Here is a 55,747-nt window from a genome sequence, read left to right as displayed (position 1 = left end):
ATTTTCAATCAAAAATTCAGGTAGGATTAATTTCAATAGCTCTATATACGAATCCAATTCTATGCTTTTTTTTACAAATATCAGAATATTTAATTATTGTTCCCCAGGTTTTGTTCTTGATCCATTTTTACTTTCAAACAACCTAATCATCTCCTCTGCCTTTTCCGGCTGATTGATTGCCTTTAAAGATTTAGCACATCGCAAATAAAAGACAGGTTCCGAATTTTCTTCAACACTAAATAACTGTAAATAACATTTGGCAGCAGCTTCGAAATCATTTTCAAAATAATATTTATCAGCAACTTTTTTAAGCATGTCTGCAGATTTATATCCTTTATCTACAACATTAGCATATATATTTAAAACATCTATGCTTACAGATTTTTTGCTGTATTCAGGAACTGTAGCTTTAATAGTGACAGGCTGAATAACCTGCTTAGCTTCGATAGTTGTAATTTTCGAAGGCGCTATAGGATCAGTCGCTTTAACGTAGGCTTTTTTGTATATAGCCGTTACAGTCCTGGTATTATTAGGCCCAAGATCATAAGTATTAATCATATCCAGTTTTGAAACCTCATATGTTGTAATTCTTTTTTTTCCACCTGCCAGATTAATCACTTCTTCAACACAATACGATTCTATAACAAGATCTTCATCGGATTTGTCATCAAACTTTAAGGGTGCTTTTCGAACATCTACATTATTAATCACCTGACTTACCTGACCAAAACAATTCAACGAAAAAACACCTGCAAGCACTATAAAGTGTACGACACAAGCTTTCATGATAATTCAAATAAAATTAAAACCGTATTGTATATTAAAGATACTAATTATGTTTTATTTACTTTTTGCTTTAACGATGAAGCGCTCTTAAAGACGTTTAAGTGCTGGATTGGGGTTTTAGATTAATGGTTTTTTGATTCTATTTGAAAGAAAAATTGTCGAACCGCTAAAATAAATAAGGCAATTAAGGTTCTGACCAGAAATATAAAAACTTCAGAAGGTACTAAAAAAACGAAAAGCTGCCAAAAATGACAGCTTTTCCGTTAATGTACCCGGAGCCGGAGTCGAACCGGCACGGTTTCCCACAGGTGTTTGAGACCAGCGCGTCTACCAATTCCGCCATCCGGGCTTAGCAGACGAAAAAACAATCAAAATTTGACTATTTTAACGCAATAGAATAAGCGAAAATGTGCTTATTCCTTTAACACGGTGCAAATGTAAAAAATAAAATTAAAAGTTCTACTAAAAATACTCAAAATTTTCCTTTCAGTCTCCAATAAATTTTATAAATTTGCACCTCGTTAAAACGAAGCACACACAACTAACTACATCCGAGGCAAATACGGAATTTGGAAGAAAAAAAAACAATTTGACCAAATCTACATGAAACCAAGGAATAAAACAACAAATTACAATGTCGCACCTAGAACCAGAAGCTAAAATTTTTGCTTGTTCACAAAGTGTTTATCTTGCAGAAAAAATTGCAAAAGACTACGGGATTCCGTTAGGAAAAGTAACGATGTCAACGTATAGTGATGGAGAATTTCAGCCATCTTACGAAGAATCAATCAGAGGTTTACGAGTATTCATCGTATGTTCAACTTTTCCAAGTGCAGATAATCTGATGGAATTGTTGTTAATGATTGATGCGGCAAAACGTGCATCAGCAAGACATATTACAGCTGTTATGCCTTATTTTGGTTGGGCAAGACAGGACAGAAAAGACAAACCAAGAGTTCCGATTGGAGCTAAATTAGTAGCAAACCTATTAACAGCTGCAGGAGCAACAAGAATCATGACAATGGATCTGCACGCAGACCAGATTCAGGGATTCTTTGAAAAACCAGTAGATCATTTATTTGCATCTACAATCTTTTTACCATACGTAGAAAGTTTAAATTTAGAAAATCTAACAATTGCATCTCCAGATATGGGAGGTTCAAAAAGAGCATATGCTTACTCTAAGTTTTTAGAATCAGACGTAGTAATCTGTTACAAACAAAGAAAAGCAGCCAACGTTATAGATACTATGGAGCTAATTGGTGAAGTAAAAGGACGTAACGTAATCTTAGTAGACGACATGATCGATACAGGAGGAACTTTAGCGAAAGCGGCAGACCTTATGATCGAAAAAGGAGCGCTAAGTGTAAGAGCAATTTGTACGCACGCTATTTTATCTGGCGGAGCCTACGAAAAAATCGAAAACTCTAAACTAACAGAATTAATCGTTACCGATTCTATTCCGTTAAAGAAAGAGTCAAAAAAGATAAAAGTGGTAAGCTGTGCGCCTCTATTTGCTGAGGTTATGCAGATGGTTCACCACAATAATTCCATCAGTGGAAAATTTATAATGTAAAAGCAATATGCTTTACGCTTTAAGTCGTAAGCATTGCCCATCATTAAAAAGCTTAAAGCCTTGTGCCTGAGGCTTACAACAAAATAGAATATTTATATTAATAACTATATTTTTTTTTACAATGAAATCGATTACAATTAAAGGATCAGAAAGAGAAAGCGTGGGCAAAGTGTCAACTAAAGCCTTACGTAATGCTGGAGCGGTTCCTTGCGTGTTATACGGAGGAAATCAAGCAGTACACTTCTCAGCAGACGCTGCAGCGTTCAAAAACTTGGTTTACACTCCAAATGCACACACAGTTGTGATTGAGCTTGGAAAAGGAAAATCATTCAATGCAATTTTGCAAGATATCCAAGTTCACCCAGTAACTGACAAAATTTTACACATTGACTTCTTCCAATTATTTGATGATAAAGAAATCACAATGGAAGTTCCTGTGAAAATCGTTGGTACATCTAAAGGTGTTCTTGCGGGAGGTGTTTTACGTTTAAACCAACGTAAATTAAAAGTTAAAGCTTTACCAGCAAATCTTCCTGATTTTGTTGAAGCTGACATCACTCCACTTGAAATGGGTAACAAATTATATGTTACTAAAGTTGGAAAACCAGAGTACAAAATTATGCACCCAGACAACACAGTTGTTTGTCAAGTGAGAATCTCTCGTGCTGCTATGAAAGCTGCTCAAGAGGCTGCAAAAGCTGCAAAAGCTCCTGCAAAAGGAAAGAAAAAATAATTTTTTTCAACTCTATACAAAAAGCCTCAATCTTACGATTGGGGCTTTTTTTTTAAGCGTCTAAGTTTCTAAGGGGCCGAGATGCTAAGGTTTTTTTATTTTGAAACGGCTTCGACTCCGCTCAGCCTGACACGTATAATATTTGCCAAGTTGAGCGAAGTCGAAGCTCTCTTTAAGAAATTATCTAATTGACACATTCTCAAATTCTCTAATTATTTTTTAGAAGCAGCAACTCTCCGTTTTCATAAGACGTAACGTTCCTGCCATCCGCTGTATCTTTTCCTGGTTAAAGAAACCAGAAAAAGGATGCCGCTTCTGTCAGGGCTAGCAAGGAAATATCTTTTTCATAAGGTCCTAAGTTGCTAAGAGTCTCAGATACTAAGTTTTTCATAGTTGTCAGACTGAGCGAAGTCGAAGTCTTTGTGTTTCTTGCAAATCTCAGTAAAAGCTATTTCTTAGCATTCTTAGCGCAAAACCCTTGCGATCTTTGCGGTTAAATCACGGGCAACAGTCAATTATCTAATTGTCACATTTTCAAATTATCTAATTATCCAATTGCCACATTCTCTAATTAATCTTACTTTTGCAATCATGATAAAATGGATAACAAAACTGTTTTCATCAAAATCAAAAGAAGAGAACATAGAAGACAATATGAAGAAATATTTAATCGTCGGATTAGGAAATATCGGAGCCGAATACGTAAACACCAGACACAATATCGGATTTAAAGTCCTAGACTTTTTAGCAAAAAAAGAAGGGCTTTCTTTCGAAACCGTAAAACTAGGTTCGCTGGCTGAGTATAAATTTAAAGGAAGAACCTTTTTTCTTTTAAAGCCAAATACTTATATGAATTTGAGCGGTAAAGCGGTAAAATATTGGATGGATAAGGAAAACATTCCGCTAGAGAATATTTTGGTCATTACAGACGATTTAAACCTGTCATTCGGAACCATTAGAATCAAACCAAAAGGGAGCGATGGCGGCCACAACGGTTTAAAAAACATCAATTTAGTTTTAAATACACAAAACTATACCCGTTTCAGATTTGGTATTAGCGATCAATTCAAAAAAGGGCAGCAGGTAGATTATGTTTTAGGAGAATGGGACGAAGAAGAAAAAGCAAAACTTCCGGAACGTTTAGAAATTTCTGCAGAAATAATCAAAACTTTTGGAACTGCCGGTTTAGAAAATACCATGACCAGTTTCAATGGAAAATAAAGATTTACAAGTATTTAATCTTTAAAAAAACAAATTATCAATTAATTAAATTGAATTATAACGAAATAGTATTTTCTATTCCAAAGTTAAATGTATAAATTTGGATAAATTATTATAAATCATAAAATCATATATCATGGCTTTTGAATTACCACAATTACCTTATGCATATGACGCATTAGAACCACATATTGATGCGCGTACAATGGAAATCCACCATACAAAACATCATAATGCATACACAACAAATCTTAACGCTGCTATTGCAGGTACAGATTTAGAAGGAAAAACAATTGAAAATATCTTAATCAATTTAGATAAATCTAACGCAGCTGTTCGTAATAACGGTGGGGGTTTCTACAACCACAACTTATTCTGGACTGTTATGTCTCCAAACGGAGGCGGATTACCAACAGGTGATTTGTTAGCTGCAATCGAAGCTTCTTTCGGAACTTTTGAAGAATTTAAAGCAAAATTTGCTAAAGCAGGTGCAACACAATTTGGTTCAGGATGGGCTTGGTTAGTTGTTCAAAAAGGAGGAAAATTAGAAGTTGTAGGAACTCCTAATCAGGACAATCCATTAATGCCAGAAGTTGCTGGTAACGGTGGAACTCCAATCTTAGGAATGGACGTTTGGGAGCATGCTTACTACTTAAACTACCAAAACAGAAGACCAGATTATATCGAAGCGTTCTTCAGTGTAATCAACTGGACAGAAGTTGCAAGAAGATTTGCTTTAGACAAATAGTCTTTTCAACAATAAATAAAAAACCGATTAATTCAGAAATGAACTAATCGGTTTTTTATTTATCTATTTATCATTACCATTTTGAGGCAACATTTTATAAATCTCTATTTCACTTCAAAAACATTATTGGCAGGCTTTACATCAGCCATTAATCCACTTGGATCAATCGTGATTTTTTTGATTGCTGTTTTGTTTTTGTTAATTGTAAAATTATAGTTTTGTTGCGCCCAGGCCCAGTCATTCAAAACAGTTCTTTTCTCATTCGGATTTGGGTTTGGCTTAATGAAGTTCATCATTCTTAAAGGAATGTAGAATGTCTCAGAAGTTCCGTCTGCATATTCTATTTTCAAATCGATTGGCATTGGCATTCTGCCGATTCTTTCTAAAGTAACAGTTGTTTTTCCCGAATCATCAGCAACATCTTTGATTCCGTAATCAATTGTATTAGTAGTTTGAGCCCAGTCTGTCAAATACCAGTCTAACTCTGCTCCCGAAACTCTTTCTGCAGATCTTTTGATGTCGTTTGGAGTTGGGTGTTTGAATTTAAAATCGTTGAAATATCTTTTTAAAGTAGCATCTACATTGTCTTTTCCAATTACATATTCTAATTGCGATAAAAAGATGCTCCCTTTTACATAAGATGAAATACTGTACGGACGATTTTCATCATAACGGTCTCCATGAGTTGTCTGTGATTGTTCTTTACCGGAATTTACCAATTGATAATACGCCGCATAATTTCCTTTAAACGGATTTACCACTTTTTTATCTCCTGCTAATTCATTCAAAGCACTGTCTTCGATGTACGTTGTAAATCCTTCGTCCATCCACGGATGCTTTGACTCGTTTGAAGCCAGAATATGCTGAAACCAAGAGTGCCCTAATTCGTGAGTTGCCGTTCCGAGAATTCCTTCAAGAGTTCCATTTCCCAACATTAAAGTACACATCGCATACTCCATTCCGCCATCTCCTCCCTGAATAAATGAGTATTGTTTATACGGATATTGACCAACTCTATGATTGTAATAATCCATCACTTTTACCATTAAAGGCTCTAATTGTTTCCAATTTTCTGTTGTTTTTGGATTGTTTTTGTAGAAGAAATGTAAATCAACATCATTTGGTCCTTTTACAATATCGTGCGTGTATTCTTTGTCAGCCGCCCATGTAAAATCATGCACATTTGGCGCAATAAAATGCCAAGTAAGCGTTTTTGTCTTCTTAGGATAAACAACTGTTACCCCAGCATCTTCGTAACCGTGTCCAATTGTATTTTTATCCTGAAGATATCCGGAACCACCAATAGTGTAATCTTTATCAATTGTAATTTTTACATCAAAATTACCCCAAACACCGTGAAATTCCCTTGCAATATAAGGATCTGCATGCCACCCTTCAAAATCAAATTCGGCTAATTTTGGATACCACTGCGACATGGAAAGCTCTACTCCTTCAGAATTATTTCTTCCTGAACGACGCACCTGAACCGGAACCTGCCCATCAAAATCTAAAGTAAAAACCGATTTCGAATTTGGTAAAATTGGCTTAACCAAAGTCACTTCTAAAATAGTTCCTGAAACCCTTGTCTGAGCAACAGCTCCATCTTGTTTGAAATTTGTGATTTTTAAGAATCCTATTTCGTTTGGTTTCAAAGATTCAATACGGCTTTGTTTTACCTCTTTCCCATCAGCTCCTTTTACCTTGATTACCATTCTTCCGTCAGGATCTTTTATAAAATGCAAACGGGCATCCATTTCGCTTCCCGGCTGAAAAGCATTTGGAAACAAGTGATAAAATACTTTTCGCAAAGTATCAGGAGAATTATTCGTGTAAACCAACTCTTGTTTTCCTTTGTACTGATAGTTTTTTACATCCATCGAAACCTCCATTTTATAATCGGCGTGCTGTTGCCAATATGGGGTATTTTGCGCAAAAGTCGTATTCAACCCAAAGCTCAAAAAAGAAAGTAAAATAATTTTTCGCATGTTTATATGTAATAGAAAATGGAAGAGCGTTGGCCCTTCCATTAGATTAATAGTCTATGTTATTTTATTTTTTAGACATTTTTTCTGCCAATAGCAAAGCATTGTAAGCATTTACCATTTTAGCCGTTTTAGATGATTCTGATGCCGGTTTAACCTCATTGTTCTCTCCTAAAGCTACATTTGCCGGAAGTGAAACACCTGACTCCATCAAAATCTGTTTTACTTGTGAAGCCTTTAATTTTGGATAATAAGAACGAATCAAAGTTGCAACTCCCGCAGCATTTGGAGATGCCATTGAAGTTCCTTGTAAATATTTATACTTATTATTAGGAATCGTTGCGTAAATTTCTTCACCCGGAGCAAAAACGTCTACATTTATTTTTCCGAAGTTAGAAAAATCAGCAATTACTGCCTCTCCATATACCTTATTAATTGCTCCGATTGTGATAACGTTGTCAGCGAATTCTTTTACGTTGTCCTGAGAATCGTTTGGATAATTAATGTTTTGCTTCTCATCAATATTATAACCGTCGTTTCCAGCTGCGTGAACAATCAACACGTCTTTTTTTGCCGCATACTTAATAGCATCGTAAACCCATTGTTTATGTGGCGAAAAACTTTTTCCAAAACTTCCGTTGATTACTTTAGCACCGTTATCAACAGCATAACGAATTGCCAAAGCAATATCTTTATCATATTCATCTCCATCCGGAACGGCTCTTACAGTCAAAATCTCTACATTATTTGCAACTCCGTCTCCTCCTAAATTATTACCGCGAACCTGCGCAATAATCCCGGCAACGTGAGTACCATGTAATGCTTCTTCCTTGTCTGGTCCAAAAACGATATTGTTTCCGTATTTAGTACTTTTAATATCTTCGGCATTATCCCCTAAAGGCTTTCTTCCGTCAAAATCTTTATTTAAATTATAATTTAACTGATTATAAACATGGCCTTTATAGTCTCCTAATTCAGCTTCAGGATCGAAAGTTGGCCCTGCATTTGTAAAAATTTGTGTCATTACAGCTTTACTTCTGGCTACTTTTGGATCAGTAGAAGTAATCGTATTCAAATCTTCACTTTTATACGTTTTTTTATTTAAAGCTGTTTTTATAGTATTATGTACATCCAGTAAAAAATCTACCTGTTCCTTATCTTTTAATGCTTTTTCGTATTTTTCAGTATACTGCGCAAGAGCATTTTTATATTGTTCAGAACCGTCATCGCCTTTTTTAACAATACGGGTCATTTCAAGATTTTCCTTCACGACATCTCCCAGAAAATTCCATCCGTGAATATCATCGATATAACCATTTTTATCATCATCGATTCCGTTACCCGGAATTTCCTTTGGATTAGTCCAGATTACTCCCTTTAGATCTTCGTGTTCGATATCAACACCAGAATCTACAACTCCAACAATTACTTTTTTACCTGTTTTTCCTTGAAGTAATTCAGCGTAAGCTTTATCTACACTCATTCCAGGAATAGAATCCTTAATAAGATCCAGATGAGACCATCTTTTCAGTTCATTTTCAGTAACCGGCGCTTTTTTAATAATAGCCAAAGGAGCTGTAATAGCCGTTTTGGGTGTTGAAACCTGCGCCTGAGAAGTAGCGCTAAAACCTGCTAAAACAAGCAATGCAAAAGCAGACAAACAATTTGATTTTGTATGATTCATGTATATGATTCTAATAAAAGTTAAAGATGGGTCTAAATTATGCTTTTTTGTTACAAAAAACTAACCGTTAACACTGTGTTATGAAATTTATGCCTGAAAGTATATTTTTTGTGTTAGTAAAACTAAAAAATTCAGTTTTCATTCGTTGAAAACTGGATTTTTTTATGAATATGTTTTTCCTGTAAAAATTATCCCTAACTTTATTCTTACGAGTTGATAACCAAAGAAATGAATGCTGTATATGAATAAAATTAGCTTTTTATTTTTTATTTTATTTTTTCTTAAAATCAGTGCGCAAACACCTGACACCTTAGCGCTCAAGAGCAATCAAATACCAAAAGCAGTTTATGAGCATACAACCGATACTTTAGTCCTTAAAAACAATGATGTTATAATTGGAGAAATAAAAATAATGAATAAAGGTGTACTCCAAATAGAAACAGATTACAGCAAGGATGATTTTAAACTGGAATGGAAAGAATTAAAATATATTTCTTCAACAAAAGTCCATATTATAAGCCTGAGTTCTGGGCTTTTATTAAACGGAATCCTTTCAAAAGGCAAAACCCCCTATAAATGTCAAATTACTAATGTTGACAGTAAAACCATATTTGAAGTAAAGCTTAACGAAATTGTTTATATCAAACCAGTTAATAACAGTTTTTGGGACAGGCTTGACGCCAGTTTTGATGCGGGAATAAAATTAACTAAGGCACAAAATCTACAACAATTGACTGTAAATGTAAATCTAGGCTACACTGCAAAAAGATGGTATGGAACTGCAACATATAAACAAATTCAGTCAATACAGGATGACAGCGATCCTATTCGAAGAATTGACACTGATTTAAGCTATATACACCTGCTTCCTAAGGATTATTTTATCCCTTTATCGGTCACTACTTTATCCAATACAGAACAAGACATTGACCTGCGTATCATTTCAAAAGCAGGATATGGAAAATATCTTATGCACAGCAACAAAAAATATTGGGGTGTGGCAGCCGGCTTGTCATTCAACCACGAACGTTATATTGGCACAAGCGAACCTAATAAAAGTTTGGAGCTCTTTCTGGGAACTGATTTGAATTTATACGATGTCGGCGATTTTAGCATTCAGTCAAAAGTAACCGTTTTTCCAAGTATAACCGAAAACAAAAGGGTTAGAACCGATTTTAACTTAGATACCAAATACGATCTCCCTTTAGATTTTTTCATAAAACTTTCGTTTGTCTACAACTATGACAACAAACCTAAGGACGGTGCTTCAAAAGACGATTATGTTTTTCAGACCACTTTTGGCTGGAAACTGGATTAAAAAGTTTATTTATATTTAGTGATTTACCGTTTATTGTATTTTCATTACTGCCAACTCTTCAATAATTCATAAACGACTCATTTTCAATAAAAAAATCACTATACAAAACTCCTAAAGATTAAAAATCATTATTTATAGTGATGTGTAACTTTTTTGTGCATTTTATTTTTGTAACTTAAAACTTACCCTATAAATCATGAAACCAAAATTTCTTTTTTTTCTTTTATTCTTAGTAAATGCAGGTGCATATGCTCAATACACCGCTATCCCCGATCCTAAATTCGAAGCCAAATTGATAGCATTAAAACTTGATGATGCTGCTGATGGCAAAGTATTAACTTCAAACATTAATACAGTGAAGAGCTTATCTATTTCATTTTCTTCCATAAAAGATTTAACAGGACTTCAGGATTTTACAGCACTAACAAGCTTAAATGTTGGTGCTAATGAGCTAACGACTCTTGATGTTTCCAAAAACACTGCTTTAATCAGTCTGTTTTGTTATAATAATCAGTTAACAACTTTAAATATCTCTAATAATACTGCATTAGCAAATTTACAGTGTTACAATAATTTCTTAACTAGTTTAGATGTAAGTAAAAATACTGCTTTGACTACTTTACAATGCCATTACAATAAAATAAACAGTTTGAATATCAGTAATAATTCAAAATTAACCGCTTTTTATTGTAATGATAATCTTTTGACATCTATAAATTTAAAAAACGGAAAGAATACTACACTCGGAATTTTAAATTTAAGAAATAATCCATTCCTTACTTGTATTAGTGTGGATGACGTAGCTTATGCAAACACTAAATGGGCTAATCAAAAAGATGATAGTACAGTTTTTGTTACTTATGATTGTGCAGCTACAACATCAATTTCTAATCCTCTGTTTGAGGATAAATTAATTGCGCTTGGTATTGATACCGATGGTAAAAATGGGTTAGTATTAAATTCCAGTATTGAAACAATAACAACATTAGATGTTTCTAATAGTTCATTAACTGATCTGACAGGTATAGAAGGATTTAAAGGACTTACAACTTTAAATGTTTCGAATAATTCATTAAAAAGTATTGATCTTTCCAAAAACACAGCGTTAACAAGTTTAAATTGTTCTAATAATGCAACATTAACCTGTATACAGGTTGCTAATATTGCTACTGCAAAAGCAAATATAACTACTAGTCAAGAGGCTAAAGACAAATTCAATTTAGATTGCAAAGCTTACACTTTAATACCTGATGCTAAATTTGAAGAAAAATTAATCTCTTTAGGATTAGATGACGTTGCAGACGGAAGAGTTCTTACATCAAAAATAAATAAAATCAAAGATTTAAATCTTAGAAGCAGTGGCATTGTTGATTTTACCGGAATTCAGGACTTTACAAACTTAACCACTTTGAATTGTTCGTACAATCATTATGCAACTACTTTAGACGTAAGCAACAACTTAAATTTAAAGAATTTATATTGTACAGACAATGATGTAAAGACTATAAAGCTTAGTAGCAGTTTAGTTAATTTAGAACTGGACAGAAATGAGCTGACCAGTTTGGATGTGAGCAAAAACACAGATTTAACTAATCTTTCATTTGTTTCAAATGCTGTATCCTCCATTGATGTAAGTAACAGCACTAAACTAAATAATTTAGCATTTAGCAACAACAATATAAGTGACCTTGATATTACCAAAAATACAGAATTAACGACTCTGGAATGCGGTAACAATAAAATAAAGAATCTGAATATATCTAAAAACACCAAATTGATTTTTTTAAATTGTGCTTACAATCAAATTACTAGTTTAAACACAACGGAAAATAAAGATTTACAAACTCTGGTGTGTGCTAATAACGAAATTGCAAATTTAGATGTAAGCAAAAATGAAAAACTAACTGGACTTAATGCTTCCGGAAATAAACTTACCAGTTTAGATGTGAGTAAAAACACTTCTTTACAAACATTGGCATTCAGTAGTAATCAAATTGAAAATATAGATATTAACAACGCCACAAAAATAACTTCGTTGAGTGTTTCAAAGAACAATTTATCAAATTTGAGCACGGGAAACCTGCCAGAATTAAATTACTTATACTGCGACAACAACAAAATAACTTCCTTAGATGTCAGTAAAAACACAAAATTATTACAACTGGATTGTTCTTCCAACCAGTTAACTTACCTAAACATAAAAAACAAAACAAGCAATTTTAAAAGTTTTAAATGTTTAATAAATCCCAATCTTACTTGTATTGCTGTTGACGATGTTACTACTGCGAATACCACCTGGATTAACTCCAAAGATACTAATGCCATTTTTAGCATTTATGACTGTTTAACTCTCACCCAAATCCCAAGTGAACTATTTGAAAATAAATTAATTGCTCTGGGTATTGATACTGATGGAAAAAATGGAATTGTTTTGAATTCAAGTATCGCCAATATAACGACTTTGGATGTTTCCAATAGTTCCCTGACTGATCTTATCGGTTTAGAAGGCTTCAAGTCTCTAACAAGCTTAAATTGTTCCAATAATTTATTCGACAACATTGATATATCCAAAAATCCGACATTAAATAACTTAAACTGTGATAATAATACTCTTTTGAGATGTATTTTAGTAGCAGATATCGAAGTAGCAAAAAAAACAGTGACCACAAGCCAGCAGACTAAAGATAAGTTTAGTTTAGACTGCACCATTTACACCATAATTCCAGATGCTAAGTTTGAAGCTAAATTAATCGCTTTGGGATATGACACAGAGCTTAATGGAAAAATACCTACAATCAATATTAATGAGTTAAAAACTTTAAACATTGGTTATTCGGAAATTACAGATTTAACCGGAATTCAAGATTTCGAAGCGTTGACCACTTTGAGTTGTTATAATAATAAGTTAACCACTCTCGATTTAAGTAAAAATCCTAACATAGTAAAGTTAGAGTGTAGTTTCAATAAAATCACCAACTTAAACATAAGTAATAATACAAATTTATCCGAACTAGCTTGTACTTCAAATAATCTTACACGTTTGGATTTGAGCAAAAACAAAGCTTTAACCCGTTTATCATGTTCAAATAATAATCTGACCCAATTAAATATAAAAAACGGAAACAATACCAATCTTAGCTATTTAAGTATATATTCAAACCCGCTTTTTTGTATCACTGTAGATGATGTTGTGTATGCAAATACGAAATGGAAAAGCCTATTAGGCCAGAATGCTATGTTTACTACTTATGATTGTACATCGGTTACAGTTATTCCAGATACAAAATTTGAAGATAAATTAATTGCTCTGGGTATTGATACTGATGGAAAAAATGGTATTGTCAATAATTCAAGTATTGAAAAATTAACTTCTTTGGATGTGTCAAATAGCTCCATCACAAACCTGACGGGACTTCATGGATTCAAGGCTTTATCAACTTTAAATTGTTATAATAATGTATTAAAAACATTAGATTTAGACCAGAACCCAACGCTAGTAAACTTAAATTGTAGTACGAACCAATTAACGGATTTAGTATTAGAAAAATGTATTGCATTAAAGGAATTAGATTTATCCTCAAATCAATTCACAAGATTAGAGTTAGATAAAAACGTTGCTCTTACTAAATTAAATTGTAATTCAAATAAATTATACTATGTAAATCTTCAAAACAATAAAGCGCTAACCTCTCTGTCTTGTAATACTAATGAATTTACTAGTTTGTCTTTAGGAGGTAATCAATTACAATATTTAGATTGTTCAGTTAATAAATTGAGTAGTTTATATTTAGAAGGTTTTACCGAATTACAGTCTTTAATTTGCTCTGATAATAAAATATTCAATTTGCGTATATCTGAAAATACGAAATTGAAAACCGTAACCGCAAATAACAACCAGGTAACTAATGTAGATCTATCTAAATTAACACTTTTGGAGTCATTAAATGTCTCTACAAACAAATTAACGCAGTTAGATGTTTCTAAAAACACAGCTTTAAAACAACTTTTTGGCAGTTCAAATCTGTTAACTTCAATAAATATTAGTTCAAATAAGTCTTTAACCGACTTAGATTGTTCCTCTAACAAGTTAACTGTCTTAAACTTAAAGAATGGGAATAATACCAAATTTAATTCTGCTGCCATTAATTTTAAAAATAATCCAGATTTAAGCTGTATTAAGGTAGATAATGAATCGTATTCTAATACGAATTGGGCGGCTAAAAAAGATAACACAGCTTCTTATTCTTTGTTTTGCGACTTAAATATTCCTGCAAACAATTTCTCCGTTGAAACCAGAAGTGAATCTTGTGTGAATCAAAAAAATGGAGGGATAAATATATCCGGAAAAGCATCCTATCCTTATGTGGCAAATATAAACGGACAAACAAAAGCATTTACAGATAACTCCTTAAACCTCGAAAATTTAGCTCCCGGAAACTACTCTGTTGTAATTACCATTCCGGATGAAAATTTTGAGCAGAAATATAATTTTACCATTGAAAAAGCATCAACCATTTCAGGAAAATCAAGTGTTTCATCTAAAGAAGTAAATGTAGAAATCACAGAAGGAACAGCTCCTTACACCGTTTTTGTAGATGGTATAGAACAATTTGAAACCCAGGAAACCAATTTTTCTATTACTGCTAAAAAAGGGCGTTTGCTAGAAGTAAAAACAGCAAAAGCCTGTGAAGGAGTATATGCAAAAGATATTTCTGAATTAGATATAATGGTCTCTGCTTACCCAAATCCAACTTCAGGTCAATTTTACATTAATGTCCCTACATCAAAAGAGGAAATTATTATACAAATAAACACTCTGGATGGCCGTGTCGTTTCGAATAAAAAATACATTTTAGACAACGGAATAGCTAAACTGACACTTGAAAATGAACCTCAGGGAGTATATTTTGCTACCGTTTACTTAGATACTATCAAAACTGTAAAAATTATAAAAAAATAAAAATGAAAAAATTTATATACTCATCCATCTTAGTCTTTTTATTAATGGCTTGCAGCAAAGGAGACGAGGAGGAAAATAATAACGGCGTTCCTGTAATACTGTCACCTGCAAATAATGAAGTGTGCGTTAATGATTACGTTTTTTTTGAGTGGGAGAAAATTCAAGATCAAAGTAATGACTATTTTATGTATCAAATAGAAATAGCTGCAGACAATCAATTCAAAGAAATTATAGAAACAGTAGAAACCGAATCTAATTCTACAGAAATAGGTTTAGAAAAGAATACAACTTATTACTGGAGAATTAAAAGCACTAATTCAGAAGGTTTATCCAGTAACTACAGTAAAACTTATAAATTCTATACAGAAGGAGAAACTGTTTATAATTATTTGCCAGAAGCACCGGAACTGAAAGCACCTGAAATGAATACTGCTTTAAATCCAACTAAGACTACTTTAAAATGGGAAGCTGCCGATTATGACGGCGATAATCTTAGTTATGATGTGTATTTTGGTACTGCAAATCCGCCTACAAAAAAAATCAGCGAAAAAAATACCACTACAACACTTGAAGTGACATTGGAACCTGGTAAAGAATACTTTTGGAGAGTAGTCGTAAAAGATAATAACGGAAGTGAAACCATTGGCCAAGTTTGGAAATTCAAAACCAATTAATCTCTTTGTATAATTTAAATCCCGCTTTCAAAATTATCTGAAAGCGGGATTTTTTTATGGTTTGTCTTAAAAAATATCTTCACAAGTAAAAACCTCTTTTAACCTCACTCCTTTTTCAGTATGCTCTACCGTAATAATCTGTTTATGGGCGTCATGTTCTAAAAACAAATAATAGTTTTTGTCGGCAGCTGCATTTAGCAATTTTGCCTTTTCGGGCATTGTCAGTAGCGGTCTTGTATCATATCCCATAACATAAGGAAGCGGAATATGTCCGGCAGTCGCTAATAAATCGGCACAAAAAACTATGGTTTTATCCTGATATTGAATGTGTGGAATCATTTGTTTTTCGGTATGACCGTCGACGTAGTAAATATCAAAATCCAATTCTTTTGAGAAGCCAAAATCACTGTTGGGTCTTTCAACAAAATTCAGCTGACCACTTTCCTGCATCGGCAAAATGTTTTCCGTCAGAAAAGAAGCTTTTTCGCGGGCATTTGGTTTTGTTGCCCATTCCCAATGATTTTCATTAGTCCAGAATTTAGCATTTTTAAAAGCAGGTTCATATCCGGTTTTGTCAGAATTCCATTGTACACTTCCTCCACAGTGATCGAAATGAAGATGTGTCATAAAAACATCTGTAATGTCATTTCGGTGAAAACCATATTTTGCCAAAGATTTATCTATAGAATGTGATCCCCAAAGCGAATAATAGCCGAAAAATTTCTCAGATTGTTTGTCCCCCATTCCGGTATCAATTAAAATCAGGCGGTTTCCATCTTCGATAAGGAGGCAGCGCGCTGCAATATCAATTAAATTATTGTCATCAGCAGGATTAGTTTTATTCCAGATTGTTTTTGGTACAACACCAAACATGGCGCCTCCGTCTAATTTAAAATTTCCTGATTCTATAGGATAAAGTTTCATGTGTTTCAATTTCTATGGTAAAACAAAACTAGGAAATACAATTTTTTATTCCTCAAATTAACGAAAATTTTAACGCAAATAAGAATTCCATCAATATCTAAATTAAAACCGTTTTAATCTGATTCTTAAGAAAAACCTTAACGATTAAGAATTTAAATAACTTATATCTATTTTAACATTTGTTATAATAATGTGAACCGTTATGGAAAAAGGTTTTTAAGTCGTATCTTTGCAAATAATTTCATTTCAGCATTGAAATCCAGCATTTTAAAAAAACAATATTTTTTTGATTTGGATTAAAAAACGAAAGAAAAATACAAATACATAAACAATGATAAAAGTTTCTGATACAGCCAAAAAGAAAATCATCGATTTAATGAATGATGATGGTTTTGATGCCGCACATGACTACGTACGTGTAGGGGTGAAAAGCGGCGGATGCTCTGGTTTGTCTTATGATTTAAAATTTGATAAAACCAAAGGCGATGATGACAAAATATTCGTAGACAATGATATACAAATCGCAGTTGAAAAAAAATCATTCCTTTATTTAGCCGGAACAATTTTAGAATTCTCAGGCGGATTAAACGGAAAAGGATTCGTTTTCAATAACCCTAACGCAAGCAGAACTTGCGGATGTGGAGAATCATTCTCTCTTTAAAAATAATTAAATGATTGCAAAATTTAAAGATTTAAAAATTACCAAAGTGATTTTATTTAAATCCTTCGATTTTTAAATCTTTCAATAAAAAAACAATGAGCAAATACACCGAAGACGATTTAAAAATCGAACTGGAAACTAAAGAATATGAGTACGGATTTTATACCAATATAGAATCTGAGACTTTTCCTATTGGCTTAAACGAAGAAATTGTAAGAGCTATTTCTCTTAAAAAAGAAGAACCTGAATGGATGACCGAATGGCGCATCGAGGCTTTCCGTGCTTGGAAAGAAATGATCGAGCCAGAATGGGCAAACGTACAATACGAAAAACCAGATTTTCAGGCAATCTCTTACTATTCGGCTCCAAAACAAGTAGATCCTAATAAAACTTTGGATGATGTTGATCCAGAATTATTAGAGATGTATAAAAAACTTGGAATTTCTGTTGACGAACAAAAAATGATGAACAATGTCGCTATGGATATTGTTGTCGATTCTGTTTCTGTAGCAACAACTTTCAAGAAAACTTTAGCTGAAAAAGGAATTATTTTTTGTCCCATTTCTGAAGCTATCAAAGAACATCCTGAATTAGTAAAAAAATATTTAGGAACTGTTGTACCTCAAAAAGACAACTTCTACGCAGCATTAAACTCAGCCGTTTTCTCTGACGGAAGTTTCTGTTATATTCCAAAAGGCGTTAAATGCCCAATGGAACTTTCAACGTATTTCAGAATCAATCAGGCAGGAACCGGACAATTCGAAAGAACCCTGGTTATTGCTGATGAAGGAAGCTACGTTTCTTACCTTGAAGGATGTACAGCTCCAAGCCGTGACGAAAATCAATTACACGCCGCTGTGGTTGAATTAATCGCTTTGGATAATGCAGAAATTAAATATTCTACCGTTCAAAACTGGTTTCCTGGAAACAAAGAAGGAAAAGGTGGAGTTTACAACTTCGTAACTAAAAGAGGTTTATGCGAAACAAACGCTAAAATTTCTTGGACACAGGTTGAAACAGGTTCTGCTGTAACCTGGAAATATCCTTCTTGTGTACTTAAAGGAGATAATTCGGTAGGAGAATTTTATTCTATTGCCGTTACCAATAATTACCAACAAGCAGATACTGGGACAAAAATGATCCATTTAGGAAAAAATACTAAATCGACTATTATTTCTAAAGGTATTTCGGCTGGAAAATCACAAAACAGTTACCGTGGATTAGTGCAAATTAGCCCAAGAGCTGAGAATGCAAGAAACTTTTCACAATGTGATTCTCTTTTAATGGGTAACAATTGTGGAGCACATACTTTTCCTTATATCGAAAGTAAAAATCCATCGGCTAAAATCGAGCACGAAGCCACTACGAGTAAAATTGGAGAAGATCAGGTTTTTTATTGCAACCAAAGAGGTATCCCAACTGAAAAAGCGATTGCCTTGATTGTAAACGGTTTCAGTAAAGATGTATTGAATAAACTTCCGATGGAATTTGCTGTTGAAGCTCAAAAATTATTAGAGATTTCTTTAGAAGGATCTGTGGGATAATAAAAATTAGAATATATGGATATCATCTTAAAAAATGTAAAGAAAAAAGATTTTCCAGTTTTAAAATCACTGGCAAAATCTCTTGGTTTTGAAATTGTTGAAGAGAAAGAAAAACCATATAATCCAGAATTTGTAAAAGAGATTTTACAAGGCCAAAAAGACATAAAAGAAGGTAGAGGCATTAAAATGACAATGGAGGAATTAAAAGCTTTATGCAAATAATATTTACTCCAAAAGCTAAAAAAGATTTAGATTTTTGGGTCAAATCCGGAAATAAAAATATCCTTAAAAAGATTAATGCTTTGATTGAAGACATACAACTTCATCCTTTTGATGGAATTGGAAAACCAGAACAATTAAAATATGATTTATCTGGAGTTTGGTCAAGACGAATTGATAGAGAACACAGATTAGTTTATGAAATCATAGACGAAGATACAATTGAAATACTAAATTTACTTTCTCTGAAAGGACATTACGAATAAAAACAAAAAAGTGACAATCTTGAAATTTTCGAATTTCAAATTATCTAATTTTCAAATAAAAAAGATGTTATCAATAAAAAACCTTCACGCCTCAATTGGTGATAAAGAAATCCTAAAAGGAATTAATATAGAAGTTAAAGCTGGAGAAGTTCACGCGATAATGGGACCAAACGGTTCCGGAAAAAGTACACTTTCTGCTGTTATCGCAGGAAACGAAAACTACGAAGTTACAGATGGAGAGGTTATCCTTGACGGAGAAGATCTTGCTGATTTAGCTCCGGAAGAAAGAGCACACAAAGGCGTTTTCCTTTCGTTTCAATATCCGGTAGAAATTCCAGGAGTTAGCGTTACTAACTTCATGAAAACTGCTATCAACGAAACTCGTAAAGCAAACGGTCAGGAAGAAATGCCTGCAAACGAAATGCTAAAAGTGATTCGTGAGAAATCTGAACTATTAGAAATTGACCGTAAATTTTTATCTCGCTCTTTAAACGAAGGTTTTTCCGGAGGAGAGAAAAAAAGAAACGAGATTTTTCAAATGGCAATGTTAGAGCCAAAATTAGCCATCCTTGACGAAACCGATTCTGGTCTTGATATCGATGCTTTAAGAATTGTAGCTAATGGAGTTAACAAATTAAAAAGCGATAAAAATGCTATCATTGTGATCACGCACTACCAACGTTTGTTAGATTATATCGTTCCGGATTTCGTTCACGTTCTTTACAACGGGAGAATCGTAAAATCTGGCGGAAAAGAACTAGCTTACGAATTAGAAGAAAAAGGATACGACTGGATTAAGGCAGAGAATTAGTCAGTCTGAAAGTCGAAAGTCAAAAGTCATAAAGTCGAAAATACAATATGAGTAAGTTCAAATCTTTTGAGGAAATAAATTCTTGGCAAAAATCTCGAATCTTCAATAAGAAAATATATTTGATTACTGAAAATTCTAATTTCAAAAGGGACTTTGATTTTGTTAGACAAATAAGACGCGCATCACTTTCTATATCATCAAATATAGCAGAAGGTTTTGAAAGAAATACAGATAAAGAGTTTGTTTATTTTTTATATGTAGCCAAAGCATCAGCAGGAGAAGTTAGATCTCAATTATATTTAGCTTTTGATTTAGAATATATTATAAAAGAAGAATTTGAAATGCTTTTAAATTTGGTAACTGAAATATCGAAATTATTAAGCGGTTTCATTAAATATTTGAGTCAAAAGTCATAAAGTCAAAAGTTATAAAGTCTTTTTTAGACTCAACTTAATTTATGATTTTTTCACAAAAATAGTCGACAATCTAAAGTCTTTCGACTTTCGACTTTCGACTTTAAGACTAAAAAACAAAATGGATTTAAAAGAAAAATTAGTATCGTCTTTTATGGCTTTTGAAGAGCGTGTAGATGTGCATTCAGATTTACATGACATACGCACAAATGCCTTAAAAAACTTCGAAAATAAAGGTTTCCCAACCAAAAAAGAAGAAGCCTGGAAATATACATCGTTAAACGCCATCTTAAAAAATGACTTTACGGTTTTTCCAAAGCAGGAAAATGCAATCGAATTCAATCAGGTAAAAAAATATTTTTTACACGAAATTGATACGTACAAATTAGTATTTATTGATGGCGTTTTCAGTTCGCATTTGTCTTCTACAACGCATGACGGAATCGATGTTTGCTTAATGTCATCTGCATTGACAAAACCAAAATATAAAATGGTTATTGATACGTACTTTAATCAGATTGCAAGCAAAGATGACAGCTTGACTTCATTGAATACGGCTTTTGCAATTGAAGGTGCGTTTATCAATATTCCGAAGAAAAAAGTAGCGGATAAACCAATTGAGATTATGTATTTCTCAACTGGAAACGAGTCTGCTTTAATGGTTCAACCAAGAAATTTGGTTATTGTGGGTGAAAATTCACATGTTCAAATTATTGAGCGTCACCAAAGTTTGAATGAAAATCCGGTTTTAACGAATTCTGTTACAGAGATTTTTGCTCAAAAACGTGCCATTGTGGATTATTACAAAATTCAAAACGACAACAGCGAAGCGAATTTAATTGACAACACTTATGTTTCTCAGCAACAAGAAAGCCATGCTTATGTTCATACGTTTTCATTTGGTGGAAATTTAACTCGTAACAACTTGAACTTTTACCATTTTGGAGAAAGATTAACAAGTACGCTTAATGGAATTTCTATCTTAAATGACAAACAGCACGTTGATCATTACACTTTGGTAAACCACGCACAGCCAAACTGTGAAAGTTTCCAGGATTATAAAGGAATTTTCTCTGATCGCTCAACAGGAGTTTTCAACGGAAAAGTTTTAGTTGAAAAAGAAGCTCAAAAAACAAATGCTTTCCAAAAAAGCAACAATATTTTACTGAGTGACAAAGCGACTATCAACGCAAAACCTCAATTGGAAATTTTTGCTGATGATGTAAAATGTTCTCACGGATGTACTGTTGGACAGCTTGATGAAACAGCCATGTTCTACATGCAGTCTCGTGGAATCCCGAAAAAAGAAGCTAAAGCTTTATTGATGTACGCATTCTCAAATGCCGTTATTGAAAGCATCAAAATACCGGAATTAAAACAAAGAATTACTAAAATCATTGCGACAAAATTAGGCGTGAATTTAGGATTCGATTTGTAAAAAAATCCATTTTATAATATTATACCCGACAGGTTTCAAAAACTTGTCGGGTATTTTTTTATCAAAATAACCTATTTGCAAACCATTTTTTTGTGTTTATCTGGACTAAAAACACACAATCAACATTACATATAAAATGCTGCTAACCAATTATTTTAAAAACAAAAAATATATAATTTTGTAAAAATCCAAAAACTATTTAATGTCTATGAAAAAAAACTACTTTTTTAAAAACCGCTTTTCTCTTCTATTTACTTTATTTTGTTGTGTAGCAGTTCATTCACAAGTTCCCCACATCATTAAAGTAATAAACAATTCAGGAAAAAATATAAGTTCCAATCCTCAAAATTTCGTAGTGATAGGAGGAATTACTTATTTCACAGCTACTACAGCGACAAATGGTAATGAATTATGGAAGACAGATGGTACTACTTCTGGCACTGTATTAGTAAAAGATCTTAACCCAGGTGCTGGAAATTCTTTCCCACAAAAATTAACCAATGTAAATGGCACGCTCTTTTTTAATGCAACTGATGATGTAAATGGCTCAGAATTGTGGAAATCTGACGGAACTGAAGCAGGAACGGTACTTGTCAAGGATATAAATTTTGGAACAGGAAATTCAAATCCTCAAAATTTATGTAATGTGAATGGTACACTTTATTTTAATGCAACTGATGCTACAAATGGCAAAGAATTATGGAAATCTGATGGAACAACTGTAGGTACGGTACTTGTAAAAGATATCAATATAGGTTCTGGTGATTCTTCTCCAGAATATTTAACCAATATAAATGGCACGCTATTCTTTAAAGCCGGTGATGCAAATGGTAAAGAATTATGGAAGTCTGATGGTACAATAGCCGGTACAATATTAATAAAAGACATCAATGCGGGTCCAGGAAATTCAAATCCATATTATTTAACGAATGTAAACGGTACTCTTTTTTTTGGGGCCAGCAATGACACAAGTGGTGAAGAATTATGGAAATCTGATGGTACTGCAGCTGGTACAGTATTGGTAAAAGAAATTGTACCAGGCTCCGGAAGTCCTGCTATTAGTAATTTAACCAATATAAACGGCGCACTTTTTTTTAGTGCCAATAGTGGTAATGGACCAAAATTGTGGAAATCTGATGGTACAGAAGCAGGCACAGTACTTATAAAAGATACCAATGTCGTTATGGGTGAAAGTTTTACCAATATAAATGGCACATTCTTTTTTGGCGCAACTGATGCTTCAAATGGTACCGAACTATGGAAATCTGATGGTACAGAAGCTGGTACAGTTTTGGTAAAAGATATTTATTCAGGTTCAGGATATTCTTATCCACAATTTTTAACCAATTTAGGCGGCGTACTTTATTTTAGCGCAATTAATGCTGCAAATGGGCAAGAATTATGGAAGTCTGATGGCACAGCAGCAGGGACAATATTGATAAAAGATATTAATCCCGGCTCTGGGCATTCAAGCCCTGCTTATTTAATCAATGCGAATGGTACATTATATTTTACAGCAAATGTAGCGCACAACAATTTTAGTTATGGCCAGGAATTGTGGAAATTAGACAATTGTACAACTTCCAATAAAGAAGTTAGTATTATAGGAAACACAACTTATTTTAACACTCAGATTCAAGTGTCTCCTAATACAGCTTCATGTCAATGTGATATTTTCAATTCTTTACTATCTACTGTAAATGCTATTGGAGCAAACCCTGTAAGCGGAGAGGTAAGTTCTAAAATCTGGATAGAAAACTCACAACCTGCAAATTATGTAAAACGCCATTATGAATTAAATCCGGCAACTAATCCCACAACTGCTACAGCAAAAATTACCTTATATTTTACTCAGGAAGAATTTGATGCCTATAATGCTGTCAATTCATCATCTATGCTGCCTTCTAATGATTCAGATAATACAGGGAAATCAAATCTTAGAATCGAAAAATATACTGGTACAACAGTTGATGGTTTACCTGATTCTTATGGCGTAACCAGTGCTGAAATAGATCCAACAGACAGTGATGTTGTATGGAATGCTGCATTAAACCGTTGGGAAATTAGTTTTGAAACTACTGGTTTTGGAGGTTATTTTGTAAAAACAAGTGGTATTGATTTAGGTACGAATGACAATATTAAACGTCCTGAATTTGCAATCTATCCAAATCCTGCAACAGAAGAGGTACAAATCAATTTATTCAATGCTGACAATGCAAAACTAACCCTGATAGATATTAATGGAAAAGTTCTTCTGACAAAAAATATTCAGGAGCAGGATTCTGTAAATATTTCTAATTTACCTGCCAATATTTACTTTGTAAAAATTGACAGTGAGAAAGGAAAGGCTGTGAAAAAAATAATCAAAAAATAACATATTTATTTCCATTGCAAGCCGACAAGTTTAAAATTTGTCGGCTTTTTTTTAATTTGAAAAATTACAATTCAAAACTTTTCCCCTGTTCAGGAAAAATAAATTTCAATCCCAAATCATTCTGAATTTTCAACTGTTCTTTAATTTTTACAATATTTTTTGCAGGCGGTTTCAAATGTGTAACTACTATTTTAAATCCGTTTAAAGAATCTTTACCTGCCAGTTTCTCTAATTCATGAAGTTCGTCCATCAAGTATTTTGGTGTCAGATGACCAAATAAAAACTGATCCGGCTGTTCATTCGGGAATGAAACTTCTATAAAAATGCCTTTTAATTTTTTGTTCTGAACTAATGGCGCAACCGCCGTCCATAACTCTTTTAAATTATTGCTTTTCTCTACTGCGTCAGGCCCTGTATCACCAAGGTATAAAACAAAAGCATCGTTGTTTTTAACTAAAAAAGCAGTACTTTCAAAAGGATTGACATGACTTAAAGTAAAAATTTTTACCGTCATTGTCGTATTGGCAATTGGAGTTTCTTCACCAATATTTAAAGTCTGAAAATGATACCGCTTAATATGGAAACCCGGTCCTTCGTCGCCAAAATTAGCCCAGGTCTGGTCATTAAAATAATGGTTTTCCATCATTTCCATACACCTTTTTGTAGCATAAACTGTTTTTGAAGAATCTGCCGGAGAGTTAATTATCAAACCCGAAACATGATCTAAATGAGCGTGCGAAATCAAATATCCTTTGATGTATTTTCGTAAAACTTCGCTTGCTGAAACCTTGAATACCTTATTTTCAATAGCTTTTTCGATTCCTGAATTAATGGTTCCGGCATCAAGGCAGATATAATCTGTGGTATTAAAAGGTGCCACTAAATAGGCTGAAAGATTTTTTTCATCTATTCCGCCCTTAACACCCAAAGGAACAACCTGAAAAGCTGCTTTTTGTTTTTTTTGAGAAAATGAATTGGCTGATATTAAAACCAAAGAAACCAACAGCATTTTTATAATTTTCATACCTAACATTTTTATAGTTACAAATTTCATCAATTAAGACAAATTTAGCGACTTCTAATTGTGAAAATCCTAAAATTAGAGCTAAATTTACTTTTGTCTCGAATGGAAAATTCAATCCTAAAACAATATCTTTACATTAAAATATCACATTTTAAAATAAAAAAGTTACAATGGCAACAATAACCTCTCAGTTTGGAATAAATGAAGCCCTTGAAAAATTGGGCATCAAATTTATAAATGAAGGAACATCAACAGGTGTAGAAAATTTTTCTTCCGGCGAAATTTTAGACAGCTATTCTCCAGTTGACGGAAAATTAATTGCATCTGTAAAAATGTCTACAGCTGAAGATTATGAAAAGGTAATGCAGTCAGCAACGGAAGCTTTTAAAACATTTCGCTTAATTCCAGCACCTCAGCGTGGAGAAATTGTGCGCCAGTTTGGAGAAAAATTGCGCCAAAACAAAGAAGCACTTGGAAAATTGGTTTCGTATGAAATGGGTAAATCATTACAGGAAGGCTACGGAGAAGTACAGGAAATGATTGACATTTGTGATTTTGCAGTGGGTTTATCACGACAGCTACACGGATTAACCATGCATTCTGAAAGACCTGGGCATCGCATGTACGAACAATATCATTCTTTAGGAATTGTCGGAATTATTTCTGCCTTTAATTTTCCTGTTGCAGTTTGGTCATGGAATACGGCTTTAGCGTGGATTTGCGGTGATGTTTGTGTCTGGAAACCTTCAGAAAAAACACCTCTTTGTGGAATTGCCTGTCAAAATATAATTGCTCAGGTCATTAAAGAAAATAATTTGCCTGAAGGTATTTCATGTCTGATAAATGGCGATTATACGATTGGCGAATTAATGACCGCCGATACCCGGATTCCTCTAATTTCTGCAACCGGTTCTACACGAATGGGAAAAATAGTCGCTCAGGCTGTTGCCGGACGTTTAGGCAAATCATTATTAGAATTAGGAGGAAACAATGCTATTATTGTTACTCCTGATGCCGATATTAAAATGACCGTGATTGGTGCTGTTTTTGGCGCCGTTGGTACTGCAGGGCAACGCTGTACTTCAACCAGAAGATTAATTGTTCACGAAAATATTTATGATAAGGTAAAAGAGGCATTGATTACCGCTTATAAGCAATTAAGAATCGGAAATCCGCTTGACGAAAACAATCATGTGGGGCCATTAATTGATATTCATGCTGTTGAAATGTATGCAAAAGCTCTCAACAGAGTTGTTGCAGAAGGCGGAACAATTTTAGTTGAAGGTGGTGTACTTTCAGGCGAGGGCTATGAAAGTGGCTGTTATGTTAAACCTGCAATTGCCGAAGCCGAAAACTCATTCGAAATAGTACAGCACGAAACCTTTGCACCGGTTTTATATCTGATGAAATATTCCGGAGATGTAGAAAATGCGATCGAACAACAAAATGGTGTCCCTCAAGGATTATCATCAGCCATTATGACAAACAACCTGCGTGAAGCTGAAAAGTTTTTATCTGTAACTGGTTCTGATTGCGGAATCGCAAATGTAAACATAGGAACTTCGGGTGCTGAAATTGGAGGTGCTTTTGGAGGCGAAAAGGAAACCGGAGGCGGAAGAGAATCGGGTTCAGATGCATGGAAAGTTTACATGAGACGCCAGACTAACACTATTAATTATTCAACAAGCCTGCCATTGGCACAGGGAATAAAATTTGATTTGTAAACATGTTCTAAATCATAAAAGGCTTCCGATTTCGGAAGCCTTCTACTTTAAAAAATAATGGTTAGTTAGTTGGGTTATTATTTTTTAATTATAATTTTTGTCGTAACACTGTTTTCGGCATAAACTTTTACCAAGTAACTGCCATTGGCAAGATTACCCATATCAATACTGGTATTATTTCCTGTTTGTGAATTTACCAAAGCTCCTGTCAAGTTATATACTTCTACTTTTTGAATCGCTTTATCTGAGTCAATATTCAGCTCATTTACAACCGGATTTGGATATAAAGTTAGTGCCTTAGCCTCTACTACTTCATCTTTTGAACTATCTGATAAATTTGATGTCATACGTGAAGTTGTATTATACGCCGTACTTATATAATACAAGTTTGCAACAGACCCTTTTGTTATCGTATTTACTCCTGCAGGAACCGAAACTGTCACAATTCCTCCAACAGCAGTATAAGACACATTGTTAACCTTTATTGTCCCTGTAAAATTAGAGTCAAATACCAATGTCAAAGTTGATGCACTTGTTGTCGTATAATTAATTGATGTACTGGATTCAATTTTTAAACGAGCCGTCAATGTAAGCCCTGCGTATGTTACAGAACCTGCTGTGGAATTCATGTTTCCGGTAATAGTGTAGAATGTACTGGTTTTTCCAGAAGTTGTAAAATTATGAATCTGGTTTCCTGCTGATGTCCCCGTCACGGTAATTGTGCCCGAACCTGTAGCAGCCGTTCCTGTTCCTGTTGTAGTAATAGAATACGAAACTGTTGCTGTTGGAGTACCTGAAATTGTAATAGTTTTGGCGGTTGTATTTTTTACAAAAGTAATTCCCGATGCCGGCAATCCTGTTACTGTAGCATCTGTTGCGCTTCCGCCCCAGGTAAAAACAATTGAACTAATAGCTGTGCCGCTTGTTACACTCTGGTTATTGTTTGTAGTTGAAGTAAGTGTCTGGGCACTTGCCGCCGTCACGGTAATAGTTCCTGATCCTGTAGCAGCTGTTCCTGTTCCTGTCGTAGCAATAGAATACGAAACTGTCGCTGTTGGAGTACCTGAAATTGTAATAGTTTTGGCGGTTGTATTTTTTACAAAAGTAATTCCTGAAGCTGGCAATCCTGTTACCGTAGCATCCGTAGCATCTCCACCCCAGGTAAAAACAATAGAACTAATAGCCGTACCACTCGTTACAGTCTGACTGTTGTTGTTAGTTGAAGTAAGCGTCTGATTACTTACAACACTTGTTTCACCTTGTACTGAAACCAATGTTCCTGTATAATTTGTCAAAGCCGATTTTAATGCTGTGATTACAGTAGACGAAGCATCATCAACAGCATTATCAAAAGTCCATTTTAAATCTCCTCCTGAAACACGTCCTGAATACTGCATTACTTTAGTTTGCGCTACCGCAGGCTGGTCTATAACGAGATTTTTCACATATAAAGCGGCATCTGTATCAAAATTATTGTAACTATTCGCTCCTAGCTTTGATTTAATACTGCTGCTTATAACTTCACCTCTTGTTGCAGTTTCAATTGCATCAAACTCAACAGGGTAATTAGTCGCATTATAAGGAACGTAACGTGTCTGACCTGTCATAGTATTATTAAATGCTTTAATGGTACCTCCGGCTTCTCCGGAAAAAGTCCCCGTAGTATCATAAAAAATATCCGTTCCTTGTTTAGATGTAAGCATAGGATATTTACAATTACGAAAAACATTTCCTTCAATAAATAAAGAAGATCCTAATGTTGAACCGGCTCCGTATTTTGAATTTCCATCATAATAATTATTATAAATATGAGCCGAATAATAACGAACCCTTGGATGGCGAGAATCAGAATGATCAAACCAGTTATGATGATATGTGATATATAAACCAGTTGTTGTTCCTTCACTCAAACCTAAAAGACTTGCTTTTCCGCTATCCCAAAAATGATTATAAGACAATGTAATGTATGTTGATGACTTATTATCTAATGCGCCATCACCTTTTATCTGGTCAGCATCGCTACCGGCATCTCCATAAAACAAGTCGCAGTTATGAACCCAGATATGATCGTTGTCCTGCTGCATTCCAACATTATCACCTGCTGTACTATTGCAGTTCATGAATCCAATATTGCTAACTTCAATATTCGAAGCTGATTTAAGACGTACACCCCAACCATTGGCAACTGCATCATTACCAACACCTTCTAAAGTCACATAACTAGAAGCGTTATTGGCATTTTCGATAACCACATCTCCGCCTTCCATAACTGACATATCTGTAATATTTCCTAACAGACGAATGATAAAAGGACGAGTATCTTTTCCTTTTTTAATGGCATACAAAATGTTTTGCAATCCCACACACGGATTTGCACTTGCCCCGGTAATATCCATCGAAATCGTATTTTTGGTATTCTGTGAAATGTACAGAATCACCGCCCCATCCTTAGGAGTACCATCAGCTTTATAACCTCCGGGAACACGGCCGCCATCAAAAGCAAAACCATTACGATCCTGAGCCAATACAGTCAAAGTACTTGTGGTAGTACCCGTTCCTTCAACACCCGAAATTACGGGTTTAACCTTTACAGTATAAGTCCCGGCTTTAAGTCCCGGGATATCCGCACGATAATAAGAACCATAACTGCGGATTAACTGATTGTCAATTTTTTTGTCAGTAAAACCGTTTCCGGTATAATAGACATTGTAAGTCTGGGCATTACTGACAGGCTGCCATTTCACAAAAGCAGATTCGAGCCAGCCGGCCGCCTCATTAATTTGCTGTGACCATGTTTGCATGGAAGCAAACAAAACGGTCAAAAAAAATAATTTTTTTTTCATTTTAGTGGTTTTGGTTTAATTGATAGTTTAATAAAGTGGTTTGTTTGTACGAATACAAATATTAAATTGTAATCGATTACGCAAAAATATATAAAATTTGAATATTCATAATATTTCAGCATTAAAAAAACACATTGAATAAAAAAATGAGCATTTAAATAGTTAAAATGTAATTTGTTGCATTAAATGTAATAAATTACACACATTAAAAAACCTTATTTTATATAGCCTCACAAACTCTTCAAGTCTGTTTTTTAAAAAAAATTAACTTAAAACAGTTATTTTGTTTTAGAAAAACTAATTTTTGATACACACGAAATGAAACAAGAAAAAACTTACTCTTTTGTAATTAAAAACTCAAACACTTCCAATACTTTATTTAAAAAGCAAACACAAAACACAAAAAAAGCTTCCAAAAATTGGAAGCTTTTTTCAACAAATAATTTTAATTACTTTTTGACAATCTTTTTAGTAGCAACTCCCTGATCGGTAGTCACTTTTACCACATAATTTCCTGAAGCAAGATCACCAACATCAACCGATTCAACCTCGTTTGAAATATTTTTCACTACCGCTCCGGTTAAACTGTAAATCATTACATTTTTCACCTTTTGATCTTCGGAAGAAATAAACAATTGATCTGAAACAGGGTTCGGATATAAAGCTAATTTTGAAACCTGAACATTATCTCCTAAACCTAATGTTGGATAAGATGTTTTTACATAAAATAAGTTTGCCACATTATATTTTTCTATCAAATGGCTTCCCGCCGGAACAGATAGCGTTATAAGTCCTCCTGAACCCGTATAGTTTACATTATCAAATTTAATAGTAGGAGCAGCTTCAACAAACACCAATGTTAATGTACTTGGCTGAGAAGTTGTATAGTTAATTTTCGTGCTAGATTCTATCTTTAAACATTGTGTCAATGTTAGCCCGTCATAACTTACAGTCCCCTTAGTTGTTGAAAGCGATCCGGTAATCGCATAAAATGTACTGGACGTTCCAGATATAGTAAAATTATGTATTTGATCGCCTACAGAAACTGCATTAACTGTAATCGTTCCCGACACCGAAACCGGAGTTCCTGCACTGCCCGAAGTAGTTACCGTAAAAGCAATTGAACCTGTAGCTGTTGGTGTACCAGAAATTGTAATAGTCCTTGCTCCCATATCCTTTACTGAGCCAAGACCCGCAGGCAATGTACCAACTTCAGCATCTTCAGCATCACCACTCCAGGTTAATACAATCGGAGCGATAGCAGCACCAATTGTTATTGTCTGGCTATTGTTATTACTAGTTAAAGTAAGCGCCTGACTACTTGGAGGCAACATTGTGATGGTGCCGGAAATAGAAACAACCGAACCAACGCTTCCTGTTGTAGTAACTGTATATTGCTTCGTCTCGGTTGGTATTCCCGAAAGCGTTAATGTTTTAGCAGTAGTATTTTTTGTAACAGAAATTCCATTTGGTAATCCTGTTGCAGATGCATCAGTGGCATCACCCCCCCATGTAAAGACGATATTTACAATTGCATTTCCACTGGAAATACTTTGGTCGTTATTACTTGTAGTAACATTTAATGTTTGATTTCCAGGCGCTACAGTTTCACCCTGAACAGACACCAATTTTGTTGTATAGTTTGTTAGCGCTGTTTTTAATGCTGTGTTCACATCTGATAAAGCATCATCAACAGCATTGTTAAAAGTCCATTTCAAATCTCCTCCTTCAATGCGTCCGGCATAAGTCATTGTATTTGTTTTTGCATCTGCCGGGCTATCTGCCGTATAAGAATACATAATCAAAGGATCAATATCAAAATTATTATACACATTAGCGCCTAATTTCGACTTAATACTGTTACTTATAGGAATCGATTTGTCTGTCACTTCAATCGCATCAAATTCAACAGGATTAGTAATCGCATCATAAACAACATAACGTGTTTGTCCACTCATAACATTATTAAATGCTTTTATTGTTCCTCCAGCATCTCCAGAGAAAGTACCTACTGCACCTCCATACTTATCAGTACCTTGTCCAGAAGTAAGCATAGGATACTTACAATTACGGAAAAAATTTGCCTCCATAAATACAGACGAACCCAGTGTAGATCCGGCCCCATATTTTGAATTTCCATCATAATAATTATTGTAGACATGAACAGTGTGAGTTCTTACACGTGGATGCCTACTATCTGAATGATCATACCAGTTATGATGATAGGTTAAATATCCCGGAGTTTCCGAATTTCCATTCCCTAAAAGATTAGATTTTCCGGAATCCCAAAAGTGATTATAAGAAAACGTAACAAATGTTGATTCTTTACTATCTAAAGCCCCATCTCCTTTTACCTGATCAGCATCTCCTCCTGGTGCACCATAAAAAAAATCACAATTATGCACCCAAACGTAATTATTATCAGCCTGAAGACCTATATTATCTCCTTCACCAGCATCGGTCAACATTAATCCAATATTCCTAATTTCTATGTTCGATGCTTTTTTAAGACGAATACCCCAGCCATTTGCAACCGCATCATTACCTATACCTTCCAGCGTTACATAACTTGAAGCATTGTTAGCATTTTCAATCACAACATCTCCCCCCTCAAGAACACCTGGATCTGTAATATTTCCAATCATACGAATAATAAAAGGACGTGTATCTTTGCCTTTTTTGATTCCATATAAAATATTTTGTAAACCAACACAAGGATTAGCATTAGCTCCTGTAATATTAATCGAAATTGTGTTTTTTGTATTTTGAGTAATATACAAAATCACAGCGCCAGTTTTAGGCGTACCATCTGCTTTATATCCTCCCGGAACACGACCTCCATTAAAAGCAAAACCTGCTCGATCATGAGCCAAAACAGTTAAGGAAGACGTGGTTGCACCAGCCCCTTCAATACCTGACGTAACCGGTTTCACAGTCAAAGTGTAACTACCTGCCGCAATACCAGGCACGTCTGCACGAAAATAGGTTCCGTAACTGCGAATCAGTTGTTCATCAATTTTTTTGTTTGTTTCTCCACCGCCAGTATAATAAACGTTATAACTGTCAGCTCCTGCTGCTGGAGACCATTCTACAAAAGCAGACTCAAGCCATCCTGAAGATCTTGTAATTGTTTGCGCTCCAACTTTTGCTGAAATTAAAAGCAAAGCCATGTAAAGTAAAATTCTTTTCATAAATGTGGTTTAAGTAAATAGATAGTTTAGTGTAAATCATCGAAAAACAATTAAATAAAATGTAATCGATTACACTAAAGTAAATATTTTTCTTTAATCTTAAAAAAATTTAGAAAAAAATTACACATAGTAAAAAAATATACGATTTAAATAAACATAACTTAACTAAAACGTTGTAGCTTGAATAGCGCCTAAAAGCCCGTAGATAGAGACTTATACCAAATAGTCCATATCCGTTTCTAAAAATTCGGATGTAAAAAACAAACAAACCCGAACAACAGGAATATTCCTATTTTTTAAAACAGTACTATCATAAAAATTCCTTTTTAACACTATTTACATTTTATAAACTTTCAGAATCAAAAATGGTTTCGGGTTAGATTTTAAACAAAAAAAAAAGCGACGATTTGAAATTCAAACCACCGCTTTCTATTTTTATTTTAAAACTCCTTACAAATTAAAGGAAGCTCCCAGGCTAAACGTAAACTGATTATTTAAATGATGAAACATTTCGTCATTGTCACTATATTTTGCAATAGGAAATCCAAGCTCAGTAAATACTCCGAAGCCATCTGTAAAAAAATAACGACCTCCCACATGTCCACCGAAATTTTTCAATCCAAGGCTTAAACCAGGGTAAATATCTAATTTTTCATCAATATCAAAGACATTTCCTATATTGGCATTGATTCTGAATTTAGCATCAAAACGGTCTTCAAAATCTGGTTTTACATTATGGTATTCTGTTGTTCCTCCATTATAAAAACCTGAAAACTCACTTACTCCCAACAAATAAGTGGCCACAAAACCGTAGGAGAAATTTTCCCCAAGACCAAAATCAACAGATCCCTGAATTCCTGATCCTCCATCTTGTATATTTGCCCCTACATTAACTTTGACATCTCCTTTTCCTTTAAAAGCCTGTTGTGCGTTTGTATTAATAACTGATAATCCTAAAAACAATAATGCAATAATTTTTCTCATAAAATGTAAATATTTTTTAAAGTACAAAAATAAATTTTTAGAACTTAATTTCGGCCTCTTTCATTAAAATACAATTCGTTCAAAGGCTCACTTTGCCAGAATTCTTTTGTATCTACATCCATTATAGTCAAAGGCCCCTTAAATGCGGCACCTGTATCAATATTCCAGACACACGCTTTATTTATCGGAACCGTTTCACCGATTCGGCTAACAGGTGTATGCCCAATATAAATTTCTCTGTATAATGTAAATCGCTTAGGATAATACAAATCTTGTTCTTTTAAATCAGGATTTAATGAAAGCGCAGTTTCCCACAAGGTTCTGTCCCAATAAAATGATTTAGAAAAATACTCATATTCAACGCCATTCAAATTCGTAAAACCTGCATGTACAAACAAGCGATTTTGTTCATCGAGGTAATAATCCTGCAGTGACTCCAAAAATTTTATATGAACTTGTTTTTGTTCATCATTCAATTTCTCATAAGCCAAAACAGTGGCCTCTCCTCCATGCTGATACCAGAGCTCATTATTCTTAGCGTTTTTTAGCCATTCTAATAATAAGTCATCATGATTTCCTCTTATACAGATACACTTTTGCCTGCCCTGAAGATGAATGAGATAATCAATCACTTGTGGTGACTGACTCCAGCCGTCTACATAATCCCCCAGGAAAATTAAAGTGTCTTTTTCAGTAACTTCTGCTTTTTTCATCACTTGTTCAAGGGCGAGTAAACCACCATGAACGTCGCCTATAACAAATGTTCTCATCAATAATTATTTAATTCGGAATTTACAAAAATATACAAAATGATTGGCGTAAGATAATTATTTTGTATCAATAAAGAGAAATCCCGACAATCTTAAAAACACCTTGTTTTATAAGATTGTCGGGATTAATGCTTTAAAAAAACAAACGAAATTATACGCCTAGTTTTTTGGCAATTTCAGAAGGAATTCCTCCTTTGTTCACCATTAAGGCTGTTGTTTTATATTTTACGAAATTTTTTGTCACAAATAAGAAACCTTTGTAGTCATTTGTTTCTCCCCAAGAATTTTTTACGATATAATATTCTTTTCCTGTCTGATCTTTTGCCAGACCAATAATGTGCATTCCGTGGTCATCGGTAGTCTGATAATTATCAAAAGCTGCCTGACGCATTTCAGCTGTAATTTCCGGTTCCGCTTTTGGCCCGTTGAACATGTCTGCTTTTTCTTCTGCTGTCATATCATCGTATTTTTTTGATGAAACATAAGCGACACCATTTTTCCAGCTAAAACTTTTTTCACTAACATCTGTTGCCCATGCCACAGTGTAGCCTTTTTTCAAAGCATTATCAATAACATCGGTCATGTCATTTACTTTTACATTATAAACCTGATCAAATGACCAGTTGTCAGGCACAGCTAATAATGTTTTTTGATAATACGGAGCAGTTGTAAAAGATGACATTTCTATATACTCGTCAGGATTGATCCCAACTACTTCTTTTGCGAAACTCTGGGGCGTGTAATTTTTTCCTTTATAAGTAAAATTATCCGGAACTTTTCCTAAGTATGAATCAATTACAGAAGCATAGGCTTTTTCCCAGCTTGGTGTCAGTTCCCCATTTGGGTTTTTAACAACCGCTGTTAATACTCCTTCAATAAGAGCTGCCATTTCAGCAAATTTATTTTTATCTGTTCCGTAATTCAATCCTGTGTATACTTCTCTCGGAACAGTTCCGTATTTTTTATACATATTAATTACATCATGCAAAGAACCTCCGTCACCCAAAGTAACAGCACCGTGCATACGTACATAATTTTTTCCTTTTTCAACATATACATTTCTTGCTGAAAAAATCTGAGACAATTCAACGGGCTGTTTTCCTAAACGAATCATTTCAGATTCTAAAAAAGAATTGGTAGAATAACTCCAGCATGTTCCTGAAGAACCCTGCAATTTTACTGAGGTAGTTCCTAAATTAATTACTTCAGTGAATTTAAAGTTTTCTTTGCTTTTTTCACTTGCATTAAGCTTTAGTGAATTTACTAAAATGTCTTGTGCGAAACCCCCGCTGACACCTGCTAAAAAAACAGATGCAGCAAAAATTGATTTCATTGTAATTTTATACATAATCAATGATTTAATAGTTGCCTAATTAGTAACCCTTATTTTATTTTTGTTACAAATCAATTAAATAATAAGTAAAAAAACTATTATTTTTGAGTTAATATTTATACAATGTTTTTATTAAGCATCCAATCCTTACAAATACTTCAAAAAGCATCCAATGTTTTTTTTAATATTTTATTTTCTTAATAAATAGTATTTTAGTCTTTAAATTATACCAGCCATCCGCTAATGTACGAGCTCGAGAAGGAAAAATATTTAGGCAATACCAAAAACATCTTCAATACCTCACAAGGTATCGCTGTGGTCGAAACTGAGTATCAAAACAAAGTTTACGAAGGCTGGCATTCTCATAATAATGCTCACATTACACTTTTCCTGAAAGGTGGTACGACTGAAAAACGAAAAAAATTTAGCGAAACTGTTGGAGCAGGTTCATTGTTGTTTTATCACAGCGACGAATTGCATTTGAATCAGAATACGCTTTTTCCTTCAAAAAACATCAATATCGAAATTGAAGAAACCCTTATAAAAGAGCTTCAAATCAGCGAAGCAATAATCGAAAAATCAATTGAAAATAGTACGCTCACAAAATTTTTGATTCTCAAAATATTTAAGGAAACACTCACTGCAGATACTTTTTCGAGTGATAACATAACGATGCTTTTCTCTCAATTATCCCAAACACATCATCATTTAGAACGATTTGAAAAGAGTCCGTATTGGGTAAAAAGCTTAACTGAATTATTAAATGACTGCTGGAATGAAAATCCGAATCTGAAAGATCTGGCAAATGTTTTACAACTAAATCCTATTACAATATCCAAACACTTTCCTAAATATTTTGGCTGCACTCTTGGTGAATATATGCGCCGTATCAAAATAAACCGGTCAATTTCACTCATTCAGTCCAATCAAAGCAATTTAACCGAAATTAGTCTCGAATGCGGTTTTGCTGATCAAAGTCACTTTATCAGAACTTTTAAAAACCAAACCGGATTTTTACCCAAACAATTTCAAAAATTATAAGGAAGGCAAATTTCATTCTATTTTTTGGTTTAAAGGCAATCTACTTTTGCTTCAAATTAATATTTAAAACCAAATCTAAATGGAAGTCCTTACTACAAAACAAAAAATATTTAAATCCCCAATATCCAAGATGATCCTTGCCTTACTTGTTTTTATGGCAGTTGTAATAATTGGACAGCAATTTTTTTCAAGATTGCTTGCATTAACACCACTTGACAAAGATTACAGAAACCTTTTGAAAGGGCTTTTAGTTTCATCAGCCTGCATTTTCAGCTATATTCTGTTTTTTAAAAAGTATGACAAAAGGATCATAACTGAATTTTCCACAAAAGGAATTGTCAAAAATATATCTTTGGGTATCCTGATAAGTGTTATCCTACAATCACTTACCATTTTCGTAATGTATTTAAATGGAAATTACAGCATCGTAAATATCAATCCTGTTTCGTTCGTCCTGATTCCGTTTGCGATTATGTTTACAGTAGCGATTATAGAAGAAATACTGGTGCGCGGAATTATATTCAGAATTTTGGAAGAAAAACTGGGAAGCTATATTTCGCTTACCATTTCAGCAGTCCTGTTTGGTGTTTTTCACCTTGCAAATCCTCACGGCACTTTACTGTCATCAATATGCATAATCATGGCTGGGTTTTTATTTGGAGCTGCTTTTATTTACAGCCGTAATTTATGGCTCCCAATCGCTTTACACTTTGCCTGGAACTTTACACAGTCTGGAATCTTTGGCGCTATTACATCCGGAAACGAAAAAACAAACAGTTTATTTGAAGCTAAAATACAAGGACCAGAAATTATTACAGGTGGAGAGTTTGGCCCTGAAGGATCCATTCAGGCTATTGTTTTCTGCACACTTGGAACAATTTTATTCTTAATTTTAATTCATAAAGAAAATAAAATTATTAAGCCTTACTGGAAAAGATAGGTTTTTGCGTATTTTGAATTACAATCAGAATTCCCGATCAATCTTTATTTGTCGGGATTTTTTTTGGCCTTAGTTCATAAGAATTGAAACAAAAAACCATCCGGTAAATCGGATGGTTTTTCAAATATATACTTTTATAAAAACTATTCTATTTCAGAAACTCTCATGGTATTTACCATTCCTTTATCTTTGATTGGCATTGCCGCAAGGTTAATTAAATAATCCCCTTTTTTAGCATACCCTTTCTGAACTGCAATTTTATTTACATCGGTAACGGTATCGTCTGTACTTTCTTCATTGTCATAGAAAAATGATTTAACTCCCCATAATAAATTTAATTGTGTTAAAATTCTTCTGTTTGAAGTAAACACTAATATATGAGCAGAAGATGGTCTCCAAGCTGAAATCTGGAAAGCAGTATAACCACTATTTGTAAGTGTACAAATTGCTTTTGCCTTAATTTCATTAGCCAATAAAGCTGCCTGATGACAAACTGTTTTAGTAACAAAACGTTTTGTTTTAATTTGTGGTGTGTTTTGTGGAACCTGAATAAGCGGAGAATCCTCAACAGCCTCGCAAATTTGGGTCATTCTCTGAATCACCTGTACCGGATAATTTCCTGTAGCTGTTTCTCCGGATAACATTACTGCATCAGCTCCATCCATTACAGAGTTTGCAACGTCGTTTACTTCTGCTCTTGTTGGAGTTAAACTTGTAATCATTGTTTCCATCATTTGTGTAGCAACGATAACCGGAATTCTGGCAGTTTTTGCTCTACGGATCAAATCTTTTTGAACCAATGGTACTTCGTGAGCAGGAAGCTCAACACCAAGATCTCCACGAGCGACCATTAAACCATCACAATATGCAATAATTTTATCCATGTTCTCAAGAGCTTCCGGCATCTCAATTTTAGCCACAATTGGAATTTTAACGTCTGAATGCTTCGCAATTAATTCTTGAAGATCCTGTAAATCGCGCGGAGTTTTCACGAATGAAAGTGCGATCCAGTCTACTTTTTGTTCAATTGCAAAAATTGCATCAGCAATATCTTTTTCAGTTAAAGCCGGCAAAGAAATTTTTGTATTTGGAAGATTAACCCCTTTTTTAGATTTTAATTCTCCACCCTGAATTACCTTAGCAACAACTTCAGTTTTTTTATCTGTAGAAACGATTTCAAAAATAAGCTTACCGTCATCAAGTAAAATACGCTCTCCAACATTTACATCATTTGGAAAATTTTGATATTTCATGAATGCTTTTTTTGCATTTCCGATAATATCCTCTGCTGTAGTAAAAGTAATTTCGTCACCATCATTTACTACAGTTCCTTCTTCCATTACACCAACTCTAAGCTTTGGTCCCTGTAAATCCCCGAGGATTGCAGTAGTATATCCAAATTCTTCGTTTAGTCCTCTAATAATATTTATCTTCTCCTTAACCCCTTCGTAATCAGCATGCGAAAAATTGATTCTAAACACATTAACCCCTGCTTCGATCATATCTTTGATAATCTCTCTCGTACTACATGCAGGCCCAAGTGTAGCTACAATTTTAGTTTTTTTGTTTGTTAGCATTTTTTTTAAAAAATTAAATTGTTCTTTGATTTTATTTTGTTTGTATCCACAGCATAAATAGCCGCAATACTCTCAATTGTATTTAGCTTTTGCTGTATCTCTGAAAAATTTATAGCCTCATCGCTGTCAATTTTCAGGAAAAAATCTACTTTTTTGAATTCAGGAAGTAAATGAATTGTTGTAGAAACCTCACTTGTTTCACTGGAAAACAAATTCTGAAAATCACCCGTACTCACTGAAATGATTTCATTTTTATTCTGAATCAGGTTCCATGAAAGGGCTTTATCGGTATCATAATAATAAAATCTTGAAAAATTTGCCTCTCCCTGTTTAGTCTGAGCATGAATCTCGTTTTTGCTCTTACTTAAGTTGACCGGAAGTTTTTTATTGATAAAATAAGCCAATCGATAATCCTCCAGAGGAGTATGAATTGCCATTAAATAATAATCAATTTCGTCAAATTCGTCTAAATCCAATCTATGAACAGCCATATCATGAAATATCAAGTTGTAAATATACTATTTCTATCGTAGCAGAAATAGTTAAGAACGGCATGTTTTTGTTAATTTATAAACGAAAACGTTATAGCCTTACGGAATCACAGCATTTTTCTATTATTTCTTTGCCATTTTTTCCTGAAATGCGAAATAAGCCCGCTGTGACGCTTTCTCTTCTGCTTTCTTTTTTGAAGTTGCTCTTGCTCTTGCCACTATTTTGTCGTCGATACTCAGTTTCACTCCAAATAGTCGTTGTCCGTCAATTCCGTTATCTTCAAAAATATCATAATGAAAAATTTTCTTTTCTTTCTGACACCATTCGATAACCAAACTTTTATAACTAATTACTTTGCCTTCAAGTCGTGCAATATCCACATAAGGAATAATAACTCTGGTATGAATAAACTTTTCACAAAATGAATATCCCCTGTCTAAATAAATAGCACCTATGAGTGCTTCAAAAATATTTCCGTGTATATTTTCTCCAAAATGCTGAACCGGAACTTTGCTTTCGACAAAACGAACCAGATTTAAATCTTTGCCAAGTTCATTAAGATGCTCCCTGCTCACAATTTTAGAACGCATTTTGGTCAGGTAACCCTCATCTCCGTTTGGGGCTTCATTATACAAATGCGCAGCAATCACAGAACTCAGCATAGCATCTCCCAAGAATTCCAGTCTTTCATAATTAACCGGATTACCAAATATGTCCTGTTTATTAGAGGATCTGTGTGTAAATGCTTTCTTGTAAAATTCAAGCGAAACAGGCTGAAAACCAAGAATTTTCTGAATATCATCAAAAAAAATCCCGCCTTCTTGAGTACGGGATTTTTTAAATATTTTTTTGATAATATTCATATACAGAAATTAGTCAACTAGTTTTTTAAACAATACACAAGCATTATGACCTCCAAAACCAAATGTATTACTCATTGCAACATTTACTTCTCTTTTCTGAGGTTTATTTAAAGTAAGGTTTAATGACGGGTCAATATTTTCGTCAACAACACTATGATTGATTGTCGGTGGAACAATACTGTTCTGCATGGCTAAAATAGAAGCAATTGCCTCAATAGCTCCGGCAGCACCAAGCAAATGCCCTGTCATTGATTTTGTTGAATTGATATTAATGGTTTTTGCATGATCTCCAAAAACAGCGCTGATTGCTTTAAGCTCAGCTACGTCTCCAAGAGGAGTAGAAGTTCCGTGGGTGTTGATATGATCAACCTCCTCAGGTTTCATTCCGGCATCTCTCAACGTATTTTGCATTACTGCAATAACTCCAATTCCTTCCGGATGCGGAGCTGTTAAGTGGTACGCATCTGAAGACATTCCGCCACCTCCAATTTCGCAGTAAATTTTTGCTCCCCTTGCTTTAGCATGCTCATACTCTTCAAGAACCAAAGCTCCTGCTCCTTCACCTAATACGAAACCATCTCTGGTTGCATCAAAAGGTCTTGAAGCTGTTTCCGGGCTTTCATTTCTTGTAGACAAAGCGTGCATTGAACTGAAACCACCCATACCAGCAATAGTAACTGCAGCTTCAGAACCGCCAGATACAATTACATCACACATTCCTAAACGAATATAGTTGAAAGCATCAATTAAAGCATTGGCAGAAGAAGCACAAGCTGAAACTGTAGTATAATTAGGGCCCATATAACCATTACGCATCGAAATATGCGCAGGTGCGATATCGGCAATCATTTTAGGGATAAAGAAAGGGTTGAATTTTGGTGTTCCGTCTCCTTTTGCATAATACATTACTTCATCCTGAAAAGTTTCTAAACCTCCGATTCCGGCTCCCCAGATAACACCAACTCTTTGTTTGTTAACATTATCATTTGTAATTCCTGCATCTTTAATAGCTTCATCACTGGCTGCAATTGCATACTGAGCAAACTTATCAAGCCTGCGTGCTTCCTTACGATCCATGTAATCTTCGATATTGAAGTTTTTCACTTCGCAGGCAAATTTCGTTTTATGCTTTTCTGTATCATAATACGTTATTGGGGCAGCACCGCTAACTCCATTAATAAGTGCATCCCAATACTCCTGGATATTGTTTCCGATAGGAGTAAGAGCACCTAATCCTGTAACAACAACTCGCTTTAATGCCATAAAAATGTATTTTGTATCTTTAAACAAATAAAACCCACGCTTTCTTAACTGTATGTTCTACTTAAGAGCCATGGGCATTATATAATATATCTTTTGATTGAAAACCAATCGAAATTAAATTTTATAAAATAATAACACCCGATTTCCAGAATTCCAATTCTTTTAAAATACAAATTCCAATCTTGGGATTTGGATATTCAGATTTTGAGAATTTTTAGAATTCGGGTGCGATATTATTATTTTTTAGCTTCCTCGATATAAGAAATAGCTTGACCAACAGTAGCAATGTTTTCTGCTTGATCATCTGGAATCTGAATATCAAATTCTTTTTCGAATTCCATAATAAGCTCAACAGTGTCTAATGAGTCAGCTCCTAAATCATTAGTGAAGCTTGCTTCTGTTACAACCTCGTTTTCGTCAACACCTAATTTGTCTACGATAATCGCTTTTACTCTTGATGCAATGTCTGACATAATCTTTAATTTTAGAATTTAATTTGTTGGCAAAAATAAAAAACTTTATTTTAAAACAACTATTTAGTTAATAAATGTATCACTAATTTATAAAATTAATTTCAAGAAAGGTCTTTCAATACTATTTATTTTGATTTTTTATTCCGTTTTTTGCATTCTCAAAATAAATTTGATTATGAAAAAAATTGTTGTTTTTGCCTCAGGTTCAGGAAGTAACGCAGAAAATATTATTACACACTTTAAAAAAACCGAAATCGCAAAGGTTGTTTCTGTCTTTACCAATAATGCAAATGCAAAAGTCATTGAAAGGGCAAAAAATCATCAAATTCCGGTCGAAATCTTCTCAAAAAACGAACTTTTAGAGTGTAATGTCTTACAAAAAATACAAAAAATCGACCCGGATTTGATAGTTTTGGCTGGATTTTTACTGAAATTCCCTGAAAATATAATTGAGCAATATCCACATAAAATAATCAATATTCATCCGGCACTTTTACCAAATTACGGAGGTAAAGGAATGTATGGCATGCACATCCACAGAGCAATTGTAAATAATAAGGAAAAAGAAACCGGAATTTCTATTCATTATGTAAATGAAAACTACGATGAAGGCGCTATAATTTTTCAGGCCAATGTGGCTTTAACCGACGAAGACACGCCTGAAACTGTTGCAGAGAAAATTCATGAACTGGAACAAAAACATTTTCCGGAAATTATTCATAAAATACTAGAACAATAAATTGCTTAAATTGTTAGAATTCTTAGACATAAGATTTCTTAGATTTTATATTTTTCAAATAAAAACTTAAGATTCTCTTTTATCTGAAACTCTAATAATCCAACAACCTAAGAAGTCTAATAATCTAAAATTCTAAGAAGTCTAAAATTAAATGAATCACGAAGTACATATATATACAGACGGCGCTGCAAAAGGAAATCCGGGAAATGGTGGCTACGGAGTCGTGATGGAATTGGTCGGGACTCCTCATAAAAAAGAATTCTATGAAGGTTTCCGCTTAACTACTAACAACAGAATGGAACTTCTGGCTGTGATTGTAGGTTTAGAGAAACTCAAAAAACCAAACATGAAAGTCCTTGTAATTTCGGATTCTAAATATGTTGTAGATTCTGTCGAGAAAAAATGGGTTTTAGGCTGGGAGAAAAAAGGTTTTGCCGGAAGAAAGAATGCAGATCTCTGGAAACGTTTTTTAATTGTGTACCGCAAACATCAAGTCGATTTTAAATGGATTAAAGGTCACAACAACCATCCTCAAAACGAACGCTGCGATCAATTGGCCGTTATGGCATCCATGCAGCCAAAACTTTCTGTAGACTCTTTTTATGAAACAACCGACTCTAAACTGATATAAAATAAAAAACGTATCGAAATCTAACCCCGATACGTTTTTCAGACTGACTTAAAATCTTTATTGCTCTTTATCTAAATCCTTGGCCGTTCCAAATCCGATTAACAATCCAACTCCGGACATTATAAAAATAATAGAAGGATAAACGGCATCATCTTCCAGCGAGGTATAAGTCGTAATTAATAAGGCAATAAATATTCCGACACCACTTCCTATCAATAAGAAAGCCAGATTCACAACAAATACTTTCCACGCCGGCACACCTTTGGCTTTTCCTTCCAAAAAAATACTGGCATCGACACCTTTTTCAATAAGTGCTAATCGTTCTCTGTTTCGCGTTGAATAAATAAGATAAACGATTCCAAATATCATTAGGAAAAAAGTGATTGGGATTAAAATTTCTGCATTCATAATTTTATATTTTTAATTGATTGATACTTCATAGGACGACACCTTTTAAGTTCAGGTTACAACTTAACCTAAAAAATCATTTTTTTTAAATTTCAAATTCCAAAACTTACTCATAATCAACTAATTTTAACTTTGAAAAACTTCAACTCTACCTTAATATATGATAAGTAAGAATTTGAAAATATTTTAGAGTTCATATAAATTGGGATTTGGACTCGAACGATAGCGAACAGGCGAAGCAATTTGAATAATTGAAATTTTCTGTAACCTAAATTGATGATTTGTCGTCCTATATAATATGAGTACTTTAAATGATCAGCATTATATCGACAGAATTCTGCAGGGCGAGACCAGTTCATTTGCCGTGTTGGTCGATCGTTATAAAGACATGATTTTTACTCTGGCCTTGAAAATGGTTAAAAACAGAGAGGAAGCCGAAGAAGTTGCTCAGGACACTTTTATCAAAATATATAATTCCTTGGCAAAGTTTAAAGGTGATTCTAAATTTTCGACATGGATTTATAAAATTGCTTACAATACATGTTTAGACCGTTTGAAGAAAAACAAAAAAGAAGATTTAAACATTTCGATTGATGAATTTTCGGCACATTTAATTAAAACGATGGACAATGCTTTGAGTGCTTTAGAAGAAAAGGAGCGAAAACAAACCATTCAAAATTCTTTAAATTTGTTACCAAGTGAAGAAAAATTCCTGCTGACTTTATTTTATTTTGAAGATCAGAGTTTAGAAGAAATTGGCAAAATCATGAACATCAATGCTAATAATGTCAAGGTAAAATTATTTAGAAGCCGACAGAAATTAGCCGTAATTTTGAGACAGCAGTTAGAACCTGAAATAATAAAATGTTATGAGAGAGAGCGATAAAGATATAGAACAACTTATTGATAGAATGATGGCTGAAGAAAAACTGCAGTCACCATCAATAGATTTCACTTCTAAAATAATGGCTGAAGTTCTAATTTTGGAAAAGAAAAAACTTAAAACATACAAACCATTAATTTCTAAGCCAGTATGGATTTCCATTGGAATTGCTTTGGCTTTCCTTGTAATTTATACTTCTCTTTTTTCAGTTTCAGAAAGCAATTTTAAAATTGACGAAATTGGAAAATTATATTCTGATAAAATTGCAACAGTATTCTCAGGTATTCATTTTTCTAAAAATTTCCTGTATGCTATTTTAATTGTTCCTTTGATGATTTTGATTCAGGTTGGGGTTTTAAAGAATTATTTTGATAAGAAGTATCAGGTGTAAAATTATTTAAAGGAATCTTCTCTTTTTCTAATGTAATCTTTGCCGATATAGCAATCAACGCTAACATCATATCTATTTAAAAATAAAAAATATTTTATTGTCGAATATGCGCCAGTTTTTATAACTGATTTATTCAGTTCTAGTTCATCTTTTATAATTGATGGTTTCGAATATTTTTTTAAAAATTTATCAAACCCTAAACCTGAATATTCTTTTTCTATAATTGGGTTCAGTTTAAAACTCGCCAGATAAATTCGCTTTTTAAACAATTCTTTATCCAAAACAAAATTTTTGTTTAGAACTGCGCTTAAAAAATCTTCAAAGGATTTAAATTTTTTAAAATAATACTCTTTATAAAAAAAGAATAATTCATGATTGTTGGTTTCATAAACTTCATTGTTTTTTGTCAAACCATATAAATCCAAGCCCACATATATAGAAGGCAATAATTGTCCATCTTCATATTCTTCCATAACCGATAATTTTTCAATCATCTTTTCAGAAAAGTTTGGTTCCTTTTTTTCACAGGAAAACAAAAAGTAAAACAACAATAATAGGAAAATCTTCTTCATAGTTATTTTATATATAAACAAATCTACTAAAAACATTTACAAAATATAAGTTGCATTTTAAATCCAGAAAACCTATTATAAGTATTCCAAAAAACCAATTTTAAACAATTCATTTACAAGAGTTTTGCTTTGAAATAGTTGTCTTTTTTTTATGAAAATTTTGAGATTGCAAACCGTTGCAATATTGTAACTTATAAAGTATCTTTGCACCTTAATTCGAAATTCATAAAATGAATAAATTATTGATTGTTGGAACAGTTGCTTTCGACGCGATTGAAACCCCTTTCGGAAAAACAGATAAAATATTAGGTGGTGCTGCAACTTATATTGGTTTATCAGCCTCATTTTTCAACCTGCAATCGGCCATAGTTTCTGTAGTTGGCGACGATTTTCCTCAAGAACATTTAGATTTACTGACTTCAAAAAATATCGACATCTCCGGAATCGAAATTGTAAAAGGAGGAAAAACCTTTTTCTGGAGCGGTTTGTACCACAACGATCTGAATTCAAGAGATACTTTGGTAACTGAGTTGAACGTTTTGGCAGATTTTCAGCCAAAAGTTCCTCAAAACTTCAAAGATGCTGATGTGGTAATGCTAGGGAACTTGCACCCATTAGTACAAAGCAGTGTTTTGGATCAAATGGAGAAAAAACCAAAATTAGTGGTTTTAGACACCATGAACTTCTGGATGGACTGCGCTCTTCCTGAATTACTAGACGTGATCAAACGTGTAGATGTTATCACAATCAATGACGAAGAAGCAAGACAATTATCAGGTGAATATTCATTAGTAAAAGCGGCTGCTAAAATTCAGGAATTGGGACCAAAATATGTGGTGATCAAAAAAGGAGAACACGGCGCGCTTTTATTCCATAACAGAGAAGTATTCTTTGCACCGGCTTTACCGCTGGAAGAAGTTTTTGATCCAACCGGAGCGGGAGATACTTTCGCAGGCGGATTCTCCGGATTTATTGCGCAAAGCGAAAACATTTCATTTGGAAACATGAAAAACGCAATTATTTACGGTTCAAATTTGGCTTCATTCTGTGTAGAGAAATTTGGAACCGAGAGGATGGAAACATTGAGCAAAGCAGAAGTAGCGATTCGATTACAGCAATTTAAGTCGTTAACTCAGTTTGACATAGAAATATAATGCCTAAGAGCCTCGATAAAACGGGGCTTTTTTATTACGTTAATACACACAACTTACAACAACACAAATACAAAACACAATGAGCGACGCTTTAAAACACGAATGTGGTATAGCCTTAGTCAGACTTCTTAAACCGCTTGAATATTACAAAGAAAAATACGGAACTGCTTTTTACGGAATTCAGAAAATGTATCTGATGATGGAAAAACAGCATAACCGTGGTCAGGATGGTGCCGGTTTTGCCAGCATCAAATTTGATGTTGAGCCGGGACAGCGCTACATAAGCAGGGTGCGTTCCAATCATTCGCAGCCCATACAGGATGTTTTTAAACAAATCAATGAGCGTATCAGCGAGGAATTAAAAGCGAATCCTGAACTTGGTGACGACATGAAGGAACTAAAAGCAAGTATTCCTTATATCGGAGAATTGTATTTAGGACACGTTCGTTATGGAACTTTCGGAAAAAACAGCATCGAAAGTGTTCACCCGTTTTTGCGTCAAAGCAACTGGATGCACCGTAACCTGATTTTGGCAGGAAACTTTAATATGACCAATGTTAAAGAACTTTTTCAAAATTTGGTTGAATTAGGACAACATCCAAAAGAAATGGCCGATACCGTTACTGTAATGGAAAAAATTGGTCATTTTTTAGATAAAGAAGTAATGCAGCTGTATCAGGACTGTAAAGCCGAAGGCTACTCCAAAAGAGAGGCTTCTCCGGTCATTGCAGAACGTCTGGACCTTGCTAAAATATTAACACGCTCTGCCAAAAACTTAGACGGAGGTTACGCTATGGCTGGTTTATTAGGTCATGGAGACGCTTTTGTTTTTAGAGATCCTGCCGGAATTCGTCCTGCATACTACTATCAGGATGACGAAGTGATTGTTGTAGCTTCTGAAAGACCTGTGATTCAAACTGTATTTAATGTTCCGTTTGAAAGTGTTCAGGAAATTGAGCCTGGGAATGCTTTAATTATCAAGAAAAGCGGTAAACTTACCATGAACCAGATTTTGGAGCCTACGGTTAAAAAAGCCTGTTCTTTTGAAAGAATTTATTTTTCAAGAGGGAGCGATGCCGAAATTTATCAGGAACGTAAAAATCTGGGAAAACTAGTTTTGCCTGCCGTTCTAAAATCGATTGACAATGATACAGACAATACTGTATTTTCATATATTCCAAATACGGCAGAAACTTCTTTTTACGGAATGGTCGAAGCAGCGCAGGATTTCCTTAACCAGCGCAAGAACGATTACATCATTGCCAATAGAAATACACTAACTGCCGAAACGCTTCAGGAGCTTTTAGCTGTAAAAATACGTACGGAGAAAGTTGCTATTAAAGACGCTAAACTCAGAACCTTTATTACAGAAGACAGCAGTCGAGACGATTTAGTTGCTCACGTTTATGATGTTACTTACGGCGTAATCAAACCAAATGATAACCTGGTTATTATAGATGACAGTATTGTTCGTGGTACGACTCTTAAAATGAGTATTATCAAAATGATGGATCGTTTAAATCCAAAACGTATTGTTATCGTATCTTCAGCGCCACAAATCCGTTATCCGGACTGTTACGGAATTGATATGGCTAAACTGGAAGGTCTTGTTGCTTTTAGGGCTGCTTTGGAACTATTGAAAGAAAGAAATTTATATCATATCGTTGACGAAGTTTACACTAAATGTAAAGCGCAGGAGAATTATGCAGATACTGATGTTGTAAATTATGTTACGGCAATCTACGATCCTTTTACTCCTGAAGAAATTTCAGACAAAATAGCTGAAATGTTAAGCTCACCAGAAATTAATGCCGAGGTTAAGATTATTTTTCAAAAAGTGGAAGATTTGCATATTGCCTGTCCAAAAAATTTAGGAGACTGGTACTTCACAGGAGACTATCCAACACCAGGCGGAAACAGGGTTGTGAACAGGGCATTTATGAACTTTTATGAAGGAAAAAACGCAAGAGCTTACTAAAAAAAAGTTAAAAAATGCATTTCATCGACTTTTTTTGCCGTTCATCCTATTTGTTTGGCAAAAGTGCAATGCTGATATATCTTTGAAGAACCATAACATTAGTAGGTTAAGTTTATGGTAGATTTGGGGCAAAAAAGGTGGGAGAAATCTCACCTTTTTTATTTTAAAAACTTCAACAAATTAAAATTCAGTCACTTAATCGGATTAATATGTTTTTAATCCGGAATATTTGAAACAGAAAATATATCGCCATACATTTGGTAGACCATGACATTAGTAGGTATTGTATGTGGTAAATTTGGGGCAAAAAGGGCGGAAGAAATTCCGCCTTTTTTATGCTCCCTCACAAGAGGCATTATGCAAAACCGGAAAGCTACATGAGTTCGCAATAAAGCACAACTGATTGGCTTTTTTATGAAGTTCTAAAGCCAATTCTATTTGATCCGTATTTACAATTTTAACTTTTGGATACAGACGAACTTCTGTAAACCGTCCGCTTCCATCAGCAGAAACTTCAAGTGTAGCTTCGGCATTGTCTGTGTATTCTAAAACTTCGATTCCGTTTTGTGAGCATACATACAAGTACGACATCATGTGACACGCAACCAGACTGCTCAAAAGCAAATCTTCCGGATTATATAATTGAGGATCTCCCTTGAAAGCTTTTGCAGCAGAAACGTCTAAAATTGGTTTTCCTTTGATTTTAATTTGATGTGTTCTACTGTAAATTTTTGAAGTGGTTTCTGCTGGATTTTGTTTTGAAGTCCAGTTTAGGTTTGCTTTGAAGAGATGTTTGAATGACATAAATTAAATTTAACCACAATTAACAAAAAAAAAGCAACTCATAATTAAGTTGCTTTAGTGTTTTTTATTAAAATTGGTCCAATTTGCAAAGTGTCTATTTCTAAATTCGTTGAAATAAAGAATAGAAGTATTATAAAAGCCAAATAGACAGAATATTTATCAACTTTAACTTGAGTTCTTCTAAGTTTTTATAAGACTTATTATAAAGCTCTAAAAGAATATTTTCTTCCGCTTGTTTTAGAAAGGTTTAAATTTCGATTCTATTGTCATTTTCTAAAATTTAATTAAAAAAAGAGTTTAAAAATTGATTTTATGGGGTAATAATATTCTCTATCAAATTTAAAACAATTTTAATGGGTTTCTCTGAATGTTACTAAACAAAAAAACCTCGAAGTCACAACTTTCGAGGTTTTAGAGAACTAAACTAAAAACTTATTTAAACTTATTTTTTAACTGAAAACTTAAAGGTAGTTTTCGTTTTGTAATTTTCTCCCGGGTTTAAGACTGTCGTTGGAAAGTCTTTTTGGTTTGGAGAATCTGGATAGTGTTGTGTTTCTAAACAAAAACCAGTTCTGTGAGCAAAAGTTCCTCCTTTTGGATTTGGTAACGTTCCGTCAAGAAAATTTCCTGAATAGAACTGAATTCCAGGTTCATCTGTAGTTATTTCTAACACTCTTCCGCTTGCAGGATGATAAGCCGTTGCGATAACTGTTTTGCCTTTTTCAGGATTGTTCAGTACCCAGCAATGGTCGTAACCTTTTCCTCTTTCTAACTGCTCGTTTTTAGCATCGATTTCTTTCCCGATTAATTTTGGTTTTCTGAAATCGAAAGGCGTATTGGCAACATCCTCCAGTTTTCCGGTTGGAATTAAAGTGGCATCTACAGGAACAATTTTATCTGCATTCAAAGTAATTTCGTGATCTAAAATTGTTTTAGAGAAATCTCCTGATAAATTGAAGTAAGAATGCTGCGTTAAATTCACAACTGTTTTCTTATCTGTTGTAGCTTCGTAAAGCACTTCAAGTTCGTTGTTTTTTGTTAATGTATACGTAACAAAAACCTGTAAATTCCCAGGATATCCTTCTTCCATATCTTTACTCAAATAAGATAATTTTAATGAAGCAGTATCACCTGATTTAACCTCATCAGCTTTCCATACCGCTCTAAAAAAACCTTCAGGACCTCCGTGTAAAGCATTTGGTGTGTTATTGATCGCCAAAGTATATTCTTTTCCGTCTAATGAAAATTTACCTTTTGCAATTCGGTTTCCGTATCTTCCAATAAGTGCTCCAAAAAATGGGTTTGGTTTCATGTATTGTTCCAAAGAATTGAATCCGATAACCACATTTTCAGAAACCCCATCTTTATTTGGAACTTTTAATTCAGTAATAATACCACCAAAAGTGATGATATCTACCTCCATTCCGTTTTGATTTTTCAGCTTGTAGCTTTCAATTTTTTCTCCTTTTGGAGTTGTTCCGTAATCTGATTTTACAATTGTTACAGAATCTTTAGCTTCTTGAGTTGTGTTTGCATCCATTTTTTTATCGCTTTTACATTGAACAGAAAGAGACGCCAAACCGATAATCATAATTCCGAAAGCACAACGTTTTAATACATTCATAATTTTTTTGGTTTAAAGTTGTAAAGTCAAAAGTCTTAAAGTCAAAAGTCTTAAAGTCAAAAGTCTTAAAGTCAAAAATCTAATGTCGAAAGTTACAAAATTTACCAAGGTTTCATTCATTAACATTGGTACTTTAGACTTTACGACATTAGACTTTGGACTTATATATTACAATCCGTGTTGAAACGTATGGTAATACGCTTCGTTGGCGTTAAGTTTATCTTTGAAATCTCTAATCGTTGTTTTCTCATCAATAACCACTAATTCAATTCCGGCGATATCAGCAAAGTCTTCCATAAACTCTGTTGTAACTGCCTGACTGTATACGGTATGATGTGCTCCTCCTGCCAAAATCCATGCTGTAGCTGCAATATCCAGATTTGGTTTACAATCCCATAATACACGTGCCACAGGAAGTTTTGGTAATTCAGCCATTGGTTTCACAGCTACCACTTCGTTTACAATTAAACGGAAACGGTTCCCCATATCCACTAAAGAAACATTGATTGCTTCTCCCGCTGGTGAGTTAAATACCAAACGAGCAGGATCTTCTTTTCCACCGATTCCTAATGGATGCACTTCACAAGAAGCTTTTCCGTCTGCAATAGAAGGACAGATTTCCAACATGTGTGATCCTAAAACGTATGATTTTTGAGGTGTAAAGTGGTAGGTGTAATCTTCCATGAAAGAAGTTCCTCCTTCAAGACCAATATTCATTACTTTTAACGCTCTCACCATAGCTGCCGTTTTCCAGTCACCTTCTCCTCCAAAACCATAACCATCGGCCATTAATCTTTGTGTAGCGATTCCCGGCAATTGTTTCCAGGCTCCAAGGTTTTCAAACGTATCTGTAAAAGCTCCAAAACCACCTTCTTCAAGGAAAGCTCTTAATCCTAATTCGATTTTTGCTGCTTCAACTAATGAACTTCTTTGTGCTCCGCCTTCTTTTAAAGAATCAGTTAAGTTGTATGATTGCTCGTAAACAGCTAATAAATCATTTAATTCTTTGTCTGTTACTTTTTCGATATGTTTGGTAACATCTGAAGAATCATATCCGTTAACTGACATTCCGAAACGAATCTGAGCCTCTACTTTATCGCCGTCTGTAACGGCAACTTCACGCATATTGTCTCCAATACGGGCTACTTTCAGGTTTTGAAGTTCATCCCATCCTAAAGCTACTCTTGACCATACACCTACTTTTTTATGTACTCTTTCATCTTCCCAGTGACCAACAACCACTTTGCGTTTTTTACGCATTCTGGACATCATAAAACCAAATTCACGATCTCCGTGAGCCGATTGGTTCAAATTCATGAAATCCATGTCGATAGAACCCCATGGAATTTCAGCGTTGTATTGTGTGTGCAAATGACATAATGGTTTTTTAAGAATTCTTAAACCGCCAATCCACATTTTTGCAGGTGAAAAAGTATGCATCCAGGTAATAACCCCGATACAGTTTTTGGTTGTGTTTGCTGCCAGACATACATCTAAGATCTGATCCGGTGATTTTACTACATCTTTATAAACTACTTTTACCGGTATATGAGATGAAGCATCTAATCCTTTTGCAATTATTTGCGAATGTTCTGCTACTTTTCTTAGTGTTTCTTCACCGTATAATTCCTGGCTTCCTACTACAAACCATACTTCTTTTTGAGAGATATCTATCATTTTGTTTAATCGTTTATTTGTTAAATTGTTTAACCGTTTATTTATTGGATTGTTTAATTGTGTACTGCGAATCGATTAAACAATTTACCGATCCACCAATTAAACAATTATTGTCCGTAATACGAATCTTTTCCGTGTTTACGGTTGTAATGTTTCTTTATTAATGAATCTTTCAGTCTTGGTGCGTTCGGGTTTATTTGCAAAGTCAGGTATGCCATTTCGGCTACGACTTCTAAAACTTTGCTGTTGTAAACCGCTTTTGCAGCATTTTTTCCCCAGGCAAACGGACCGTGGTTTCCAATTAAAACCATTTCTACTTCTTCGTACGAAAGGTTTTTTTCTTTGAAACAATCCAGAATCTGAATTCCGGTATTGTGTTCGTAGTTCCCTTCGATAAGCGAATCAGCCATTGGCGGAGCACACGGAATATCAGCCGTTAAATGGTCTGCATGTGTTGTCCCAAAAATTGGAATATCCTGTTGAGATTGTGCCCAGGCCACTGAATACGTTGCGTGTGTATGCGCTACTCCTCCAATATTTGGCCAGTTTTTGTATAAATAAGCATGCGTTTTAGTGTCTGATGACGGACGCATCGTTCCTTCGATAATGTTATTGTCAAAATCAACAATCACAATATCTTCCGGCTTTAAATCTTCATAAGGAACACCGCTTGGCTTAATGGCAAAAACACCATTTTTTCTATCCACAGCACTTACATTTCCAAAAGTATATACTACCAGATTCAATGCATTTAACTGCATATTGGCTTCGTAGCATTCTTGTTTTAAATCTTTATAAATTGAACTCATTATTTAGGATAATTTAATAGATGGATCAGCATAAGAACTTAATTGATCATAAGCTAAAAGTAATTTGTTGTAAGCAGCTACTTTGTCAAGTTCTGGTGTGTATTCACTTTCAAAAGGACTTCCCATTTTTTGACTGGCTTCAATTACATTTGGATAAATTCCAGAGGCTACAGCTGCATAAATTGCGGCTCCCAAGGCAGGTGCCTGATCTGATAAGGCTACTTTTATTGGCTTGTTTAAAACGTTGGCCAAAGTCTGCATGATAAAAGGAGATTTTCTGGCAACACCACCGATACCGATCACGCTGTCAATTTTTACACCTTCTTCTTCAAAACGATCCACGATTTTTTTAGATCCAAAACAGATTGCGTTTACTAAAGCTTTAAAAATATGAGGCGCTTTTGATCCTAGAGATAAGTTTGAAATGGCGCTTTTTACTTCCTGATTCGCATCCGGAGTTCGGCGTCCGTTGATCCAGTCTAAAGCCGTTGGTACACTTTCAGACAATGGAATCTTTTCAGCTTCTTTTGTTAATTCTACAATTAATTTGTCGCTGAATTCTTCTCTTAATTGTTCTTTTTGAGCGTCATTTAAAATTGATGAAGAACCTAATAATTGTTCGGTTGGCCACATCAGCAATTCTTTATACCATGCTAATAAATCGCCAAAAGCAGATTGACCTGCCTCAAGACCAATATAACCCGGAATCACAGATCCGTCAACCTGTCCGCAGATTCCGCGAACGGTTTTGATACCAACCTCATCATAAGAACCAACCAGAATATCGCAGGTTGAAGTTCCCATTACACGAACCAAAGTATTTTCGCCAATTTTAGCTCCAACAGCTCCTGAATGTGCATCAAAAGTTCCTACTGCCACAACCGTATCGGTCGTAAGTCCTAAACGATCTGCCCATTCTTTGCTTAATTTTCCGGCAACTAAATCTGAAGTATAGGTTTCATCGTATAAATTGCCACGAAGCGCAGCTAAATACGGATGTAGTTTTTCTAAGAATTCAACAGGAGGAAGGCCGTTCCAGTCGTCGTGCCACATGGCTTTGTGTCCTGCTGCACAACGGCTTCTTTTGAATGTTTTTAAATCTTTATCTTCAATTAACAAATACGTCATCAAATCGCAATGTTCCATCCAGGTATGTGCTGCATTTCGAACTGCTTCATCTTCTCTTGCAATGTGCAGGATTTTTGCCCAGAACCATTCTGATGAATA

At 34.2% G+C, this 55,747-nt stretch carries 46 protein-coding genes and 1 tRNA gene (1 of these 47 only partly in view); 24 read left to right on the top strand and 23 right to left on the bottom strand.

Features of this window, described 5'->3' with window-relative positions; genetic code table 11:
• Window positions 1–93: 93 nt before the first annotated feature.
• Together AAEO57_RS09350 and AAEO57_RS09345 are read right to left on the bottom strand one after the other, a co-directional pair.
• Window positions 94–786, bottom strand: a complete 693-nt coding sequence (locus AAEO57_RS09350) for a hypothetical protein (RefSeq protein WP_341691907.1) — start codon at window positions 784–786, stop codon at window positions 94–96.
• 269 nt (window positions 787–1,055) lie between these two features.
• A tRNA-Leu gene (locus AAEO57_RS09345) sits at window positions 1,056–1,135 on the bottom strand.
• 285 nt (window positions 1,136–1,420) lie between these two features.
• Between AAEO57_RS09345 and AAEO57_RS09340 the strand changes: the two genes are divergently transcribed.
• The 4 genes from AAEO57_RS09340 to AAEO57_RS09325 all read left to right on the top strand — a co-directional run bounded on the left by AAEO57_RS09340 (window position 1,421) and on the right by AAEO57_RS09325 (window position 5,064).
• Entirely contained in the window at window positions 1,421–2,362 is a 942-nt protein-coding gene (locus AAEO57_RS09340) for a ribose-phosphate pyrophosphokinase (RefSeq protein ID WP_111378835.1), read from the top strand.
• A gap of 121 nt (window positions 2,363–2,483) precedes the next feature.
• Window positions 2,484–3,095 carry a 50S ribosomal protein L25/general stress protein Ctc gene (locus AAEO57_RS09335; RefSeq protein ID WP_026727205.1) on the top strand — a complete coding sequence of 204 codons (612 nt, stop codon included), beginning with the start codon at window positions 2,484–2,486 and terminating at the stop codon, window positions 3,093–3,095.
• Between the two features lie 591 nt (window positions 3,096–3,686).
• On the top strand, window positions 3,687–4,316 hold the full coding sequence (gene pth / locus AAEO57_RS09330; RefSeq protein WP_341691899.1) for an aminoacyl-tRNA hydrolase: 630 nt from the start codon (window positions 3,687–3,689) through the stop codon (window positions 4,314–4,316).
• Window positions 4,317–4,452: 136 nt separating this feature from the next.
• Window positions 4,453–5,064 carry a superoxide dismutase gene (locus AAEO57_RS09325; RefSeq protein WP_341691897.1) on the top strand — a complete coding sequence of 204 codons (612 nt, stop codon included), beginning with the start codon at window positions 4,453–4,455 and terminating at the stop codon, window positions 5,062–5,064.
• A 104-nt stretch (window positions 5,065–5,168) separates the two neighbouring features.
• On the opposite strand, the gene AAEO57_RS09320 is transcribed toward AAEO57_RS09325, so the two are convergent.
• Window positions 5,169–7,049 (bottom strand): M1 family metallopeptidase, encoded by a 1,881-nt coding sequence (locus AAEO57_RS09320; RefSeq protein ID WP_341691895.1) that lies wholly within the window; start codon window positions 7,047–7,049, stop codon window positions 5,169–5,171.
• 64 nt (window positions 7,050–7,113) lie between these two features.
• Window positions 7,114–8,730 (bottom strand): S8 family peptidase, encoded by a 1,617-nt coding sequence (locus AAEO57_RS09315; protein WP_341691893.1) that lies wholly within the window; start codon window positions 8,728–8,730, stop codon window positions 7,114–7,116.
• A gap of 241 nt (window positions 8,731–8,971) precedes the next feature.
• Here AAEO57_RS09315 and AAEO57_RS09310 point away from each other — a divergent pair, with 241 nt between their 5' ends.
• The 3 genes from AAEO57_RS09310 (at window position 8,972) to AAEO57_RS09300 (ending at window position 15,682) form a co-directional block, all read left to right on the top strand.
• The gene (locus AAEO57_RS09310) at window positions 8,972–10,048 is read left to right on the top strand and encodes a DUF481 domain-containing protein (RefSeq protein ID WP_341691891.1); all 1,077 of its coding nucleotides are present in this window, start codon (window positions 8,972–8,974) and stop codon (window positions 10,046–10,048) included.
• Between the two features lie 196 nt (window positions 10,049–10,244).
• A complete protein-coding gene (locus AAEO57_RS09305; RefSeq protein WP_341691889.1) occupies window positions 10,245–15,008 on the top strand; it encodes a T9SS type A sorting domain-containing protein in 4,764 nt (1,587 codons plus the stop codon).
• A 2-nt stretch (window positions 15,009–15,010) separates the two neighbouring features.
• Window positions 15,011–15,682, top strand: a complete 672-nt coding sequence (locus AAEO57_RS09300; RefSeq protein ID WP_341691887.1) for a fibronectin type III domain-containing protein — start codon at window positions 15,011–15,013, stop codon at window positions 15,680–15,682.
• A gap of 66 nt (window positions 15,683–15,748) precedes the next feature.
• Here the strand turns inward: AAEO57_RS09300 and AAEO57_RS09295 are convergent, their stop codons facing one another.
• Entirely contained in the window at window positions 15,749–16,606 is an 858-nt protein-coding gene (locus tag AAEO57_RS09295; RefSeq protein ID WP_341691885.1) for an MBL fold metallo-hydrolase, read from the bottom strand.
• 331 nt (window positions 16,607–16,937) lie between these two features.
• On the opposite strand from AAEO57_RS09295, the gene AAEO57_RS09290 reads away from it, so the two are divergent.
• The 8 genes from AAEO57_RS09290 (at window position 16,938) to AAEO57_RS09255 (ending at window position 24,332) form a co-directional block, all read left to right on the top strand.
• Entirely contained in the window at window positions 16,938–17,267 is a 330-nt protein-coding gene (locus AAEO57_RS09290) for a HesB/IscA family protein (protein ID WP_341691883.1), read from the top strand.
• Window positions 17,268–17,362: 95 nt separating this feature from the next.
• On the top strand, window positions 17,363–18,811 hold the full coding sequence (gene sufB / locus AAEO57_RS09285; protein ID WP_341691881.1) for a Fe-S cluster assembly protein SufB: 1,449 nt from the start codon (window positions 17,363–17,365) through the stop codon (window positions 18,809–18,811).
• A 15-nt stretch (window positions 18,812–18,826) separates the two neighbouring features.
• On the top strand, window positions 18,827–19,033 hold the full coding sequence (locus tag AAEO57_RS09280) for a DUF2683 family protein (protein WP_341691879.1): 207 nt from the start codon (window positions 18,827–18,829) through the stop codon (window positions 19,031–19,033).
• Entirely contained in the window at window positions 19,024–19,296 is a 273-nt protein-coding gene (locus AAEO57_RS09275) for a Txe/YoeB family addiction module toxin (RefSeq protein ID WP_341691877.1), read from the top strand. The genes AAEO57_RS09280 and AAEO57_RS09275 overlap by 10 nt, the downstream gene beginning before the upstream one ends.
• 64 nt (window positions 19,297–19,360) lie before the next feature.
• A complete protein-coding gene (gene sufC / locus AAEO57_RS09270) occupies window positions 19,361–20,107 on the top strand; it encodes a Fe-S cluster assembly ATPase SufC (protein WP_029271512.1) in 747 nt (248 codons plus the stop codon).
• Window positions 20,108–20,154: 47 nt separating this feature from the next.
• Window positions 20,155–20,523 (top strand): four helix bundle protein, encoded by a 369-nt coding sequence (locus tag AAEO57_RS09265; protein WP_341691872.1) that lies wholly within the window; start codon window positions 20,155–20,157, stop codon window positions 20,521–20,523.
• A gap of 118 nt (window positions 20,524–20,641) precedes the next feature.
• Window positions 20,642–21,958 carry a Fe-S cluster assembly protein SufD gene (gene sufD / locus AAEO57_RS09260; RefSeq protein WP_286968398.1) on the top strand — a complete coding sequence of 439 codons (1,317 nt, stop codon included), beginning with the start codon at window positions 20,642–20,644 and terminating at the stop codon, window positions 21,956–21,958.
• 208 nt (window positions 21,959–22,166) lie between these two features.
• Window positions 22,167–24,332, top strand: coding sequence for an ELWxxDGT repeat protein (locus AAEO57_RS09255; RefSeq protein WP_341691868.1), 2,166 nt, complete (start codon window positions 22,167–22,169; stop codon window positions 24,330–24,332).
• 64 nt (window positions 24,333–24,396) lie between these two features.
• On the opposite strand, the gene AAEO57_RS09250 is transcribed toward AAEO57_RS09255, so the two are convergent.
• Entirely contained in the window at window positions 24,397–25,356 is a 960-nt protein-coding gene (locus AAEO57_RS09250; protein WP_341691866.1) for an MBL fold metallo-hydrolase, read from the bottom strand.
• 170 nt (window positions 25,357–25,526) lie between these two features.
• On the opposite strand from AAEO57_RS09250, the gene amaB reads away from it, so the two are divergent.
• A complete protein-coding gene (amaB, locus tag AAEO57_RS09245) occupies window positions 25,527–27,080 on the top strand; it encodes an L-piperidine-6-carboxylate dehydrogenase (RefSeq protein WP_341691864.1) in 1,554 nt (517 codons plus the stop codon).
• A gap of 77 nt (window positions 27,081–27,157) precedes the next feature.
• Here amaB and AAEO57_RS09240 read toward each other — a convergent pair whose 3' ends face one another.
• The 5 genes from AAEO57_RS09240 to AAEO57_RS09220 all read right to left on the bottom strand — a co-directional run bounded on the left by AAEO57_RS09240 (window position 27,158) and on the right by AAEO57_RS09220 (window position 36,216).
• The gene (locus tag AAEO57_RS09240) at window positions 27,158–29,923 is read right to left on the bottom strand and encodes a pectate lyase family protein (RefSeq protein WP_341691862.1); all 2,766 of its coding nucleotides are present in this window, start codon (window positions 29,921–29,923) and stop codon (window positions 27,158–27,160) included.
• A gap of 449 nt (window positions 29,924–30,372) precedes the next feature.
• On the bottom strand, window positions 30,373–33,114 hold the full coding sequence (locus AAEO57_RS09235; protein WP_341691860.1) for a pectate lyase family protein: 2,742 nt from the start codon (window positions 33,112–33,114) through the stop codon (window positions 30,373–30,375).
• Between the two features lie 450 nt (window positions 33,115–33,564).
• Window positions 33,565–34,098: a DUF6646 family protein gene (locus tag AAEO57_RS09230; RefSeq protein WP_341691858.1), complete on the bottom strand. Its 534-nt coding sequence runs from the start codon at window positions 34,096–34,098 to the stop codon at window positions 33,565–33,567.
• 44 nt (window positions 34,099–34,142) lie between these two features.
• A complete protein-coding gene (locus tag AAEO57_RS09225; RefSeq protein ID WP_341691856.1) occupies window positions 34,143–34,868 on the bottom strand; it encodes a metallophosphoesterase family protein in 726 nt (241 codons plus the stop codon).
• A 151-nt stretch (window positions 34,869–35,019) separates the two neighbouring features.
• Window positions 35,020–36,216: a C1 family peptidase gene (locus AAEO57_RS09220; RefSeq protein ID WP_341691853.1), complete on the bottom strand. Its 1,197-nt coding sequence runs from the start codon at window positions 36,214–36,216 to the stop codon at window positions 35,020–35,022.
• Between the two features lie 228 nt (window positions 36,217–36,444).
• Between AAEO57_RS09220 and AAEO57_RS09215 the strand changes: the two genes are divergently transcribed.
• Window positions 36,445–37,242 (top strand): helix-turn-helix domain-containing protein, encoded by a 798-nt coding sequence (locus AAEO57_RS09215; protein ID WP_341691851.1) that lies wholly within the window; start codon window positions 36,445–36,447, stop codon window positions 37,240–37,242.
• Window positions 37,243–37,321: 79 nt separating this feature from the next.
• A complete protein-coding gene (locus tag AAEO57_RS09210; protein ID WP_341691849.1) occupies window positions 37,322–38,182 on the top strand; it encodes a CPBP family intramembrane glutamic endopeptidase in 861 nt (286 codons plus the stop codon).
• Between the two features lie 143 nt (window positions 38,183–38,325).
• Here the strand turns inward: AAEO57_RS09210 and pyk are convergent, their stop codons facing one another.
• From pyk to AAEO57_RS09185, 5 genes are all read right to left on the bottom strand, one after another.
• Entirely contained in the window at window positions 38,326–39,759 is a 1,434-nt protein-coding gene (gene pyk / locus AAEO57_RS09205) for a pyruvate kinase (protein ID WP_341691847.1), read from the bottom strand.
• 5 nt (window positions 39,760–39,764) lie between these two features.
• Window positions 39,765–40,250, bottom strand: a complete 486-nt coding sequence (locus AAEO57_RS09200) for an IPExxxVDY family protein (RefSeq protein ID WP_341691845.1) — start codon at window positions 40,248–40,250, stop codon at window positions 39,765–39,767.
• 123 nt (window positions 40,251–40,373) lie between these two features.
• A complete protein-coding gene (gene rnc, locus AAEO57_RS09195; RefSeq protein ID WP_341691844.1) occupies window positions 40,374–41,114 on the bottom strand; it encodes a ribonuclease III in 741 nt (246 codons plus the stop codon).
• 9 nt (window positions 41,115–41,123) lie between these two features.
• On the bottom strand, window positions 41,124–42,377 hold the full coding sequence (fabF, locus tag AAEO57_RS09190; RefSeq protein WP_341691841.1) for a beta-ketoacyl-ACP synthase II: 1,254 nt from the start codon (window positions 42,375–42,377) through the stop codon (window positions 41,124–41,126).
• 236 nt (window positions 42,378–42,613) lie between these two features.
• Window positions 42,614–42,850: an acyl carrier protein gene (locus AAEO57_RS09185; protein ID WP_007137004.1), complete on the bottom strand. Its 237-nt coding sequence runs from the start codon at window positions 42,848–42,850 to the stop codon at window positions 42,614–42,616.
• A gap of 175 nt (window positions 42,851–43,025) precedes the next feature.
• Between AAEO57_RS09185 and purN the strand changes: the two genes are divergently transcribed.
• Together purN and rnhA are read left to right on the top strand one after the other, a co-directional pair.
• Complete coding sequence (gene purN / locus AAEO57_RS09180) at window positions 43,026–43,589, top strand: phosphoribosylglycinamide formyltransferase (RefSeq protein ID WP_341691840.1); 564 nt, start codon at window positions 43,026–43,028, stop codon at window positions 43,587–43,589.
• 151 nt (window positions 43,590–43,740) lie between these two features.
• A complete protein-coding gene (rnhA, locus tag AAEO57_RS09175) occupies window positions 43,741–44,220 on the top strand; it encodes a ribonuclease HI (RefSeq protein ID WP_223681303.1) in 480 nt (159 codons plus the stop codon).
• A gap of 57 nt (window positions 44,221–44,277) precedes the next feature.
• On the opposite strand, the gene AAEO57_RS09170 is transcribed toward rnhA, so the two are convergent.
• On the bottom strand, window positions 44,278–44,628 hold the full coding sequence (locus AAEO57_RS09170; protein ID WP_341691839.1) for a DUF6249 domain-containing protein: 351 nt from the start codon (window positions 44,626–44,628) through the stop codon (window positions 44,278–44,280).
• Window positions 44,629–44,926: 298 nt separating this feature from the next.
• Here AAEO57_RS09170 and AAEO57_RS09165 point away from each other — a divergent pair, with 298 nt between their 5' ends.
• Together AAEO57_RS09165 and AAEO57_RS09160 are read left to right on the top strand one after the other, a co-directional pair.
• Window positions 44,927–45,514, top strand: a complete 588-nt coding sequence (locus AAEO57_RS09165) for an RNA polymerase sigma factor (RefSeq protein ID WP_341691838.1) — start codon at window positions 44,927–44,929, stop codon at window positions 45,512–45,514.
• Window positions 45,498–45,902, top strand: coding sequence for a hypothetical protein (locus AAEO57_RS09160; RefSeq protein WP_341691837.1), 405 nt, complete (start codon window positions 45,498–45,500; stop codon window positions 45,900–45,902). The genes AAEO57_RS09165 and AAEO57_RS09160 overlap by 17 nt, the downstream gene beginning before the upstream one ends.
• A 2-nt stretch (window positions 45,903–45,904) precedes the next feature.
• Here the strand turns inward: AAEO57_RS09160 and AAEO57_RS09155 are convergent, their stop codons facing one another.
• Window positions 45,905–46,396 carry a hypothetical protein gene (locus AAEO57_RS09155; protein WP_341691835.1) on the bottom strand — a complete coding sequence of 164 codons (492 nt, stop codon included), beginning with the start codon at window positions 46,394–46,396 and terminating at the stop codon, window positions 45,905–45,907.
• Between the two features lie 308 nt (window positions 46,397–46,704).
• Between AAEO57_RS09155 and AAEO57_RS09150 the strand changes: the two genes are divergently transcribed.
• Both AAEO57_RS09150 and AAEO57_RS09145 read left to right on the top strand, forming a co-directional pair.
• Window positions 46,705–47,628 carry a PfkB family carbohydrate kinase gene (locus tag AAEO57_RS09150; RefSeq protein ID WP_341691833.1) on the top strand — a complete coding sequence of 308 codons (924 nt, stop codon included), beginning with the start codon at window positions 46,705–46,707 and terminating at the stop codon, window positions 47,626–47,628.
• Window positions 47,629–47,707: 79 nt separating this feature from the next.
• Window positions 47,708–49,606, top strand: a complete 1,899-nt coding sequence (locus AAEO57_RS09145) for an amidophosphoribosyltransferase (protein WP_341691831.1) — start codon at window positions 47,708–47,710, stop codon at window positions 49,604–49,606.
• A 333-nt stretch (window positions 49,607–49,939) separates the two neighbouring features.
• On the opposite strand, the gene AAEO57_RS09140 is transcribed toward AAEO57_RS09145, so the two are convergent.
• From AAEO57_RS09140 to AAEO57_RS09120, 5 genes are all read right to left on the bottom strand, one after another.
• Complete coding sequence (locus AAEO57_RS09140) at window positions 49,940–50,410, bottom strand: OsmC family protein (RefSeq protein WP_341691829.1); 471 nt, start codon at window positions 50,408–50,410, stop codon at window positions 49,940–49,942.
• A gap of 442 nt (window positions 50,411–50,852) precedes the next feature.
• The gene (locus AAEO57_RS09135; RefSeq protein WP_341691827.1) at window positions 50,853–52,034 is read right to left on the bottom strand and encodes an aldose epimerase family protein; all 1,182 of its coding nucleotides are present in this window, start codon (window positions 52,032–52,034) and stop codon (window positions 50,853–50,855) included.
• Window positions 52,035–52,202: 168 nt separating this feature from the next.
• On the bottom strand, window positions 52,203–53,711 hold the full coding sequence (gene araA, locus AAEO57_RS09130) for an L-arabinose isomerase (RefSeq protein WP_341691825.1): 1,509 nt from the start codon (window positions 53,709–53,711) through the stop codon (window positions 52,203–52,205).
• Window positions 53,712–53,818: 107 nt separating this feature from the next.
• Window positions 53,819–54,520, bottom strand: coding sequence for an L-ribulose-5-phosphate 4-epimerase (locus tag AAEO57_RS09125; protein ID WP_341691823.1), 702 nt, complete (start codon window positions 54,518–54,520; stop codon window positions 53,819–53,821).
• A 3-nt stretch (window positions 54,521–54,523) separates the two neighbouring features.
• On the bottom strand, window positions 54,524–55,747 hold the 3' portion of the coding sequence (locus AAEO57_RS09120) for a ribulokinase (protein ID WP_341691821.1). 450 nt of this gene lie beyond the right edge of the window; 1,224 of the gene's 1,674 nt are visible here — the last part of the coding sequence; its start codon lies beyond the right edge, outside the window; the stop codon is at window positions 54,524–54,526.

Source organism: Flavobacterium calami (genome assembly GCF_038290035.1).
In the GTDB taxonomy this organism is placed as follows: Bacteria; Bacteroidota; Bacteroidia; order Flavobacteriales; family Flavobacteriaceae; genus Flavobacterium; species Flavobacterium calami.
The sequence above is the reverse complement of the archived record's forward strand: the minus strand, read 5'-3'. Positions and strand labels throughout refer to the sequence as shown.

Coding starts and splice junctions, on each gene's coding strand:
- AAEO57_RS09350 (WP_341691907.1), bottom strand. CDS start 786: ATGAAAGCTTGTGTCGTACACTTTATAGTGCTTGCAGGTGTTTTTTCG.
- AAEO57_RS09340 (WP_111378835.1), top strand. CDS start 1,421: ATGTCGCACCTAGAACCAGAAGCTAAAATTTTTGCTTGTTCACAAAGT.
- AAEO57_RS09335 (WP_026727205.1), top strand. CDS start 2,484: ATGAAATCGATTACAATTAAAGGATCAGAAAGAGAAAGCGTGGGCAAA.
- pth (WP_341691899.1), top strand. CDS start 3,687: ATGATAAAATGGATAACAAAACTGTTTTCATCAAAATCAAAAGAAGAG.
- AAEO57_RS09325 (WP_341691897.1), top strand. CDS start 4,453: ATGGCTTTTGAATTACCACAATTACCTTATGCATATGACGCATTAGAA.
- AAEO57_RS09320 (WP_341691895.1), bottom strand. CDS start 7,049: ATGCGAAAAATTATTTTACTTTCTTTTTTGAGCTTTGGGTTGAATACG.
- AAEO57_RS09315 (WP_341691893.1), bottom strand. CDS start 8,730: ATGAATCATACAAAATCAAATTGTTTGTCTGCTTTTGCATTGCTTGTT.
- AAEO57_RS09310 (WP_341691891.1), top strand. CDS start 8,972: ATGAATAAAATTAGCTTTTTATTTTTTATTTTATTTTTTCTTAAAATC.
- AAEO57_RS09305 (WP_341691889.1), top strand. CDS start 10,245: ATGAAACCAAAATTTCTTTTTTTTCTTTTATTCTTAGTAAATGCAGGT.
- AAEO57_RS09300 (WP_341691887.1), top strand. CDS start 15,011: ATGAAAAAATTTATATACTCATCCATCTTAGTCTTTTTATTAATGGCT.
- AAEO57_RS09295 (WP_341691885.1), bottom strand. CDS start 16,606: ATGAAACTTTATCCTATAGAATCAGGAAATTTTAAATTAGACGGAGGC.
- AAEO57_RS09290 (WP_341691883.1), top strand. CDS start 16,938: ATGATAAAAGTTTCTGATACAGCCAAAAAGAAAATCATCGATTTAATG.
- sufB (WP_341691881.1), top strand. CDS start 17,363: ATGAGCAAATACACCGAAGACGATTTAAAAATCGAACTGGAAACTAAA.
- AAEO57_RS09280 (WP_341691879.1), top strand. CDS start 18,827: ATGGATATCATCTTAAAAAATGTAAAGAAAAAAGATTTTCCAGTTTTA.
- AAEO57_RS09275 (WP_341691877.1), top strand. CDS start 19,024: ATGCAAATAATATTTACTCCAAAAGCTAAAAAAGATTTAGATTTTTGG.
- sufC (WP_029271512.1), top strand. CDS start 19,361: ATGTTATCAATAAAAAACCTTCACGCCTCAATTGGTGATAAAGAAATC.
- AAEO57_RS09265 (WP_341691872.1), top strand. CDS start 20,155: ATGAGTAAGTTCAAATCTTTTGAGGAAATAAATTCTTGGCAAAAATCT.
- sufD (WP_286968398.1), top strand. CDS start 20,642: ATGGATTTAAAAGAAAAATTAGTATCGTCTTTTATGGCTTTTGAAGAG.
- AAEO57_RS09255 (WP_341691868.1), top strand. CDS start 22,167: ATGAAAAAAAACTACTTTTTTAAAAACCGCTTTTCTCTTCTATTTACT.
- AAEO57_RS09250 (WP_341691866.1), bottom strand. CDS start 25,356: ATGAAAATTATAAAAATGCTGTTGGTTTCTTTGGTTTTAATATCAGCC.
- amaB (WP_341691864.1), top strand. CDS start 25,527: ATGGCAACAATAACCTCTCAGTTTGGAATAAATGAAGCCCTTGAAAAA.
- AAEO57_RS09240 (WP_341691862.1), bottom strand. CDS start 29,923: ATGAAAAAAAAATTATTTTTTTTGACCGTTTTGTTTGCTTCCATGCAA.
- AAEO57_RS09235 (WP_341691860.1), bottom strand. CDS start 33,114: ATGAAAAGAATTTTACTTTACATGGCTTTGCTTTTAATTTCAGCAAAA.
- AAEO57_RS09230 (WP_341691858.1), bottom strand. CDS start 34,098: ATGAGAAAAATTATTGCATTATTGTTTTTAGGATTATCAGTTATTAAT.
- AAEO57_RS09225 (WP_341691856.1), bottom strand. CDS start 34,868: ATGAGAACATTTGTTATAGGCGACGTTCATGGTGGTTTACTCGCCCTT.
- AAEO57_RS09220 (WP_341691853.1), bottom strand. CDS start 36,216: ATGTATAAAATTACAATGAAATCAATTTTTGCTGCATCTGTTTTTTTA.
- AAEO57_RS09215 (WP_341691851.1), top strand. CDS start 36,445: ATGTACGAGCTCGAGAAGGAAAAATATTTAGGCAATACCAAAAACATC.
- AAEO57_RS09210 (WP_341691849.1), top strand. CDS start 37,322: ATGGAAGTCCTTACTACAAAACAAAAAATATTTAAATCCCCAATATCC.
- pyk (WP_341691847.1), bottom strand. CDS start 39,759: ATGCTAACAAACAAAAAAACTAAAATTGTAGCTACACTTGGGCCTGCA.
- AAEO57_RS09200 (WP_341691845.1), bottom strand. CDS start 40,250: ATGGCTGTTCATAGATTGGATTTAGACGAATTTGACGAAATTGATTAT.
- rnc (WP_341691844.1), bottom strand. CDS start 41,114: ATGAATATTATCAAAAAAATATTTAAAAAATCCCGTACTCAAGAAGGC.
- fabF (WP_341691841.1), bottom strand. CDS start 42,377: ATGGCATTAAAGCGAGTTGTTGTTACAGGATTAGGTGCTCTTACTCCT.
- AAEO57_RS09185 (WP_007137004.1), bottom strand. CDS start 42,850: ATGTCAGACATTGCATCAAGAGTAAAAGCGATTATCGTAGACAAATTA.
- purN (WP_341691840.1), top strand. CDS start 43,026: ATGAAAAAAATTGTTGTTTTTGCCTCAGGTTCAGGAAGTAACGCAGAA.
- rnhA (WP_223681303.1), top strand. CDS start 43,741: ATGAATCACGAAGTACATATATATACAGACGGCGCTGCAAAAGGAAAT.
- AAEO57_RS09170 (WP_341691839.1), bottom strand. CDS start 44,628: ATGAATGCAGAAATTTTAATCCCAATCACTTTTTTCCTAATGATATTT.
- AAEO57_RS09165 (WP_341691838.1), top strand. CDS start 44,927: ATGAGTACTTTAAATGATCAGCATTATATCGACAGAATTCTGCAGGGC.
- AAEO57_RS09160 (WP_341691837.1), top strand. CDS start 45,498: ATGAGAGAGAGCGATAAAGATATAGAACAACTTATTGATAGAATGATG.
- AAEO57_RS09155 (WP_341691835.1), bottom strand. CDS start 46,396: ATGATTGAAAAATTATCGGTTATGGAAGAATATGAAGATGGACAATTA.
- AAEO57_RS09150 (WP_341691833.1), top strand. CDS start 46,705: ATGAATAAATTATTGATTGTTGGAACAGTTGCTTTCGACGCGATTGAA.
- AAEO57_RS09145 (WP_341691831.1), top strand. CDS start 47,708: ATGAGCGACGCTTTAAAACACGAATGTGGTATAGCCTTAGTCAGACTT.
- AAEO57_RS09140 (WP_341691829.1), bottom strand. CDS start 50,410: ATGTCATTCAAACATCTCTTCAAAGCAAACCTAAACTGGACTTCAAAA.
- AAEO57_RS09135 (WP_341691827.1), bottom strand. CDS start 52,034: ATGAATGTATTAAAACGTTGTGCTTTCGGAATTATGATTATCGGTTTG.
- araA (WP_341691825.1), bottom strand. CDS start 53,711: ATGATAGATATCTCTCAAAAAGAAGTATGGTTTGTAGTAGGAAGCCAG.
- AAEO57_RS09125 (WP_341691823.1), bottom strand. CDS start 54,520: ATGAGTTCAATTTATAAAGATTTAAAACAAGAATGCTACGAAGCCAAT.